Raw genomic sequence first — 57,671 nt, forward strand, 5'->3', positions numbered from 1 at the left:
AGAAATCAACTGTCCGAAAACAGATTTTGTCGAAAAATAGCTATTTTTGTCCATCGTAATTTATGTTTTGCAATACAAAAATACGATTCTTTGAAAGAAGCCATTAATTTGGCTTCTTTTTTATCGGACAATAATGATTAATAATGATTATTTGATCATAATTTTTTCTGAATAAGTGTTTTCTCCATCGGTAATTTTTATCAAATAAATTCCTTTGGCCTGTGGAGTAAAATTGACTTCGTTTTGGGGTTGTATTTCAAAGTTTGAAGCTTCATAGACCTTTTGTCCAGAAAGTGTATAAATTTCGGCTTTCACTTTTGAATTGACATCTTTCAAACTGAAATAAAAGGTTCCGTTATTTGCATTTGGGTAAATAGTGATGAATTTATTGACTACATTTTTTTTAACATCTAATGTGCCTGTATATCTTGCTATTAAACCATAATCACCTGTAAACCAGCCATTATTTGCATCCCAAAAATAGATGCTAAATATAGAGTAATTTGATGGAGTGCTTTGTGTAGTCCAACTTGTGCCTCCGTCAGTAGTATGAAGTACAATTGCATTATCATTGCTATTATCACGTTTGCTCGATATCCATCCAACGTTAGGATTTATGAAATGGACACTTTTGTTTTTATATTCACTTGTGATTCCTGTATTAATGATTGGAGTCCAATTGATACCACCGTTTATAGTTTTGAGAATTTTTCCGTTTTTACCAACAATCCAACCATTACTTAAATCAAAAAATTTCATTTTACTAATTTCTCCAGTAGTATTATCTGTCGCTATAGGAGTCCAGTTTGTGCCGCCATTAGTTGTTTTATAAATAGTATAAGGTGGTAATTGGTTGGCTGAAGAATAAGCCCAACCGCTATTGGCATCAACAAAACTAAAAATTCCCGCACCATTTGCTGGAATCCAATTAGACCCGCCATCAGTGGTTTTTAAGAAAGTTGGAATGCCAGTACTAAAATTATAAAGTAGTAACCACCCTGTGTTGACATCTACAAATTGAAGTTGAAAGCCAACATCTCCAGCTGTTGTTGATATTACTTTCTTATTCCAAGTTGCTCCACCATTAGTAGTTTTATATACCACAGCACCAAGAGGACTTTCAAAAGTTCCAAAAGTTTTGAGAACCCAACCTGTTGTTGTACTAATAAAACTTAAGTTAAGACCAGGGTCAGAAGGTGAACCAAGTATGTCAGTAAGGTTTAGCACTTTTTCAGTCCAAGTGTTTCCACCATCCGTAGTGTGTAAAAGTCCACCCGGCGCAATAGAAATCCATCCTTCTGTTGCACTCACAAATTGCATAGCTCCGCACATTCTGGTGCCTAATGGATTGGTTTGAAGCGTCCAATCTGTATTTATTGGTTGATTATTACTACGAACCAAATTTGATACTTGGTTGGTACAGCTATTAGTTTCCAATGCGAGTTGGCCATTTAAATTATTGTTATTATAATAACCCATAATCGAAAGTTCGTGCCATTCTCCCATTTCTCCGGTGTTCATATGACCGATGTAAACTCCTAAATCTGCATATACTCTTCCAATAACTGGTCCAGCCAATCCCGCCGCAGAAGTTATAATTCCATTGCTATCGATGTTGAAAGTAACGCTTCTTGAGTCGCAATTAGCAGTTGTTAATGTTCCCGCTATTTTATCTTTCAAAGCTCCAGCATTGGCAATTTTGTGGAATTTCCAATTTCCACCAATACCTTCTGTATCAGAAATTAGTTGACCTCCAAAAGGAAAACTTTCACTACCATTAGTAAGAAAACCAGAAATCAAACCACTAGGACTAACGCTGTAAGTACTATTAGTCCAAGGTCCACCAAAACCATTAAAATCGGAAATATGTCCATTGCCATCAAAAACAAAATATGCCAAATTATCATTACTGGTATCTATTGGAGATAGATCTCTATACATAAACCACGGTCCATTTAAAGTTGCATTTGAATAAATGCCGTTGGAAACACTATATTTTGCGATAGGTCCATAATCAGAAGCAGCCCAACCGTTATTAGCATCCCAAAAATCCATTGAAAATACATCGTAGTTAAAGGGGAGTGTTTGCGTTGACCAAGTTACACCAGCATCTGATGTTGATAAGACTAAATGATTTCCATTTGAGTTATTTTTTGCGGCTATCCATCCTGTAGAATTGTTTATAAATGAAATTGTATTGATGTTGTAATTGGTGTTACAACCACTGTTGGTTATTTGATTCCAGGTAGTTCCTCCATTTGTAGTATGAAATATCTTTCCTTTGTCCCCAACAATCCATCCATTATTTGCATCTGTAAATTCTACTGCGTTAAACGAACCAATAGTATTATCCATGTATTGAAAGCTCCAATTAGTTCCTCCATTAGTTGTTTTCATTATGTAATAAGGTGGTTCCAAATTAGGACCTGCAGAGAATGCATAGCCAGTAGTTGCATTTACATAGTAAAAAATACCTCTGCCATCTGTAACAGTCCAAGTAGTACCACCATCATTAGTTTTCAAGAATGTAGCTATACTAGTATTCATATTGAAAATTAAAACCCAACCATTATTGGCATCAACAAATTGAACTTGAATTCCAGTATCTCCTGCTGTGGTTGAAATTATGGTTCGATTCCAGGTCGTACCAGCATTTGTTGTTTTGTATAAAACAGCACCAAGAGAATTGTTAGATGCATCTGTAAGCGATTTCAAAACCCAACCTGTAGAAGGATTGATAAAACTAATTCGAGAACCAGGCGCATCTGTTCCTGAGGTGTTATCTGTATTATTAGGAGCTACCACACTCCACAGAGCACCAGCATTTGTTGTGTGCAACAATTTATTGGATGACAATCCAATCCAACCTTCAGTAGCGCTTACAAATTGCATCGATTCTCCAGCATTTGCTGTTGGATTGGTTTGTAAACTCCAACTTCCTTGTGCTACCGCAGTAGCATTTGATAATCCTAAGAATATCAAAACCATAATAAAAGTAAAATTTTTCATTATAAAATGATTTAAATTTCCCTACTCGTAAGGTTTTTCGGTTCCACCCCGTTTTTTACCGTGGTTTCTGGTTTCCACTTTAGGAGATTAAAAGTGTAGTTTTTTCGATAAGTAAATATTTTTGATATAAGAAGCCAGTTATAGTTTATGGCTTGATGAAGAGAGTATTAAGTATTTCTGCTTGATAAAGCCAACACCATAAAGTTAACGAATTATTGCTTTTTTTTTGAATAAAAGAAATGTTTTTTTTACAATTTATAATCATTATAATTTGTTTAAACATTTACTTAATTTCACAAATGAGCTTTGGGTACCAACAAGGTTAATTATCTGATTGGCAAACTAGAATTTATGGTATTTTTTTGTTTTGTTATTTAAAGAAATATGATTTTTTAAGCACAAAAAATCCCCAATTATTTTCATAATTGAGGACTCAGTAAAAGTTTAATCTAAATTTTTATATGGCGTTTACTATCGCTAAGAAATCTTTTGAATTTAGTGCAGCTCCACCAATTAATCCTCCATCTACATCTGGCTTAGAGAAAATTTCTTTTGCATTATCGGGTTTTACACTTCCGCCGTAAAGGATAGAAACATCTTCGGCAATATCACTTCCAAAAGCTTTACGAACGGTTTCTCTAATAAATTCGTGCATTTCCTGTGCTTGTTCAGGACTGGCAGTTTCTCCGGTTCCTATCGCCCAAACTGGCTCATAAGCCAAAACAATTTTTTCCCAATCTTTCGCTTCAATATGAAACAAACCATCTTTCAATTGGTTTTCAACAATATTGAAATGGTTTTTGGATTGACGATCTTTCAACTCTTCGCCAAAGCAAAAGATAACGGTTATATCGTGTTTCAAAGCCGTATCTACTTTGTTCGCAATTAGTGCATCAGTTTCATGAAAAATCGCTCTGCGTTCTGAATGTCCCAAAATTACGGTATTTACACCAACGCTTTTTAGCATATCAGCCGAAATTTCGCCAGTGTATGCGCCACTTTCAGCTTGATGCATATTTTGCGCAGAAACGTTGATAGCAGTTGACTCCAAAAGACTTGCTGCCAAAGCCAAATTCACAAAAGTTGGAGCTACAATTACTTGTGCATTATTTTCAGTTGAAACTTGCGTTTTTAATTCGTTTAATAATTCTGCAGTTTGAGCAGCATTTTTATGCATTTTCCAGTTTCCTGCTACAATTTTCTTTCTCATTTTAATTGTGTTTCTAATTTATAGTTCTAATTTTTATTTTTTAATTTCAATAGATTCAAAGCCAAAAAAAGCACAAATAATTCCACTTCTGATTTCTAAACTCCCACTTCTAACTTCGCACTTCCAACTTCTAACTTCCCAAATCCTTCAATGTTGTATTAATTTTTTCAAAATCAGTTTCAATAGCTCTGTAAATCACTATTTTTCCAGTTTTGTCGATAATTATGTATCTTGGAATCCAGTCTAAATCAATTGCTTTACCAAAAACCCCTTTCATTTGATCGTTCGCCATAAAATGCTCACCTCTGAGTTCGTGTTTGTTAATTCCTTCTTTCCATTTATCGACTGTTTTATCCATCGAGATGAAAACATAATCTACTGCAGGATTATTGGCTTGTAGTTCTTTTATTTTAGGCATTGCTTTGACACAATCGCCACACCAAGATGCCCAAATTTCGATAACTAGAGTTTTGCCTTTATGACTTTTTAGAATGTCTTTAAAAGTGACTTGTTTTCCATTATTTGAAAGTAAAGTTTCCGACAAAGCTTCTTTCGAAAAGCTAGTCTTTTGGGCTTGAGAACAAGAAAAACTAATAACAGCTAAAAGCAATACAAGTATTTTTTTCATCTTAGAAATTTTCCCCAAAGTTACATTTTAAAAACAAAATAGGGAATAGTAAAACACATTATTTCAGGCAATTGTACTATTTCGATTTCGTTAGCAAATGCTGATGACAAATCAATTAATTCTATTTTTTATCGATAGTATCGTCTAAATAGATGTGTTTGGTTCGCTTTTTATTCTTAGTAAAAAACAATTGTTTAAGGGTGTAACCAATATATAGACCAGAAACTGCCATTAATGTGCATCCAAATACAACGTGGAATGTAACTCCTAAAGGAACATTAAAAATACCTGAAACCACATTTAAAAAATAATACCCAATTCCAAAAATGATACAACTAACAAAAATGAGGATTAATTTTATTTTTTTTCCTTTTTTTCTTTCTCTACTACTGCTCATAATACTTTAATAAAAATTTATAATTTCAAATTATCAACATCGTTGTAATGTGTTTTTTGAATAATTGTTCCGTAATTCAAAATAACAAAACTTGGATTCCCTCTTTCTACAGTTTTTAAAGCCGTAGCATCACAAAAAAGAATATCGAAATTAAAACTATATTTCTTTTTTATATCATTAATTACATCAGTTGATGAGCCAGTAAGTAAGGCAACATAATATCCTTTTGCATTCGCTTTTTTGTACACATCATTTATTTTTTGTAATCCTATACTATTTGCTTTTTCTAAATCATAAGCCACAATTAGGATTGCTTTTTCTTTAGATAATATCATATCAGTTTTGTCCTCTCCATCTAGTTCTAATTTGAAATCGTGAATAGGAGGTTGGTAACCTTGAACGATAACTTTGTCTTTTCTATCGACAAATTCTGCTCCTTCAGGAAGCGACATCAAATCTTTTTCGGTAAATTCTTTATCAACTCCTTTGACTTTATAAATAAAAATCATTTCGACTACACTTTTTGGAGCATTGTCAGGAATTTCCATTGATTTGCGAATGTTTGTTCCCACTTTATATGGTCTAAAATCTTTCAACGGTAAATGATTAAGAACCCAATATCCCATAAAGGAACACAAAGCAATGCTTGTCAAAACCAAAATATTTTGAATTTTAGCAGTAAATAATGGTTTGATATATTTTTGATTGTAAAATAAAATTAGAATAAAAAACAGCAATATTAAATCTTTAGAAAATGATTGCCAAGGTGTTAAATGTAGCGCATCACCAAAACAGCCGCAGTCTTTAACCACATCAAAATAAGCCGAATAAAAAGTCAGAAATGTAAAGAGAACTACCAAAAGCAACAAACTCCAAATAGTCCATTTTGATTTGTAACCAATGAGTAACATAAAACCTAAAACTACTTCCAAAATGACCAAAAACAAGGCTATTGCCAATGAAAAAGGCACAAAAAAAGGTATATTGAAAACGGGTTCACTAAAATATTCGTCCAATTTATAGGAGAATCCTAAAGGATCATTAAGTTTTATCAATCCTGAGATAATGAATAAAATCCCGACGAAAAGTCTAGAGAATTGGGTAATGAAGTTTTTCATATTTTTCTTAAATTCCAAATTGTATAAATTCCAAAAAACAAAAATCAAATAACAAATAAATTCTAAAAATTAATTTTTTAAATTTACAAAACTTAAAAAAAGTAAATAAAATTTTAACTGGCTTAGGATGACTTTTCAAGTATGGCTGAAAATATTTTTTTAAGTTCGTCTGATTCTTGTATCAATACATTAATTTCTGTTTCAAATTCTGTGTTGGTAGCTCTCATTATTTTTAACCAATAACTGCTTTCTTTTGCTTCTTTTCTGCAAATTTTAATTCTAAAACAAAAATCTTTCTTACTCAAAGATTCATTAGCTTCAATATAATTAGCTCCTACCGAACCAGATGATCTCACATATTGTTTAGCATCTTCAATATTAGAAATGTTTCTCGGTAATTTTTTTAAAAATAATCTTGAATCTATTGCGAATTTCAAAGTTCGTTCTTCTAAATCGTATTTTTTTGGCTCCATACCATTTTGAATTTTGATTTTTTTTTCGATTTTGAATTTATTTGTTATTTGATTTTTGCTATTTGTTATTTAACATTTTTCATTAAAATTAAAGCAAAAACAGCATAATTAATCATATCTTGATAGTTAGCATCGATGCCTTCAGAAACCAAAGTTTTTCCTTTATTGTCTTCAATTTGCTTTACTCTAAGCAGTTTTTGCAAAATCAAATCGGTTAAAGAACTTACTCTCATTTCGCGCCAAGCCTCGCCATAATCGTGGTTTTTATCTTCCATCAAATCTTTGGTCCATTTCACTTTGGCATCATATAATTCGATTGCTTTTTCAGGATTGATATCTGGTTTTTCGACAACCCCAAGTTCTAATTGTATCAAAGCCATAATAGAATAATTGATGATTCCGATGAATTCTCCAGTTTCATCATCTACGATTTTCTGAACTTCATTTTCCTGTAAACTCCTTATTCTTTGGGTTTTAATAAAAATTTGGTCTGTAAGTGAAGGCAATCTCAAAATGCGCCAAGCACTACCGTAATCTTTCATTTTATTGATAAATAGCGAGCGACAAATTGCAATTACGCTATCATATTGTTGAGAAGTAATGTTCATTTATTGGTTATATTTGTCAAAAAAATTTCTCCAAAATTAAGGAATATTTATGGGATGTAAAAATGATAACTAACGAAATTTGATTTGAGATGACAATAAACTGCAAAGGGCAACTGATTGATTTGACAACGCCCAAAGTGATGGGGATTTTGAATGTGACCCCCAATTCATTTTATGATGGGGGAATGTATAAAAGTAGTAGTGCAATGCTGACTAAAGTGGGGAAAATGCTCAACGACGGAGCGACGTTCATCGATGTTGGTGCATACTCTAGCAAGCCTAATGCAGAATACGTTTCGGAAGAGGAAGAATTGCAAAGAATTATTCCTATTATTAATTTGATTTTAGAATATTATCCTGAAACGCTACTTTCTGTTGATACTTTTAGAAGTGAAGTTGCCAAAGTTTGCATCGAAAACGGAGCGGCTATTGTTAACGATATTTCAGCAGGAAATCTAGATGATAAAATGCTGGAAACCATTGCAAAATACAATGTTCCGTACATAATGATGCACATGCGAGGAACACCTGAAACGATGCAAATGATGACAAGTTATGAAGATATTGTCAAGGAAATATTGTTCTATTTTTCTGAAAAAGTGGCTAGAGCGAGAAGTTACGGCATCAATGATTTGATTGTTGATCCTGGATTTGGTTTTGCCAAAACGTTGGATCAAAATTACGAAGTTTTACAAAAAATGGAATTGTTCGAAATTTTGGAATTGCCTTTATTGGCGGGATTTTCTAGAAAATCTATGATTTATAAAACTTTACAATCTTCTGCGGAAGAAGCTTTAAACGGAACAACTGTTTTGAATACTATTGCGTTGACCAAGGGAGCCAAAATTCTTCGGGTTCACGATGTGAAAGAAGCGATGGAATGTGTCACTTTGTTTAATAAAATCAACAATCAGTAATGAAATATTGTACCATAATTTTTCTTTTTATTCTATTTTCCTGCGGAAACAAAGAAGACATTTTGTTACCAAAATCTGATGTGACCATCGTTTCGGATGTGCTTGATCATTCGCCAATTTATATTTTCTTTAGAACCAAAGGCAAAGATACTTTGGCAGAAGTAAACCGAAAAAATTCGATTATTTCAACCAATTGGATTCTCAATATCGACAAGCGATTACCGCTGCGATTGGTTATTCCCGAAGTGATTAAATTGCAGGAAAAAAAGCGAAATGAAGTTGCCCACAAAAATGAATTAGCCGAAAATTATTATTCGTATGCGGATAGTATTGGCAAGAATATGGCGTTTCTTCCATTCACGAAAGTGTATTATAAAATGGGGAAACCAATGTATAGTTTTGTTGTGTTTTTTTCAAAAAAAAATGAAATTTTTGTCGATGGCTTTTCAGGAAGTCGTGAAGAATTGAAACATTTTTTAAATAGTTTTAAAGATAAGACCAAAATGATTAGATTCGGTTTTGATGAAGATATGAGTTATGGAACTTATATTCAGAATGAAATTTTAATCCAAAGTTTAAAAATTGAAAATAAAGAAGAATTCGTTTATTAGATTATTAAAACTAATTGCTTTTTCGATATGAGGTTGCTTTATAACCCGTAATTTTTTTATACATAATTCAGCACTTTTTTATTATTTAATCAAAAGATAATAAATAAAAAAAACCTTAATCTCTATAAAAGATTAAGGTTTCATCTAGCATTAAGCCAAAAATATTGCTATTGTTTAACTAAATTTCCTCTGATTTCTCCAGAAGGAATTGCTGCTGTATGCAAATTTACATAATAAAGCCCTGCATTAAGATCTGCTTCTTGTTCTGCTGTTAATGCACCACTAGTGTAAGAAATAGGTGAAGCTAGATTTGTAAAACCAAAAACTACACCTCCATTAGTTCCAGCTGCCCCTTTGTGAATGTGTCCACCAGTTGGTGTTAATCCACTATGTACAACAGCAATGGTGAACATTTTGGTAGTTTTGTTGTACACAAGCGTTGCTGTTCCTACTGCGGTAGATGTGTTTGCTGGCACCTCATTCGCACCACTCAAAGTAGCTGTGAAAGTTACATTGTCGTTTACTGCATCATCCTTATCACAAGAGATAATCAAAGTTAAAAAGAAAGTAAATGCTGCAATTTTAAATAAGTTTTTCATAATGTTTGTTTTAGATTAAAAAATAAAGTTAATAATTTGTTGTTTAAAAAGGTATACAAACATACAAGATGTTTTTTCAAAAGATTTGAATTGTTTACAAATTTAATTTTTTTTTAATAACTGATTAACACTCAAACAAATTCATCTTATATTTTTCGTATTAAATATCTGATATTAAGTTGTTTGTTAAATGTTATTTGAAAATGAAACATTAGACAGATATCAAAACTTCAAACTTTAAATCACTGATGATGATAAGGTTCATTTTTCAAAATCGTGAATCCGCGGTACAATTGTTCGATAAAAAATAAACGCACCATTTGATGCGAAAAAGTCATTAGCGAAAGCGAGATTTTTCCGTGCGCTTTGGCATAAACCGTTTCAGAAAAACCATAAGGTCCACCAATTACGAAAACCAAAGTCTTCACTCCTGAATTCATTTTCTTTTGCAATTCTTCTGAAAAAGATACGCTCGAAAAGGTTTTTCCGTTTTCGTCCAATAAAATTAGTTGGTCGGTTGGCGTTATCTTAGCCAAAATCATGTCGCCTTCTTTTTCTTTTTGCTGACTTTCTGACAAGTTTTTTACATTCTTACTATCAGGAATTATCTCCAAGTCGAACTTGATGTAAAAGGACAAACGCTTTTGGTACTCGTCAATCAGGGATTGCAAATTTTTTTTATCCGTTTTACCAATGGCGATGAGTTTGATGTTCATTGAAGTGAGAATTAACTATCTAAAAAAGAATCGGAATCGTTTTTTTTCTTGAATAATTTTAGAATCAACAAAATTCCGGCAACTGCTTCAAAAGTCATTCCGATGATTAAGAAAAAAGTTGTCCAATCTTTTCGTTCATTTGTTACTTTGAATGCAACTCCTATACTAATAAGCAAAGTGCCAATAAGGAATAGTACAAGGATTTGTGTGTTTTTCATCAATTTATTTTTGTTTAATAATGGTGGCCACTTCTCTTATCAACAAAGAAGTTAATGCACCAATGACAAATATAGATAGAAATTCTACAGCGCGAATAGCGCCGTGATCTATAATTCTAGTGTAATTTCCAATTGCAATAATGAGTATTATTGCTATAACAGCAGTTCTTTTTTTACTATTCATGGTCTTGTTATTTAGGATTCAAAGATATATAAAATGACTATACGTTATTCGTTTTGTATAGTTTGCGTTTTTATATAGTGTACATTTCGGGCTGCTAAATAATTCAAAATATAGTGGAAGCAAGTTTCGTGTTTCCCTATTAATTCCGGTGGGAAAACACCTTTTTCTGTAAATAAACCTTCTAAAAACAGCGAAGCGACAGCTGTTGCAGTATATCCCGTAGTTCTTGCCATTGATGAGGTTTGCGTTTCTGGGCAATATTCATCGTATAAGTTATAGACTACTTCCTCTGTTTCTCCAGTATCATTTTTTCCTTTTAAGGTGATACGCATTACTGTTAATTCTTCTTCGGTTTCTCCTAATTTCCATTCGTTGAAAAGGATTTTACTAGTGAAATCGAGTGGTGAAATTTCAGTTCCGTTTATCATTATTTTGTTTTCACTAAAGAATCCGCTGTCTTTCAAAACTTTTACATATTCAACGTGACCGGGATAACGCAATGTTTTTTCCTTCATATTTTTGATGTGTGGCATCGTAAATAGTATGGAGCGCAATCCATCAGAATTGAAAGATTCTAAGGTTCCCACTTTGTCAAATTCTATCAATTCGCAGTCGGTTAACGCATCTCGGATTACGATAGTTCCGTTTTCGACATAACGTGCAGGTCGGGTATATTCTTCAATAACATCGACGGGCGAAAATGGTGCTTTGTAGTTAAAAGGCCATTTTTTAACTTTTGGTAAACCACCGACTAAGGTTTCAAAATCAGTCAGTTTTAGTTTTTCATTATAATAACCCAGGATGATATTGTGCATTCCTGGCGCAACGCCGCAATCCACGATGGCTGTTATCTCTTTGGCTTTTGCCAAAGCATCTAATTCGAGCGCATTTTCAGGAAAGAATGAAATATCCACCACATTTTTTCCGGCTTCAATTATAGTTTTTATCGTTTCGAAACCCAAAAATCCGGGAACAGCGCAAACCACAAAATCAAAAGCAGCAAGCACCGATTGAAGTTTGGGTTTGTCACAAACATCAACTTGCAAAATTTCAATTGTTGGATATTTTATTTTGACTGTTTCCAGTCTTTGGTTATTAAGGTCTGCCAACGTAACCGAATGTTTTTTTGATAAATCGGATGCTATTGCGCTACCAACCATTCCTGCTCCTAAAACGATTATGTTTGTCATAACTATGAATTTGATAGATTTTTGATTTAATTTACTGCTAAGATAGTGTTTAAGACGAATAATTTCTACATCCGAATAATGACATTACATAAAAAGACCTATGAAGGATTATTTTTTCACAGGTCTTTCTAAATTTATAGTATACAAATATAATCCCTATTGAAAAAGTGATTATCCTTGCATATCACCACCACCTTCTTCTTCTCGTCGAGGTTGTTTTTCTCTTTCGTTTTTCGATTTGTTCAATCGATAGGTGAACGAAAGTGTAAATTGCCGAACACTTCTTTGTCTTTCAGAATAAGCATCTATAACGCCTGGAATTAGGGTTTCTATTTTCATTTTTCTTGAATTAAAAACATCACTAATATTGAATGCCAAAGTAGCTTTATCTTTTAAAACATCTTTGCTAAATCCCAAATTCATTGCAAAAATGCCAATAAATTTACCCTGCGCAGTTTTTTGGTCACCAAAGTAATTCATATTAGTTTGCCAATCGATTTTTGTGGGTAAGGTCACTTTTGAATTTAATCTAGCTGACCAAGAAGTTGTTTTTTGATCAAAATTTTGTGTGATTTCAATACTATTGAAATCGGTGTACGTATAATTGCCTTTTGTATCAATATTAAAAAAATTGAAATTACTATTTAACTTCCACCATTTATAAGGAGAGTAATTTAAATTGAATTCAAACCCAAGTCGGTTTTCTGTGGCTAAATTGATTGGAGTAGTAATGATTACAGGCACTCCATTTACTTCGTCGCCAGAATTCACTCGAACATAAAGAAAAGTGTCGGTGGTCCTATTGGTGTAGATAGAAGTGCTTACTAAAAATTTCGACCAATTTTTCAGAAATCCAAAATCGATTGCATTGGTCATTGCAGGGTCTAAATCAGGATTGCCTTGAAATATGTTGATGTTACTCGAATAATTGCTAAATGGATTGATTAATCTCCCTCTAGGGCGTGTAATTCTGCGGCTATAGTTTAAGGATAAGCTGCTTTCTTCTGAAATTTTATAAGTTACAAAAGCAGATGGAAAGAAATTATTATATTTTTTAACGTTGAAATCATTGTTGGTTAATTGATTCACATTCACATTAGTGTCTTCCCAACGAAGCCCAAACAGATATGAAAATTTGTTTACTTTAAGTCCATATTGTGTGTAAAATGCATTTACGTTTTCGATGTATTCTAATTTATTCGTAAAGTTCGTATTTAAAATACCGTTATTAAAAACAGTTATATCAGTCAGTTGATTGACAAAATTCCCGCGATATCCTGCCTCAAACTGACTTCTTTCGCCAAACGGCAAAACATAATCCAATTGAAATAATTCTCGGTTGTTTTTTTGTTTATTTTCAGTAAAATCTTTACCGTTTTGACTGTCCACGATATCGGCTATCTCTTTTTCGTTGTTACTAGAAATTTGAACATCAACATCTAATTTATGCCCCTCTTTTTTGAATTTTTTTTGAAGATTGGATTTGAATTCAAAATCTTCCTCTTTATTTTCTTCGTTACTAACTCTGGTTCTAGTGTAGTTTTTTGCGAGGTCGATATATTGGTTATCGTAGTTTACATCATCTACATTTTGCTCATTACTGTTTCTGTAATTGATAGTATTGACCCAGGTGGTCGAGTTATTTAAAAATACCTCAAGACCTAAATTCCCGTTATAGCTTTTGCTGTTATCTTTTGCGTCCCTAATTTCTTTGATGTAGTTGGGTGAGTTTGGTTTTGGGTTTAAATAATTGGTTTCATATAATGCGTTGCCGAGAGCCAATCTATCAGCATATCCTTGATTTGTAAACAAGTTGTATTTTTCTGTTTTGTAGTTCAACGTTCCGCTAAGGCTATTGTTTCTTGGTGTACCCAATGCGCCAATAAAAGTTCCGTTAAGTCCTTGATTTTTTCCTTTTTTGAGAATGATATTTAAAATTCCTGCTCCGCCTTCGGCGTCATATCTAGCGGATGGATTAGTAATTACCTCCACTTTGTCTATCGCATCTGCAGAAATTAATCGGAGTGCTTCGTTGATATTGACAGCATTTGAAGGTTTCCCGTCAATAAATATAGTGACGTTTTCATTTCCTCGTAAACTTATTGTTCCCTCTGAGTCTACCGAGACGGATGGAATGTTATTTAATACATCACTTACAGTGCCTCCTTTCACTATCAAGTCATTGCCAACACTGTATACTTTTTTGTCAAGTTTAATTTCGACAGATGTTTTATCTGCACGAACCACTACTTCGTTCAATTGTGAAAAATCTTCTTCTAAAGCGATTTGACCTAAATTAGTACTTTGCTGAAGTTTTCGTTGAGTGAATAGGGTGGGTTTAAATGAGATGAATTCTATTTTAATGTCATAAGTTCCTGGATTAATATCAACATCAAATTCTCCTTTCGAATTTGTAATTCCTCCTGAAATTCCTTTAGGATAGTTGGGATTTACAAAAGTAATTGTAGCATATTCGAGAGGTTGTTTGCTCATCTTTTCGATGACAGTTCCTTTGATTTTTATTTTTGCAACCTGAGGTCTTTGCTGAGAATAATTATTTTGAGAGTAGTTCTTTATTGAAGTCAATATCAATAGTAAAATTATAGTAAATTTAAGGTTTTTCATCAAAGGTTTTTTATATCTTAATTAGAATGCAAAAATAGAAGATGGTTTAAGGTACAAATCATAATAGTTTGTTAAAGTCCTTACGAAATATCTCTAAAGAATCGCTATGACTTTTTCCTTAGGTCTTGCTATTACAGCTTTGTTTCCTTTAATGACGATAGGTCTTTCGATAAGAATGGGATTCGTAATCATAGCTTGAATAATTTCATCATCCGATAATTGTTTATTTTTGAAATTTTCTATCCAAATTTTTTCTTTTTGACGTACTAATTCAATCGGCTTTATGTTTAATTTTTTGATGATAGACTTCAATTCCTCAAACGAAGGGATTTCGTCAAGATATTTGACAACTTCAAATTGTTGACCAGAGTCTTCCAAAAAAGCAAGACATTCGCGTGATTTTCCGCATCGGGAATTATGATATATTTTAATCATCGTAGTTGTTGTTAATTTTTTTCCAAAATTGGCATAAAAACGCAAAATTAGGTTAATTTCGGGCTGACAAAAATAGTTTAAAGTTTTAATTAATTCAATTTTATAAATGTTTATAGAACAAGCATATAAGGGTAAGAATGAGTGGTGGCGAGTTTTGATTACCACCTTTTTAACAGCAGGAATATTCCTTGCCAATTTTGTTGCCTATTTTATGATGTCGACAGAACAAATGGATGATGTGTATAAATCGATGAACGAAATACCAAATAATTGGTCACTGATAATTAATTTGTCACCCTTTATTTTTTTATTAGTATTGTTGTTTTTGCTGGTTCGTAATTTGCACGAAAGAAGTATAATTTCGCTTACAACTATAAGAAATAAAGTAGATTACAGGAGAATTCTTTTCTCATTTTCATTAATTGTTTTGCTCACAATTACGGTATTTATAGTTACTTATTTTAGCGACAATTCGAATATTATTTGGAATTTTAATCCGATAAAATTTGGTGTTTTATTTGGTATTAGTGTTTTGTTATTTCCTTGTCAAATAGGACTTGAAGAATACTTATTTAGAGGGTATTTGATGCAGCAAATAGGTATTATTGTTAAGAATAGGTGGTTTCCTTTGGCTTTGACTTCAATAATTTTTGGATTGTTTCACGGTGCGAATCCCGAAGTGGCCAAAATGGGTTACGGGGTTATGGTATTCTATATTGGAACTGGATTATTATTGGGAGTTATTACATTAATGGATGAAAGTTTGGAACTGGCGTTAGGTTTTCATCTTGGAAATAATATGATGGCAGCTTTATTAATTACTTCCGATTATTCTGCAATTCATACTGATGCGGTTTTTAAATATTCTGGCGTGGAAAATCCAGCTGACGTATTAAATGAAATGATAATTTCAATTGCAATTGTGTATCCGATAATCTTATATATATTTGCAAAAAGATACAATTGGAAGGATTGGTCATCAAAACTTACAGGTAAAGTTCTACCTCCAAATTAATACATCATGAAACAAAATACAACGCATCAAATAACCTATAAAAACATTCACAATCGTTTTAAATTGAATGGAATTCACATTTCTCGAGAAGAAATGTTTTATGTAGCTTATGGTTTTATAAAAGAAGGAAAACCTTTTGAACAACATATTGGTACTTTTTTACTAGATTGGTTTGACGAGAAATCGTATATAGAATTGAGTACTTCTGGAACTACAGGAGTTCCAAAAGTGATTAAAATCGAAAAACAAGCTATGTTAGAGTCGGCTTTGGCAACAGGAGATTATTTTGGATTAGAGCCTGGAAATACGATGCTGCATTGTTTGCCAACCAATTATGTTGCTGGAAAAATGATGTGGGTTCGTTCCTTTATTTTGGGATTGGACATGAAATTTGTTGAACCAACTTCAAACCCGCTGGACAAAATCGATGAAAGTTTTGATTTTTGTGCTATGGTGCCACTGCAAGCCAAGAACTCAATTGCAAAACTGAAGAAGAAACGAATCAAAAAATTAATTATAGGTGGTGTAACGATTCACAAAGCTTTAGAAAAAGAATTGGTAAAACTGCCAATGGAGATCTATGAAACCTATGGTATGACCGAAACCATAACGCATATTGCTGCCAAAAGAATTGGAGCCGAAGCCTTTAGCGTTTTGCCAAACGTTTCAGTTTCTATGGACGAGAGAGAATGTTTAATAATTAATGCCAAAAACATCAGCAACGAGCCTATTATTACAAATGATATTGTAAAATTAATTTCGGACACGCAATTTATTTGGGAAGGAAGATATGACAATGTCATTAACAGCGCTGGAATTAAATTGATGCCTGAACAAATTGAAGATAAATTATCAACACGAATTCCAAGACGTTATTTTATTTTTGGTCAAAACGATGAAACTCTTGGACAAAAAGTGGTGCTTTATGTTGAAGGAGAACCAATGACTATTGCAGAATCTATTTTTGATATTTTAAATAAATATGAAATACCGAAGGAAGTTATATTCATTCCTAAATTTCAAGAGACAGCTACTGGCAAGATTATGAGAAACGAAAGTGTTTTGTTTTAAAGTTCGTTATCATTATTAGAAAAGTATGTTAAGAAAAAAATCTCAACTATGTTGAGATTTTTTTAGTTTTATTTTTTTACTATTTCATAATTTTGTTAGAGCTACAATCTCCGTCAAATTTTCAATTGACCAAATAAAATCATACTTTAGCATTCTGAAAATTGATACCAAAATGATTAGCGAAAAGCAATTTAATAACGAATTACAACTCATTATTCATAATGCCATTCGTGAGGATGTAGGCGAGGGCGATCACAGTTCTTTGGCGTGCATTCCAGCTTCAGCAGCAGGCAAGGCAAAACTAATAGTCAAGGAAAACGGAATTATTGCAGGCGTGGCTTTCGCCAAAATGATTTTCGAATATGTTGACAATACTCTAAAAGTAGAAACATTTATAACAGATGGAACTCCTGTAAAATATGGCGATGTAGTTTTTCACGTTTCAGGAAGTTCTCAATCCATTCTCAAAGCCGAAAGATTGGTTCTCAATTCGATGCAAAGAATGAGTGCCATTGCCACAAAAACCAAAAGCTATGTCGATTTGCTTCAAGGAACAAATACAAAAATTCTGGATACACGCAAAACTACGCCTGGCTTTAGAGCTTGCGAAAAATGGGCAGTAACCATTGGCGGAGGCGAAAACCATCGTTTTGCGCTTTATGATATGATCATGTTAAAGGATAATCATATCGATTTTGCTGGCGGAATTACGTTGGCAATAGCCAAAACCAAAGCGTATCTCAAAGAAAATAATCTTGATTTAAAAATCATTGTAGAAGCCAGAAACCTCGAGGAAATCAAAGAAATTCTAAAAAATGAGAGCATTTATAGAATCCTTATAGACAATCTTGATTTTGAAGATACCAGAAAGGCAGTAGCCTTAATAGGCGATAAATGCCAAACAGAATCTTCCGGAAATATCAACGAAAACACCATTCGTAGTTATGCCGAATGTGGTGTTGATTATATTTCGTCCGGAGCATTGACACATTCTATTTATAATATGGATTTGAGTTTGAAGGCTTTTTAGAACCCTGAAGAAATGAGTAAAGAAATAGAAGAAAGGATAGAAAAAATCCCTGTACTGCGCACTTTAGTTCGTCCTCTAAAAAGGATTAAATTGCCTTGGTTGGCAGGTTTGTCTTTTTATGATTTAATGGAATTGTATATTCTAGGAATAATTGAAGGCGGTTTGACTTACCACGCTAGTGCTATTGCATTCAGTTTTTTTATGGCTTTGTTTCCTTTTGCGCTATTTATTTTAAATTTAATTCCGTACATCCCCATTGAAGGTTTTCAGACAGATTTTCTTGAATTTGTAAAAGATGGAGTGCCACCAAATACCTATGATGCGATTTATAAAATCATCAATGATATTCTCAATAACAGCCATTCCGGATTACTTTCTACAGGTTTCATCCTGTCCATTTTCTTGATGGCAAATGGACTAAATGGTATCTTGGGTGGTTTTGAATCATCAAAGCACGTACTTATCAAAAGAGGATTTTTGCACCAATATTTAGTAGCACTTGGAATGTCCTTGGTATTGTCTATTTTGTTGTTGGCTACCATTGCCATAATTATTGTTTTTGAAGTTATTATCCAAAAAACAATGATTCAAGACGTATTAAACGATCAAATTCCATTAATTATATTGGGACGTTATGCCTTCGTTATTCTAATGATTTTAATCACAACTTCCATACTTTTAAAATTTGGCACCTTGCACGATAAAAAAAGAGTGTTTATTTCAATTGGCTCTGTCTTTACAACCGTATTAATAATTTTAGATTCTTATTTATTTGGGATTTGGGTACTTCGATTTTCAAAATACAACGAATTATATGGTTCCATAGGAACATTATTGATTATGATGTTTTATATTTGGATTAACTGCGTTATTTTGCTGCTCGGATTCGAATTGAATGCGTCAATAAGCAAATTAAGGCTTGCATATTTAAAGGCCAACGAATAATTCTTACCTAAAATGCATTTCGTCGAAGTAATTTTACCGCTTTCCCTTGCCAAAACGTTTACTTACAGCGTTTCGGAAACCGAGTACCATTTTATCAAAAAAGGAATGCGTGTGGCTGTACCTTTCGGTAAAAGTAAAATCTACACGGCATTGGTTATCGAAATTCACCAAAACAAACCTGCTTTGTATGAAGCCAAGGGAATTCACCAAATCCTTGACGAAAAACCAATAGTCACTGAAATTCAAATTGCGCATTGGCAGTGGATTGCTTCCTATTATATGTGTGCTATTGGCGATGTGTATCGTGGCGCAATGCCATCGGCACTTTTGCTGGAAAGCGAAACAATAATTTCGCAAAAAAACGATGGTTTTGTAGATGAAAGCCTGCTTACAGATGATGAATTTTTGGTTTATCAAGCCTTGCAACAACAAAGTTCCTTGAAAGTTCAGGATATAATGAGTATTTTGAATAAGAAGAATATTTTCCCAGTTATCCAAAAATTGATGGATAAAAACATTTTGGTACTTCAGGAAGAAATGTTAGAAACTTATGCACCAAAACTCATTCGATATGTAAAATTGCATCCTAAATACCAGACGAATGAAGGCTTGAGCGAATTGTTAGAAGTGCTTAAAAACGCCAATAAACAAAAAGAAATTGTCCTGACTTTTTTTCAATTGAGTGCTTCGGAGAAAAAGCCCGTTACAGTTAAAAAATTGATTGAAGCAGCAAAATCCACTTCGACAATTGTTAAAGCATTAATAGACAAAGAAATTTTTTCAGCATATTATATTCAAGTTGATCGTGTTAATTTTTCAGGAAAAACCAAGGAAGAACAGCTGCAATTAAGCGAAGCACAGCAAATTGCTTTTGAAGAAATCAAGGATAGTTTTATCCAAAAAGAAGTGTGTCTTTTGCACGGTGTGACTTCTAGCGGAAAAACCGAAATCTACATCAAACTTATTGAGCAATATATAAAGGAAGAAAAACAAATTCTATATTTATTACCCGAAATTGCGCTCACAACCCAATTGGTAGGAAGATTGCGGGATTTTTTTGGTAATAAAGTCGCCGTTTTTCATTCGAAATATAGCAATAACGAAAGGGTAGAAGTATGGCAGCAAGTTTTGGAGCAATCTCCAAAAGCCCAAATTGTCATCGGCGCAAGGTCGGCACTTTTCTTACCATTTTCTAATTTGGGATTGGTCATCATCGATGAAGAACACGAGCAAACCTTTAAGCAAATAGATCCTTCACCGCGCTATCACGCCAGAGATGCTTCGATTGTTTTGGCTAATAGTTTCAAGGCTAAAGTGGTTTTGGGTTCGGCTACGCCAAGCATTGAAACGTATTATAATGCGCAATCTGGAAAATATGGATTGGTTGAAATTTTCGAAAGATATGGTAATGTCAAAATGCCCGAAATAAATTTGGTCGACCTAAAAGACAAGTACTTTCGCAAACAAATGTCAGGACATTTCAGCGATACTTTACTAGCAGAAATGACAAGCGCTTTAGCTTTGGGCGAACAAGTTATTTTGTTTCAAAATCGTAGGGGTTATTCGCCAATAATTGAATGTTTGACGTGTGGTCACGTACCTCAATGTCCGCAATGCGATGTGAGTTTAACCTATCATAAACACAAGAACCAGTTGCGTTGTCATTATTGTGGTTATTCGATGGCAAAACCAACCAATTGTCATGCTTGTACTAGTGTTCATTTGACTACAAAAGGTTTTGGAACGGAACAAATTCAGCAGGAATTAGTTGAATTGTTTCCAAATGCGAAAGTGGGAAGAATGGATCAAGATACTACTCGAGGTAAATTTGGTTTCGAAAAAATTATTGATAGTTTCAAAAATCGTGAAGTCGAAATTTTGGTGGGAACCCAAATGCTGGCAAAAGGATTGGATTTTGACAATGTAAGTTTGGTGGGAATTATGAACGCCGATAATATGCTCTATCATCCCGATTTTAGGGCTTTTGAAAGAAGTTACCAAATGATGACACAAGTTTCAGGTCGTTCTGGACGTTCCGAAAAAAGAGGTAAGGTAATTATCCAAACCTACAATCCAGAGCACAATACCATTCAGCAAGTGGTTCATAATAACTATATAGGAATGTATAAGGAACAATTGTACGAAAGACAAATCTATAAATATCCTCCTTATTTTAAATTGATAAAGTTGACTTTGAAGCATAGGGATTTTGACAAACTCAAAGAAGGTTCAATGTGGTTGTATCAAGTAATGCAACAAAACTTCACCATTCCTGTTCTTGGTCCAGAGGAACCACCCATTTCTAGAATTCGAAATGAATACATTAGAACTATCATGGTAAAAATTCCGACCAACCAGTCCTTGCAAGGCACAAAAAAAACTATTCAGAAAATACTAAATAGTTTTGATGTTGTTCCACAATACAGAGCAATAAAAGTAGCTGTAAATGTTGATTTTTATTAGTTTACCGCTAGAGCTCTCACTAAATCTTCTTTTTTATATCTGCTTAAAGGAATTTTAGTAACTCCAATTTCGGCATATCTACTGTTGAATCGCTCTACCTTATCAATATTAATAATATAAGATTTGTGCACTCTAACAAATTTTTCTTTTGATAGATCTTTTTCAAATGATTTCATAGTCGAAAGAACTAAATTGCTATCATCATCGGTAACTACTTTCACATAATCACCAAAAGCTTCAATCCATTTTATTTTGGCAGTAAAAATTTTTAGTTTTTTTAAATTGCTTTTAATGAAAATATGATCACCATCTTCCTCATGAATTTCTGATTTTAGCAAATGCAAATCCAACGCTCTTTTAACAGAAGCATTAAAACGATCTACTGCAATAGGTTTTTGTAGATAATCCGTTGCATCATAATCAAACGCTTTCATAGCATACTCTGCCTTAGAAGTGATAAAAATAATTTGGGGCTTCGTTTTTAAACCATCCAAAAAATCAAAACCACTAATCACAGGCATCTCAATATCCAAAAAGATTAAGTCCACATTGTGTATAGTCATACATCCTTTTGCTTCAATTGCGTTAGAAAAATCTCCAATTAAATGTAGATTTGGGTTATTATTTACTAACTTTGTGATAATCATTCTCTGAATGGAACTATCATCTACTACGACACAGTTTAGTTTCATAATTGTAATTATTTAACATTTGGCATAGTAAAAGTAATACATCAAAATCTAAAAACCTAATTTTATCGGCTTTTTTTACCTTATGACGATTAAAGTATAATTTCATTTGTATATTAGAAATAAAAGATTACTTTTGCAGCCAATTTAACAAATACAAACTATAATTTATGAATCATTATGAAACTGTTTTCATTTTAAATCCCGTTTTATCTGAAGTTCAGGTAAAGGAAACAGTAAGTAAATTTGAAGATTTTCTTACAAGCAGAGGAGCTGAAATGGTATCGAAAGAGGATTGGGGTCTGAAAAAAATGGCCTATGAAATCCAAAACAAAAAAAGTGGCTTCTACCACTTATTCGAATTCAAAGTAGCAGGAGAAGTCCTAATTGCTTTTGAAACTGAATTTAGACGTGACGAAAGAGTAATGCGTTTCTTGACTGTAAGCCTTGATAAACATGCTATTTCTTGGGCTGAAAGAAGAAGAGCGAAACTTAAATCTACAAAAGCTTAATCATTATGGCAACATTACAACAATCTGCTTCAGGAAAAAAAGACGGAGATATCAGATATCTTACTCCTTTGAACATAGAAACAAACAAAACTAAAAAGTATTGTCGTTTCAAAAAATCAGGTATCAAATATATTGATTATAAAGATGCTGATTTCTTATTGAAATTTGTAAATGAGCAAGGAAAAATTCTTCCTCGTCGTTTAACAGGTACTTCATTGAAATACCAAAGAAAAGTGTCTGTAGCTGTAAAAAGAGCACGTCACTTAGCATTAATGCCGTACGTGGCCGATTTGCTAAAATAATAAATAACAAATCAGTTGTTGCCTCGCCAAAAGCGGGCTAACTTCTAATAACAAAGGACAACAACATGGAAATTATATTAAAAAAAGACGTTCAAAATTTAGGTTTTAAAGACGATGTGGTAAATGTTAAAAATGGTTACGGTCGTAACTTTTTGATTCCACAAGGTCACGGACAATTGGCAACTCCTTCTGCTAAGAAAGTATTAGCTGAAAATTTAAAACAAAGAGCGCACAAAGAACAGAAAGTAGTTAACGATGCAAAAGCATTGGCTGAAACCTTGAAAGCACTTGAAATCAAAATATACGCAAAAGCGGGTGGTGAAAAACTTTTTGGTTCAATAACGAACATCGACATTGCTGAAGCTTTAGAGAAATCAGGTCAAACAATCGAAAGAAAATTTATCACAAGCGGTATCGTAAAAAGAACGGGTAAATATGCTGCAAGCATCAGATTACACAGAGATGTATTAGTTGAATTGCCTTATGAAATTATTGCAGAAAAGTAACATTTTGTTAACTCTTTGTTGATAAAATATAAAAACCACTCGGAAGAGTGGTTTTTTTTTGGGCTAATTTTGCTCTAAACTAAAATCAAAAAATATGAAAAAAATTTTCACTCTATTGTTTTTTGCAATTGGCCTTCAAGCTACAATTGCACAAACGACAACTTCAAACATTAAAGGTACTGTAAAAAGTAGCAATAATGAATTTCTGCCAGGAGCCACAATTCTTGCAGTGCATACTCCTACAGGAACTAAATATTCGACAGTTTCGAATTCTGACGGACGTTTTAGTATGTTGAATATGCGAATTGGAGGGCCCTATAAGGTGACCGCAACTTTTGTGGGATATCAAATTCAAGAAATTGCTGATGTTTTTCTTGAATTGGGAAAAACTTCCGCACTTGAATTTGTTTTGGTTAGCGAAAGTCAAAGCCTAAACGAAGTAAAAGTAACTTCAAAAAGCAAAGTCTTCGGAAGTGGGCGAACTGGTGCCGAAACTACCATTGGTAGAAAAGAATTATCTTCACTACCCACAATTTCAAGATCCGCTGAAGATTTTACCAGATTAGAACCATCTGCTAGCGGAGGTTCATTTGGGGGTAGAAATGATCAATACAATAACTATTCGTTGAACGGGGCAATTTTTAACAACCCGTTCGGATTGGATGCTGCAACTCCAGGTGGGCAAACAGGAGCACAGCCAATTTCATTAGATGCGATTGAACAAATTCAAGTTGCAGTTGCTCCGTATGACGTTACTTTGTCAGGCTTTACTGGAGCTTCTGTAAATGCAGTTACAAAATCAGGTACAAATGAATTTCACGGTACTGCTTATGGCTTCTTTAGAAATGATGCTATGACTGGTAGTAAAGTAAAGGGTCAAGAAATTGTTGTTCCAAATTTAGAGCAGACTCAAGCTGGTTTTAGTATTGGTGGTCCAATTGTAAAAGATAAATTATTCTTTTTTGCCAATTATGAAATAGATCAACGTAGCGATTCAGGTTCAAACGTTGTTGCTAATGATGGAAATGGTACAACAGGTGTAAATGAATCTAGAGTCTTAGCCACAGATTTAATGCACGTTTCTACTGAATTGGGTAAACTTGGCTATAATACTGGAGCTTACCAAGGTTTTACTCATAATTCTAATTCTAATAAAGGTATTGTAAAGTTTGATTGGAATATTAACGATAATCACAAGTTAGCGTTCATTTATAACTTTTTAGACGCATCTAAAGACAAACCTGCTCACCCAACGGCTATTCGTCGTAGAGGACCAGATAACAACACAATGCAGTTTGAAAACTCTGGATATGAAATCAACAATCAAATTAGTTCATTTTTAGTAGAATTGAATTCAAAAATTACGGAAACAGTTTCTAATAAATTACAAGCAGGTTATACTCATTTTAATGATTTTAGAAACCCGTTTTCTACTCCAGCTCCTGTTATTAGCATAACAAAAGATGGTTCTCCATATATTATTGCTGGACATGAACCATTTTCAATAAATAACAGGTTAGATCAAAAAGTAATTCAAATTAGCGATAATTTAAATATTGTTAGAGGAAATCACACATTTACAGCTGGATTTTCTTTTGAAAAATTCATTTTCAAAAATTCATTTAATTTAAAAGGGTATGGTTTTGATGTTTTTGGAAGTGTTGATATGGCAGGTTTTGATGCGAACATCGCTAGCGGCTATTATGCAACAGCTTTTGCTAACGCTCAAGCAACTTTTGATGCTAAAAATAAATTAGAAGCAGGAACTAACGGAGGTTGGAATTTGTCTGAAACAACTGTAGGACAATTGGCTTTTTATGCTCAAGATGAATGGAATTTAAATGACAATTTTAAATTGACCTACGGATTAAGAGCGGATAAGCCATTATATTTTAACACATCTGAGAACATTCAAAAATTTATTGATACCGATAATTCAGAAGGTTATTTACCAGGAATTAAGTATTATGATCCAAAAGATGGAAAAGAGGTAACTTTAAATTCAACGGTATTGCCTGGAAATGCATTATTGTGGTCTCCAAGAGTTGGTTTCAATTGGGATGCTAATGGTGACAAAACGACTCAATTACGTGGTGGAACTGGTATTTTTACCGGAAGACTTCCATTTGTATGGATTGGAAATCAAGTAAGTGGAATTGATCCATTTTTCTACCAAGTTGTCGATACTGATTTTAAATTTCCTCAAGTTTGGAGAACAAGTTTAGGTCTGGATCATAAATTTAAAGGAGACTATATATTGACTGTCGATATGTCCTATAATAAAGATTTGAACGCTGTACATGTTCAGGATTGGGGATTGAAAACACCAACTAGCAAATTAGTAGGTGCAGATAATAGACCAATTTATGCTGCAAGTGATAAAGGTGTTTGGACTGATTTTGGTTTTCCAGCTGATTCACATGCATATGTATTGACTAATTCTAATAAAGGAAGCGCATTTAACACTTCTGTAAAACTTCAAAAAACCTTTGATAATGGATTGTTTGCAAGTGTTGCTTATAACTATTTGAAATCTATGGATGTAAATTCAATAGAAGCAGAAATTACAGGTGATGCATTCAACTTTAATCCTGCTTTAGGAAATGTAAATAATGATGTGCTTTCTAATTCTAAATATGGAGATACACACCGTTTTATTGGTGTAGGTTCTAAAAAATGGAAATACGGAACTGATAATAAGTGGGCAACTACTGTATCAACTTTCTTTGAATATGCTCAAGGAGGACGTTTTAACTACACATATGGCGGTGATATTAACAATGATGGAGCAGGCGGAAATGATTTAATTTATATACCAACAACTGCCGAGATTGCTACAATGACTTTTTCAGGTGCTGGTCAAGGAGCAGCATTGGATAAATATATTAATCAGGATGATTATTTAAGTGGAAGAAGAGGTCAATATGCGGAACGTTATGGTGCTTTGGCACCTTGGAGAGGAAAATGGGATTTTAAATTTTTGCAAGATTATAATTTCAAAGTTGGTGCTTCTAAAAAAGTGAATACTATTCAATTTAGTCTTGATGTTTTAAATCTTGGTAATTTATTGAATTCTGATTGGGGTTTGATTCAACAACCTAACAGTGTTCAACCAATTGGTGTAACTGTGGATCAAACTACGAAAATTCCAACCTATACCTTTAACGGTAGTCAGACCAAAACATTTAGCTATGACGCTAGTTTAGCTTCAAGATGGCAAGCACAATTTGGTATTAGATATATTTTCTAATTATCAGAAAAGTTATAAATTAGCCTTCTCATTCGAGAGGGCTTTTTTTTTGATTGATGTCATTGCGAGGAACGAAGCAATCTCATCTTTTTTAACTTTTAATAATTTGGAACGAGATTGCTTCGTTCCTCGCAATGACATGAAATACTCAAGATTAACAAAAGAACAATTCGAAGAATTACACCAAGAATTTATTAATTTTCTAGCAACTCAAGCTATTGATAAAGCAGAATGGGATAAAATAAAAATTGAAAAACCAGAAGTTGCTGAGCAAGAACTCGATGTTTTCTCAGATTTAGTTTGGGAAGGTGTTTTAAGCAGAGCCGAATATTTAGAACATTTCTCTAAAAATCATATTTTCCTTTTTCAATGTTTCGATAAGGATATAAAATCTATTGTTTTGAAATCATTGGTTCCTGAAACCGATTTTTTGACCAAAGAAGGTTTGCAATGGTTGAGCGATAATATGTTTACAGATACCATCGAAATCAAAACGGGTAAAAAAGTTTTTACCGAAGAGCGCAACAGTTCTATTTTTCAATTGATCCAACAAGGAGCGTTTTTGAGCGACGGACAATTATTCAAACAAATAATTTCGATTATTGAATCGTAATTTTATCGTTATTTCTATTAAATTGGTTATTTTAGTCTTTTATTTCAAAAGCTAAAATAGCCAATTTTATTTTCTATGGACATTCAAAATTCGATTCAAGTTTTACGAGAGGAATTAAACCAGCACAACTACAATTATTATGTGCTAGATACGCCAACCATTTCTGATTTTGAATTCGACCAAAAACTCAAGCAACTTCAAGAGTTAGAAAATAAAAATCCTGAATATTTCGATGATAATTCGCCAACGCAGCGCGTAGGCGGTTCCATCACAAAAAATTTTCAAACCGTAAAACACGACCACAGAATGTATTCCTTGGATAATTCGTATTCCAAAGAAGAACTATTGGAATGGGAAAAACGTATTCAGAAAGTTTTGGGGGATGTTCAACTCGAATACACTTGCGAACTCAAATACGACGGTGCATCTATAAGCATTACTTACGAAAACGGAAAATTAAAACGAGCCGTTACGCGCGGAGACGGTGTTCAAGGTGATGATGTCACCAATAATATAAAAACTATAAAAGCAATTCCTTTGCAATTAAAAGGAGATTTTCCAGACACTTTTGATGTTCGTGGTGAAATTATTTTGCCGTTTGCCGGTTTTGAAAAAATGAATCAGGAATTAATTGAAATTGGTGAAACACCTTATTCAAATCCAAGAAATACAGCTTCGGGAAGTTTGAAATTGCAAGATAGTGCCGAAGTTGCAAAACGTCCATTAGATTGTTTGCTGTATTTTATTATTGGAAATAAATTGCCTTTTAGATCTCAATTTGAAGGATTAGAAACTGCCAGAAATTGGGGTTTCAAAGTGCCAAAAGAATCCAAATTGGCTCAAAGTATGGAAGAAGTTTTCCAATTTATTGAATATTGGGATGTTCACCGACACCAACTTCCTTATGAAACCGATGGTGTTGTAGTAAAAGTAAATAGTTTTCAGCACCAAGAAGAATTGGGTTTTACTGCCAAATCGCCTCGTTGGGCAATTGCTTATAAATTCAAATCAGAGCAAGTTGCCACAAAATTAAATTCGATTTCGTATCAAGTGGGACGAACCGGAGCGATCACTCCAGTGGCGAATTTAGAGCCAGTGCAATTGGCGGGAACAATCGTGAAACGCGCTTCGTTACACAATGCCGACCAGATTGAAAAATTGGATATTCGCATTGGAGATACTGTTTTTGTAGAAAAAGGAGGAGAAATTATACCAAAAATTATTGCAGTAGATTTGAGTAAAAGACCTGACAATTCAGAACATACGCAATACATTACTCATTGTCCGGAATGCCACACAGAACTAATTCGTGGAGAAAGCGAAGCCAATCATTATTGCCCAAATTTTTATGGTTGTCCCCCGCAAATTATAGGGAGAATCCAGCATTTTATTTCCAGAAAAGCAATGGATATCGAAGGTCTTGGTGGAGAAACGGTGGCGTTGCTTTACAATAATAATTTAGTTCACAATTATGCTGATTTATATGAGTTAACTGTGGACCAAATATTACCTTTGGAACGAATGGCTCAAAAATCGGCTGAAAACTTGGTGAATGGAGTTGAAAACTCAAAGAATATTCCTTTTGAACGCGTTTTATATGCGCTTGGTATTCGATTTGTTGGCGAAACAGTTGCTAAAAAATTAGCTAAACATTACGGAAATATAGATGCTTTAAGTCAAGCCAGTTTGATGGATTTGGTTTTGGTAGACGAAATTGGAGATAGAATTGCACAAAGTGTGATTGAATTCTTTGAAAATCGAGAAAACCGAATTATTGTTGACCGATTGAAAAGTTATGGACTTCAATTTGAAGCTATCGAAATCATAAATCCAAATGCAACGAATAAACTGGATAGCAAAACCTTTGTAGTCTCAGGTGTTTTCGAGCAATTTTCTCGAGATGATTTGAAAAAAGCCATCGAAGACAACGGCGGTAAAGTAGGAAGTTCCATTTCAGCAAAAACGGATTATGTAGTGGCTGGAGCTAATATGGGACCAGCAAAATTAGAGAAAGCAGCCAAATTAAACATTGCTATAATTTCGGAAAATGATTTTATGAAAATGATAAATGAAGGTGAATAGACTTCGAAAAAATTATATAACAATTGATTTCCCCTCAGCAGTTTTCGATTTATCATTATCAAAATAAAAATCAATTCGACCTAAATTGATGCCATAACAGCCTACTTGATTGACCAAAACTTCTTTGCCATCAGCGTTTTTTACAATCGTAGGTTTGTCTAGAAAAGTGTGAGTATGACCTCCAATAATTAAATCGATGTCTTTAGTTTGTGCGGCTAATTTCAAATCGGATATTTTATTTGAATCTTCTTTTCCATATTTATAACCTAGATGCGACAAGCAAATAACTAGATCACATTTATTTTCTTTCTTTAGAATTCGCACCATATCTTGGGCAGTTTCTAAAGGATCATTATAAACTGTTTCTTTGTACATTCTTTTGTCAACCAGTCCTTGAAGTTCAATTCCTAGTCCAAAAACACCAATTTTGATTCCGTTTTTGTTAAAAATTTTAAAAGGTTTTACAAAACCATTCATCGAAGTATTCTTAAAATCATAGTTTGCCGAAACAAATTCGAAAGTAGCGTGAGGCATTTGGGCGGCTAAACCATCAACACCATTATCAAAATCGTGATTACCTATCGCTGACAAATCATATTTCATCATACTCATCAATTTGAATTCCAATTCACCACCATAATAATTAAAATAGGGTGTTCCTTGAAAAATATCTCCAGCATCCAGCAACAAAACATTTGGGCATTCCTGACGAATCGTTTCTATTAATGATGCTCTTCTGGCCACACCACCCATATTTGGATTTCGAGGATCATCTATCGGGAAAGGGTCAATATGACTGTGAACATCATTAGTATGAAGTATCGTGATTTGTTTTATATTGGATTTAAAACTGCTCAACGACAACCCTAAGCTCAATAATGCTGTGCTTGCAGCCGTTTTCTCGATAAAATCTCTTCTTTTCATTTTATATTTTTTTAATCTAAAATCTACAATCTAAAATATCACTCAATACTAATTCTAATGTCTTTTATCACGGGAATCGTATCTACTTCTTTGAAATAGTCAATCAGGACATTTCGTTGCTTATAATCTAAATCGTATTTTTGAATTCCTTTTTTAAAGAAGCTCATATTGTCGCCACCATTAGATAAATAATCATTGGTAGCCACATAATAGATAGTCTCTTTTTCGACTGCTTTTCCTCGTACTACGATATTTTTGGCAGTTTTATCTTTGCCAATAGTGAACGTAATTCCGGATAAAGGATGAGGCTTTTCAGCTGCTATAAAATAATTGACTAGTTCAAAAATTTGTTCCCCTTTTAATGCCATAACTACCAGGCCATTTTCAAAAGGCATAATGTCAAACGCTGTTCTTGTGGTCACATTCCCTTTGGGAAGCACTGCGCGAATCCCGCCATTATTGAGAATACACAAATCGATGTCCTTTTTTTCGCGTGCTTTAAATATCATATTTCCTCTTTGTAACGTGACGTCGGCCATAAGATTTCCAATGGTAGATTGCCATTTCCCATCGCTTTTGTCCAAAGTTACTGGGCAATATGCCAAAATACTGTCTAAGTCTTTGTTGATGCGTTCTCGATAGGGTTTTACATAGTTTTCAATTTGTTGATTTTGAGTTTCTTTGTCTGTGATTGTGATTCGTTTGCCTTCAATTTTTGAAACATAAAACCTTTGTTTCGCACAGGAAGCAACAAGGAAAAGTGTTAAGAATATAACAAAAAGTTTTAAAACACCATTATACTTTTTTAGATTTACCATCTGAAGTGAGACTTAATTATTTAATTTTGTCATTAAGTAAAAGTAATATGTTTTTAAATCATATAAAGAATTATTTTTTATTAAAATTTTTAAAAAATAATATACATAACACTATAATTAGCAAAGAGATAAGTGCTATTCAGACTGTTGGTTTGCTTATCGATGAAAGTTATTTTTCAGATAAAGAAGCCTTGATAGAAGGAATAATTGCGAATGGAATTTCTGAGAGCAACATAAAAATAATTGTTTACAGAGATAAATTGAAAAAAAATGAAGTGTATTCACATCCAACTTTTGGGATAAAACATTTGAATTGGAATGCGCAAATAACTGATCCAGTCGCAAGAGAGTTTATTAAAGATAAATTCGATTTATTAATAAGTTATTACGATATTGAAAAGGCATTCTTAAAAAAAGTCACGAGTCATTCAAGAGCACAATTCAAAGTTGGTTTTTCGTCTGTAGATAAAAAATTAAATCATTTGATGATTAGCACTAATGTCGAAAATCATACCGTTTTTATTCACGAATTATTTCGGTATTTAAAAATATTAAATAAAATATAAAGCAAATTATGCAATCATTAATTGGAACTGGCGTAGCCCTTGCGACTCCGTTTAAAACAGATTTATCAATAGATACAGAAGCATTAATACGAATAGTAAATCTTTCTGTTGATGGTGGTGTAGAATATCTTGTAATCCTCGGTACGACCGCTGAAAATGTGACGATGAACAAAGAAGAACGAGAATTTGTCATTAAAACTATAATCGAAGCCAACAAAGGAAGATTGCCAATGGTTCTCGGACTTGGCGGAAACAATACAGCCGAAGTTGTTGATGAACTTAAAACAACAGATTTATCGCAATTTGATGCTATTCTTTCCATTTCACCTTATTACAACAAACCTACCCAAGAAGGAATTTACCAACATTTCAAAGCCGTAGCTGAGGCTTCTCCGATTCCAGTAATTTTATATAATGTTCCTAGCAGAACAGGAAGTAATGTTTTGCCTTCAACAGCAATAAGATTGGCCAATGATTTCAAAAATATAGTAGCAATTAAAGAAGCCGCTGGAGATATGATTCAAGCAATGCGATTGATAAAAGATAAACCAAAAGACTTTTTGGTAATTTCTGGCGACGATATGATCGCTTTACCAATGGTTTTAGCAGGCGGTTCCGGTGTTATTTCAGTAATTGCTCAAGGTTTTCCCAAAGAATTTTCCGAAATGATTCGATTGGGCTTGAACAGAAAAGTGGATGATGCATTTAAATTGCAATACCTATTGTCTGATTGTATCGATATGATTTTCGAGCAAGGAAATCCTGCGGGAATCAAACAAGTCTTTCAATCACTTGGTTTGGCAGAAAATACCGTTCGGTTGCCATTAGTAAAAGTCGATGAATCTCTTGAAAAGAGAATCGATCAATTTGTAAAAAAAATCAATAAATTGACCTAGACCTCCTCTTTTTTAGTAAAAAAATATATTTTGTATTGGCTAAATTAATGCCTAAATTTGCGCTCGAAACTTTCTATTTTTTTGGATGCTCTAGTTTTCTTATTTATTGAAAATTAGATTAAAAAAATCAATTTGAAGATTGTTTCATGTGTTTGCCTAAATATTTCGGGTTACGAAATCAAAAAAATATTATAATTGTGAGTAAAAAAATTGTATCGTTGTTACTTCTTTTGATTGTTTTCGCTTCTTGTAGTGAATTTCAAAAAGCCTTAAAATCGGAGGATGTTGCTGTAAAGTTTGAAATGGCTACTAAAATGTATGATGCAGGAAAATATAATGATGCCATTCGTCTTATAGAACAAATTGCTCCAGCTTACAGAGGAAAACCTCAGGCAGAGAAATTATTTTACATGTTTTCGATGTCCTATTACAAAACGAAACAATATTATTTAGCAGCTTATCAATTTGAAAGTTTTACAGCGGGTTATCCAAAAAGTGAAAAAATTGAAGAAGCAGCCTATTTAGGAGCAAAATGTTTTTCAAAACTTTCTCCGGTTTATAGTTTAGATCAAGCCGATACATTTAAGGCGATTGAAAAATTGCAAGGATTTATAGATGCCTATCCCAACTCGACGTACCTACCAGAGGCCAATAAATCTTTGAGAGAATTAAATGATAAAATTGAGAAAAAAGTCTTTGAAAATGCCAAGCAGTACAATACCATTATGGAGTATAAAGCAGCAATGGTGGCACTCGATAATTTTGTTTCAGATTATCCTGGAACACCTTACAAAGAAGACGCTCTTTTTTATAAATACGATTCCGCTTACCAACTAGCAGTAAACAGTGTGCCAAATAAAATGGAAGAACGTCTAAATATAGCTAAGACCGCTTATACTAGTTTAATTAAATTTAAACCAGACACAAAATATAAAAAATCAGCCGACGAAATGTTTGCTCGAATTGAAACCGATTTAAAAAATTTCACTAAATAATAATAAAGTAATGGATTTAAGAAAGACAAATGCTCCAGTAAATACAATAACATACAATAAAAATGTTATCGAAGAGCCGACAGGAAATGTGTATGAAGCTATAACCATTATGGCCAAAAGAGCAAACCAAATCAATTCTGAAATAAAAAAAGAATTGACTGAAAAATTGGAAGAGTTCGCTACTTACAATGATAGTCTTGAAGAAGTTTTTGAAAACAAAGAACAAATAGAGGTTTCTAAGTTTTACGAAAAATTGCCTAAACCACACGCTTTAGCAGTTCAAGAATGGTTAGAAGGTAAAATATACCACAGAGAAGGAACCAAATAAATCGCTATAAATGTCAGTTTTAAGCGGAAAAAAAATTTTACTGGGAATTTCCGGTGGAATTGCAGCTTATAAAACAGCTTCATTAGTTCGACTTTTTATAAAAGCAGGTGCGCATGTCCAAGTGATAATGACACCTGCTTCTAAGGATTTTATAACGCCACTTACGTTATCCACCTTATCTAAAAATCCTGTTTATTCTAGTTTTTACAATCAAGACGAAGAAAACGAAAAATGGAATAATCACGTCGAATTGGGTCTGTGGGCAGATTTGATGGTTATTGCTCCAGCTACTGCCAACACTTTGTCTAAAATGGCAAATGGTGCATGCGATAATCTTTTAATCGCTACGTATTTATCAGCAAAATGTCCAGTATATTTCGCACCAGCAATGGACTTGGATATGTACATTCACCCTTCTACAGTAGAGAGTTTTCACAAATTAAAATTATTTGGAAACACTGTTATTCCTGCTGAAACAGGAGAATTAGCAAGTGGTTTGTCAGGCGAAGGAAGAATGGCTGAACCTGAACATATTGTGACATTTTTAGAAGCCGATTTAGAAAGAAAAGCACCTCTCAAAGGAAAAAAAATATTAATTACTGCTGGACCCACATACGAAGCGATAGATCCTGTACGTTTTATAGGAAATCATTCGTCGGGTAAAATGGGTTTTGATATTGCGCAAAGTGCAGCAAATCTGGGAGCTTCGGTAGTTTTAGTTACTGGACCTACTCATTTAAAAATTAATAACCCTTTGATTAAAGTCATTCCTGTGGTATCTGCTCAACAAATGTACGAAGCATGCCATCAGTATTTTGATGATGTTGATGTGGCGATTGCAGCAGCAGCAGTTGCAGATTATAAACCAAAGAATATTGCGCTTCAAAAGATAAAAAAGAATGCAAATGAGTTTTCAATTGAACTCGAAAAAACGAAAGATATTTTGGCTTCACTGGGCGAAATCAAGAAAAATCAGTTTTTAATTGGATTTGCTTTAGAAACTGAAAATGAAATTGAAAATGCCAAGTCGAAAATTCAGAAAAAAAACCTAGATTTGATAGTTCTTAATTCTTTACAAGATGAAGGAGCAGGTTTTGGGAAATCAACCAATAAAATCACTTTTATCGATAAAAATTTCTTGGTAGAACCAATGGAATTAAAATCAAAAGAAGCTGTTGCCAATGATATTTTAAATAAAGTTGTTGCACATTTTACGAAATGAGGCTATAAAAATGGTGATGAATTGCGAACTCCCATAGTACATTAAATGATAAATAGTAACTCCGTATGACTAGAATAATTCTTTTTTTCTTAATGCTTACTTTTGGAAGTGCTCATTCTCAGGAGTTAAATTGCACAGTTACTGTAAATACCGAAAAATTATCAAACGCAAATCAGCAAGTTTTTAAAACGCTTCAAACTTCATTAAGTGAATTTGTTAATCAAACGCAGTGGACTGGACAAGTATTTAAGCAAAATGAAAAAATAAATTGCTCGATGTATATTATTATTAATTCTTATGAATCTGATAAATATACTGCTACCATCCAAGTTCAATCTTCTCGACTTGTTTATAATTCCTCTTATTCAACTCCAATATTTAATTATAACGATAAAGATTTTAGCTTCACGTACACACAGAATCAGCAGCTAATCTTCAATCCAGCTGAATTTGAATCGAATTTGGTTTCAATAATTTCTTTTTACAGCCACATAATTATAGGATTGGACGTAGATACTTTTACACCGCTTGGTGGAAATCCTTTTATAGAAATCGCTCAAAATATTTCAAATGTTGCTCAGCAAAGTGGTAATAAAGGTTGGAATCAAGCAGATGGTCTAAATAGCAGGTATTTTTTAGCAAATGATTTATTATCCCCTGTTTATAAGGAACTTAGGGAATCATCTTTGTTGTATCATTCGGGTTTAGATTTAATGAGTCAGGATGTAAAGGCTGCTAAAGAAAAAATTAAATCATCATTGCTAAATATTGGAAAACTGAACTCGGTGAAACCAAATGCGTTCTTGACTCGTGTATTTTTTGATGCCAAATCCGACGAAATTGTTTCTATTTTCTCGGGTGGACCTAATATTCCTATTGCAGATTTAGTAGAAAGTTTAAATAAAACATCTCCGTTAAACTCTAGTAAGTGGGTGAATATTAAATAGTAAATGCCACTTTACTTTTTTAATTTTACGATTTATTTCAAAAATTATATCAATGATAACTTCGCTGTCAATAAAAAACTATGCGTTAATTGAAAAATTGTCTATCGATTTTTCTAAAGGATTTTCGATTATTACAGGAGAAACAGGTGCGGGAAAATCTATAATTTTGGGCGCCTTGGGATTGGTATTAGGGAAAAGAGCCGATTTAACTTCGCTTAAAAACAAAGAAGAAAAATGCGTCATTGAAGCTCATTTTGAAATCTCGAAATACAATTTATTATCTTTTTTTCAAGCCAATGATTTAGATTATGAAGACGAAACCATCATTCGTCGTGAAATTCTTCCATCGGGAAAATCCAGAGCCTTTATCAATGACAGTCCCGTAAATTTGCAGGAATTGCAGGAGTTGAGTTTGTTTTTGATAGACATTCACTCACAACATCAAACCCAGGAACTTTCAGAAGAAAAAGTTCAGTTCGAAATTATTGATGCTATTGCTGCTAATCAAGAAGGTATTTTAGAGTATCAAACGCTTTTAAAAAATTATAAATCCGATAAATCGAAGTTGAATTCGTTGCTTAAAAAACAAGCGGAATCGTACAAAGAAAAAGAATACAATACTTTTTTATTAGACGAGTTGATTTCTGCCAATTTGAAATCTGGCGAGCAAGAAACTCTTGAAGCTGATTTTGAAAAACTAAATAATGTCGAAATCATTAAGGAATCTATTGATAAATCTTTGGCTATTGCTAATGAAGAACAAATAGGAGTGATGCACAATTTGAAGGAAATCAAGGTGTCCCTGCAAAAAATTGCCGCTTTTTCACCTGAATATTTTTCATTTTTAGAAAGAATTACAAGTCTTACGATAGAATTTGATGATATTTCGGATGAATTGAATCGTTGTTCTGAGAAATTGATTAATGATCCAGAACAATTAGAACTCATCAGTCAGAAGTTGCAACTGATTTATAATTTGCAAAAGAAACACCAAGTTTTTACCGTTGATGAGTTGCTAGAAATTCAAACCAAATTGGAAAATTCAGTTTTAGAATTAGGAAATTTGGAACACGAAATAGCTTCTTTGAGCGAATCTATTAAGCAAAACACAGAATCTTTAGATACGTTGTCAAAAGCGATACATGAGAAAAGAGTAAAAGCAGTTCCCGTATTATCTCAAAAACTAATTTCGATTTTAGAGACTTTGGGAATGCCCAATGTTCGTTTTAAAATGGATTTAAACCTGTCTTCAACCTATTTCGAAAATGGAAAAGACGAACTTCAGTTTTTGTTTTCTGCTAATATAGGAACCGATTTTGGATTGTTGAAAAAAGTGGCTTCCGGCGGCGAAATGTCAAGGATTATGCTTGCAGTAAAAGCAATATTAGCGCGATATTCAAAACTACCAACTTTGATTTTTGATGAAATTGACACGGGAGTTTCAGGGGAAATTGCCAATAGAATGGGCGAAATCATGAAAGAAATGAGTCAGACGATGCAAATATTTTCGATTACCCATTTGCCTCAAATTGCGGCAAAAGGAACGGCACATTTCAAAGTTTCTAAATCAACAGTGGGCGAAGATACTCAATCAGAATTGCGATTATTATCTAGCGAAGAGCGCATTGTCGAAATCGCGCAAATGTTATCAGGAACCGTTGTTTCGGATTCCGCATTAAACCACGCAAAAGCCTTGTTGAATTAGTCATTATAATTTATATTTGTCGCCAATGCAAAAAAACAACAAACAATTAACAACAAACTATAAACAATAAACCATAATGAATATAGAACCAAGAATGAGAGGCTTTATTTGCACAACTTCACACCCAACTGGATGTGCGCAAAGTGTGAAAAATCAAATCGAATATATTAAATCGAAAGGAGCTATAAATGGTCCCAAAAAAGTTTTAGTCATTGGAGCTTCAACCGGATTTGGTTTGGCTTCAAGAATTACATCAGCCTTTGGTTCTGATGCTGCAACAATCGGCGTATTTTTTGAAAAACCTCCCTTTGCTGGAAAACCAGGTTCGCCAGGTTGGTACAATTCGGCAGCTATTGAAAATGAAGCTAGCAAAGCAGGTTTGTATGCCAAAAGTATCAACGGAGATGCCTTTTCAAATGAAATTAAAAAACAAACGCTAGACCTCATAAAAGCTGATTTGGGTCAGGTAGATTTGGTTATTTACAGTTTGGCTTCGCCAGTTCGCTTGCATCCTGTAACGGGAGTTTTGCATCGTTCGGTTTTGAAACCCATTGGCGACACCTACACCAATAAAACCGTAGATTTTCATACAGGAGTTGTGACAGAAATTAGTATTGCAGCTTGTCAAGGTGACGATATTGCCAATACCGTTGCCGTAATGGGTGGCGAGGATTGGTTTATGTGGATTGAGGCGCTGAAAGCGGAAAATCTTTTGGCTCCCGGAGTGAAAACAGTTGCCTATTCTTATATTGGACCAACATTGACCGAAGCGGTGTATAGAAAAGGAACCATTGGACGAGCCAAAGACCATCTTGAAGCTACTGCTTTCTCGATTTCAGATAGCTTAAAAACTATAGATGGACAAGCATTTGTATCGGTGAATAAAGCATTGGTAACGCAGGCTAGTTCAGCGATTCCTGTCATTCCGTTGTATATTTCTTTGTTGTATAAAATAATGAAAGAAGAAGGAATTCACGAAGGTTGTATCGAACAAATTCAACGTTTATACCAAGATAGATTGTACATAGGCGAGCCAATTCCTACCGATGAAAAAGGTAGAATTCGAATTGACGACTGGGAAATGCGTGACGATGTTCAGGAAAAAGTAGCTGCTTTATGGCAACAAGCCACCACCGAAACTTTGCCTGAAATAGGAGATTTACCAGGGTATAAACAAGATTTTCTTAACCTTTTTGGTTTTGGGTTCGACGGTGTAGATTATAAAGCAGATGCGGACGAAATGGTTGCGATTCCTAGTATTGCGTAAGTATTAAATTACAGGTTTAAATACAAAATTATCAAAACCATCCGCCGCGGCGGATGGTTTTTTTGTGGATAAAAGTTTATCTTTGTTAAAAATTATTCAAAAACATGTTGTTTTCTTTAATCATACCCGTTTACAATCGACCAGATGAAGTGGATGAACTGCTAGAAAGTTTATCGCAACAGGATTATACCGATAATTTTGAAGTGGTAATAGTTGAAGATGGATCTACTTTGAGATGTGATGATGTGGTACGAAAATATGCTGGAAAATTGCACTTATCCTATTCTTTTAAGGAAAATTCAGGACCCGGAGATTCTAGAAATTACGGAATGATAAAAGCAAAAGGCGATTATTTTATCATTTTCGATTCAGATTGTATTATTCCGCAACGTTATTTGACGGAAGTTGCTACCGCGCTAAAAGAAAGTTATGTTGATTGTTTTGGTGGACCGGATGCGGCTTTGGATAGTTTTTCGGATATTCAAAAAGCTATCAATTTTGCGATGACTTCTTTTCTTACTACTGGCGGAATACGCGGTGGTTCGGAGAAAATTGATAAGTTTCAACCTAGAAGTTTCAATATGGGATTATCTCGAAAAGCATTTGAAGCCTCGAATGGTTTTGGGAATATTCATCCAGGAGAAGATCCTGATTTATCCATCCGATTATGGAATTTAGGTTTTGAAACCAAACTTTTCCCCAAAGCTTATGTGTATCATAAAAGAAGAATCGACTGGGAGAAATTTACAGTTCAGGTTAATAAATTTGGCAAAGCCAGACCAATCCTCAATAGTTGGTATCCTCAGTACAATAAGCTTACTTTTTTCTTCCCATCGGTTTTTATAATTGGTCTATTTTTTGCGGTAATCTTGTTGATTTTTACATATGATGTATTTCTCCAATTGTATTTTGTGTATTTTTTGATAATTTTTTTGGTGTCAACTTATAATAATAAAAGTTTCAAAGTTGGATTATTGTCCATAAAAGCAGTTTGGAAACAATTTTACGGTTATGGAACTGGGTTTATAGAATCCTTCATCAAAGTCATTATTCTGAATCAAAAACCGCAAGACGCATTTCCGGAGTTGTTTTTTATAAAATAGGTTCTTCAATAAAAGTTTGTGAAGTTTTTCAACCACATAGTTTTTGTTAGGTCATTATAGAATTAATTTCAGAAAGTTTCACTTTTAACCTAAACTCGATTAATATTGAAAAGTTTAAACCACATAGAAAAATTATTAATTTTTAATAGAAAGGCGCTTTGCTTATCATAGATTTCATAGCGAAGTAAGAGGAATCAATTAATGTTACATTGAAACAATTATACATTTAATCTTACCATATAAGGCATATAAGTTCACATAAGCCATACAATCAAAAACTTAAATGTTCTTATATGTCTTATATGGTAAAAAAAACAACACTATTTTGTTCTCACTACTTATGTGTAAATAAAATACTTATGAAAAACTTTTTGCATTATTATCTTTTTGAGTCTATGTGGTTAAAAATTAATAATTGAGTTCTGGTTTTTACATAGTATTCATACCTACTATGTGCAAAAAGTATTTTCTATGAGAATCTTTTTTTACTTTCAATTTTAACTAATTTTCTATGTGGTTAAAATTTGTTTTAATTTTGTTTTCATACAAAATCCAGAAGAACCAAATAATAAAATGACAAAAATAATTGGATTAACAGGAGGCATCGGAAGTGGAAAAACCACTATCGCCAATCATTTTATAAAGGCGAATATTCCGGTATATATTGCTGATGATGAAGCAAGAAAACTTATGCAGTCGTCTGAGATTAGAGAAGTAATAAAAAAAACTTTTGGAGATTCTATCTTCGATGACGCCATATTAAATCGAGAAAAATTATCTCAAATTGTATTTAGTGATCCTGAAAAATTAAAACTACTCAACTTAATTATTCATCCAGCGGTAACAAAAAATTTCCAAGATTGGGTTTTGAACCACAAAAAAGCTCCGTTTGTTATTTATGAAGCTGCCATTTTATTTGAAAGCGGAAGTTATAAGAATTGTGATGTGATAATTACTGTTACAGCACCAATAGAATCAAGGATTCAGCGAGTAATTCAACGCGACAATACCACACGAGAGCAGGTTTTAAAGCGAATACATGCGCAATGGAATGATGATAAGCGTATTGCTAAAAGCGATTTTGTTATTGAAAATTTGGATCCTATAACTACAAAAACACAAATCGACAAAATTCTTAAAATTTTGAATATTTAATAATTAGATTGAACGCTGTTAATCTTTGGTTAAATTATTATTATTTATATTGTTAAAATACTAACTTTGTATTGATGAATAAATTGTTTTTTAGAATACTGGTTTTATTGATGAGTTTATCCTTAATCGGGATAATTTTAGTTCAAGTTTATTGGTTTAATACCTCGTTAAAAAATAATGACGAGCAGTTTAAATTTCACGTTAAATCAGTAATCGGAACTGTGGCCGATAAGCTTCAGGAACAAGAGGCTTATAGTTTCTTTGATAAGTATAATAGGTATAAAGATAGTACGGGTAAAATTCCACAAAAAGTTGATCTATTGGAGTTTTACTACATTCAGAAGAATCACGAGAATAATACCACAACAGTTTATTCAAATGTTTTAAAAGCAGATGATTTTGATATTACTGCCTCAATTTTTGGAAAAAAATTAGATAGTGTAAGATTTAAAAGCTTTAATTCTAAACGAGTTACCGAAGTGTACAACTCAAATAAAATTGATAATTCAAGTGTTCAAAAGGATATGACACCTGATTTGAAGATTGAGAAAACAGGGAGTTTAGATGTTTTAGATAAAGCGCAGTTTGAAATTTTCTTTAAGGATATTGCATCCACGATGCCTTTGCAAGAGAGAGTTTCTAAGGACGCTTTAGAAAAATTATTAAGGAAAGAATTAGTAAAATATGGCGTTAATACAAAATTTGAATTTGGAGTTTTTAGTAGTGGTTTAGCAACTAAAGTAAAATCGGATGGGTTTGTTTATGATGCAAATAATACGTATTCTATTCCAATATTTTCAGACAATGAAGGAAATAATAAATATCAATTATTAGTTTCATTTCCAAATAAAAAGAAGTTTTTGCTTTCGGATTTAGTTGGAATAACATTATTATCGATCATTTTTACGCTCATCATTATTATTGCTTACACAAGTGCATTGAATCAGTTAATTCGTCAGCGCCATATATCGGAGATAAAATCAGATTTTATTAACAATATGACTCACGAATTTAAAACACCAATTGCAACTATAAATCTAGCTTTGGACGCTATAAAAAATCCAAAAATTATAGGAAACGAGACTATGGTACTCAAGTACCTTCAAATGATAAAGGATGAAAATAAACGGATGCATGCCCAAGTGGAAAATGTGTTGCGAATTTCAAAATTAGAGAAAAAAGAACTGGACATTAGCAAAGAAACGGTTAATATTCAAGAAGTTATAGAAGATGCAATCGAACATGTTAATTTGATTTTAGAAGATAGACAAGGTACTATAACCAAACATTTTGAAGCGGAACGGACAAATGTTTTGTTGAATGAAGTTCATTTTATTAATGTAATTGTGAATATTTTGGAAAATGCCGTTAAGTATTCTCCAAATATTCCAAAAATTGACATCTTTACTGAAAACGTAAAAGAAATTTTGATTATCAAAATCAAAGATAATGGAATAGGAATGAGTAAAGTAGCTCAAAAGAGAGTTTTTGAAAAATTCTATCGTGAGCATACAGGAGATTTACACGATGTAAAAGGTCACGGACTAGGATTAGCGTATGTAAAGAAAATTATTGACGACCATAACGGTCAAATTTATGTAGAAAGTGAAAAGGGAAAAGGGAGTACCTTCATAATAAAAATACCATTAATAAATTAAGATATGGAAAATGTAAATAAGAGAATACTTTTAGTTGAAGATGACCTCAATTTTGGTGCGGTTCTAAAAGATTATTTAATGCTAAATGACTTTGATGTCACGTTGGCAAAAAACGGAATGGAAGGCTTTGAAAAATTCAAAAAAGACAATTACGATTTGTGTATTTTGGATGTAATGATGCCCTATAAGGATGGCTATACCTTAGCCAAAGAGATTAGAGAAAAAAATCAGGAGGTGCCTATTATTTTCCTAACTGCAAAATCTATGAAAGAAGATGTATTAAAAGGATACAAAGCTGGTGCTGATGATTATTTGAACAAACCTTTTGATTCAGAAGTTTTATTGATGAAAATTAGAGCCATAATTCAAAGAAAATCTTCTGTAACTCAAGCAGAACCAGTTCAGTTTGAATTCAATGTGGGGAAATTTCATTTGAATTCTAAACTTCGATTTTTGTCTGTCAATGAGGAGGAACCAGTAAAATTATCTCCAAAAGAGAATGAATTATTGAAAATGTTGATTCTTCATGAAAATGATTTGATGCCAAGAGAATTGGCTTTGACCAAAATCTGGAGAGACGATAACTATTTCACTTCCAGAAGTATGGACGTGTATATTGCCAAGTTGAGAAAATACCTCAAACTAGATCCAAATGTGGAAATTCTCAACATTCACGGTGAAGGATTTAGATTAGTTGTGAAAAAATAATTTTTTTAAGAAGATAATAAAGGCTTCGAGAAATCGGAGCCTTTATTTGTTTATTTCAAGTTCAGTTGCAAAGCAAAACAGGTTTTATCGTCTTTAGTAATGCTAAATATCATAGCTTTAGAAGTCAAATTTTCGTGAATGACTACCTTGTCTTGTATCGATAACTCCTTCAAGAAATTCATTTCAAAACTTTCAATTTTTTGATTTAATATTATTTTTTCGTCAACAAAATCCAAACACCATTCTAAATATTTCACGTTATTTACGTGATTGACAATATCTAAATCCGAAAGTACAACCCTTTTTTCAAAAACCATTTCGGTTTCGTTATTGACGTTAATTTTGGAAAAAGGAATTTGAGTTGCTTTTTGTTCAGGATACAATTCAAAATGTTCAAATGGCAAAGCCAATGCTTCTGGTCGCCTGATTTTAGTATTGAAAACAGCCCAATATGTTTCGCAACCTATCATTTTTTTCCCGTTGACATACAATTCCAAGGCACGAACGGAACGGGAATTTTCTAGTGTGTTGATCCAAGTTTTTATCGTGACAATGTCTTTCCATTTTGGTAATTTAGTCATTTCGACCCTCATTCTGCTTAAAACCCAAGCCTGATTGAATTCCTGCATATCCGAAAAACTGATGCCTCCAATTTCAGAATGAGCTGCTGCAGTCAATTGTAGAATGTTGCATAAATCGGTGTATTTTAAATAACCATTGGGAAGACATTGGGTGAAATTAATTTCCCAATCTTTGCTAAAAATTGACGTGAAATTTGGTGAAATGGGCATTTTTTTACGGATATATTTTAATTTATTTTAAATCCAATATTGATTTGGAGCATTTTTGAATTGTCATAGAAGGAAACAAATTCGGGAGCAGTTTTGATGTCGTAACTTGAAGACACATATCCAAATCCTGCAAATGCTGAAATTGTTTTGTCTAATTTATAATCAACACTACATCCAATTCTGAAATCATTTCCTGTTTGATGTCCAAAGCTTCTATCTCCGGATTTAAAGTTTAATTTTACTGAACCATAACCTAAATAAGGCTGCAAATAAAGTTCATTTGAAAGTTTGAATTCATATTCCAAGAGTCCGTAAACAGCATTATATCGGCTACTTCCTATGTTACCAGCTCGGGAAACATCTGTAATTGAATAGCCAATATAGTCATAGCCCATTCCTAGTTTAAAATGGTGCACTTCTATGAAGTTCAAATTTGTACCTATTCCAATTTTTGATTCATTAGCCTCTGCTAAATAGTTGTTTCCAAAGTTATTAGGAGCTATTATGTATAAAGTTAGTTCTGGTTTAAAAGTCACTATACTTTTGGTTTTTTTGTCTTGTCCGTAAGACATATTTAAGCAGAATAAAATTAAGAAGATTTTATATTTCATAACTAGTAAGTAATTGTATAGTTTACTTCATCATTAGCTATCGGGATTGAGATGCTTTGAACAGTTGAACCATTATTTGAATAATCAATGATTGTGTATTTTACGATAATGGTTTGATTTTTTAGTACATTATAATAGGTTTGTAAATTATTAGGATTATTATCTATTGGGTTTAAAACGATCAAATCATTAAACTGTTTTCCGTCTATTTGAAGGCTTGTTAGTTGTTTATTTGTCGAAGTTTTATTTAAAAGCAACCTAAGTGTAGTAATCGATTCCTTTTTGTATAATGTTATATTCTTTAATTCCAACTTGTAGTTTTCGAAATTATTTTTATCAGCAATAATCTCTATCGCGTGAAATTCATTTGTTTCCTTTTGCATGTTGTTGACTGAGATTGAAAAATTATATTCTCCTTGTGGAGTTGGAAAAATCAAAGTAAAATTTCCATTTTGATCGGATTTTCCAAAGGAAATCAAATCGCTTGGAGTGTATGGATCATCGCTATAGATTGTAATATCAATATTTTTATTCGAAATCGGGTTCCCATTTTCATCAATAATTTTCCCAGTTACTACAATTTTGGTTTCTCCATCGTACTGAATTTCGCAAGACGTTACTAAAAATAGTAAGCAAATCAATAGTATTATTTGTTTCATTTCAAATAAATTAAGGTTGTCTAAAGATACAGACTATTTGTAAGAAGTTTAGCTTTTTAATTTTATATATTCGATGATTTTATTCCTATCTGTCAAATAATCAAACCATTTTGTGTTTTCATTTCGTTTGAACCAAGTGAGTTGGCGTTTTGCAAATCGGCGCGTGTTTTTCTTGATTTCTTCGATGGCAAATTGTAATGATATTTCGCCTTCAAAATAGGTAAATAATTCTCTATAGCCCACAGTTTGTAATGCATTCAAATTTTTGTGTGGGAATAATTCTTTGGCTTCCGCCAATAAACCTTCTTCCAACATAAGGTCGACACGATGGTTTATTCTATCGTAAATTATACTTCTTTCAGCTTCCAAACCAATGAGGATAGGAGTGAAGTTGCGAGTGTTTTTCTTCTGGTTTAAAAACGATGAATAGGGTATTCCGGAACCAATGCAAACTTCCAAAGCTCGCATCATTCTTTGTGGATTTTCTTTGGCTACGACTTCAAAATAGTTTGGGTCTCGTTTTTCTAATTCGCTTTGCAAGTATTCGATTCCCTGTTTTTCATAATTAGAAGTTACTTCCTCCCGAACGGAAGTTTCAATTTCAGGGAAATCGTCAAAGCCTTTCAAAACGGCATCTACATACAATCCTGAACCGCCAACTAAAACAACATAATCATTGGTTAAAAATAACTCATCGAGTGTGGCAATGGCTTCTTTTTCGAAATCGCCAACGGAATAATTCTCAAAAATGGATTTGTTTTGGATGAAATGATGTTGTGCTCCTGCCAATTCTTCAGTCGTTGGAACTGCCGTTCCGATTTTCATTTCTTTGAAAAATTGTCGGCTGTCGCAGGAAATAATCTCGCAGTTGAAATGTTGTGCCAAGGCGATGCTTAAGGAAGTTTTTCCTATGGCTGTTGGTCCCACTATGTTGATTAGGTACTTCATATTTTTTAGCCCCGATAGTAGAGGAAATCCTCCCGATTTTTCTTCGGGAGATTGGAACGAATAGCGGGATTAGCTTCAAAAAAAATTAAAATTTTATCACTTTTAAAGTTTTACTTTTCCGAATATAAGCCTGAATAATATTTCGAGTATCCCGATTGTTTTGCATTGGGATAAGGATGTTTTTTAGGATGTCGATATGGGTAATTTGGTGATTCAAATCATAAAAAGCGTAGCCTTTGTAAATTCCGTTTTCTATCAAAACTGCACTGTGTTCGCCGCTATTTCGTCCTTTATCGATGAGTATCATATTGTTGTCCTCGAAGCTATTTTTCTCGATAAATTCTTGTACTCTTAGATTGTATTCTTCAGGCAAAATGGTGCCAATACAAGCTCCATCACATTCTTTTATTTTGTACTGAAAGCATTCATTTTTAGTGATGTACAATCCCGTATATTTTTGGCACAAATGGTAGTGAGCTGTAATTCTAAATAGGGCATTTTTGGCTTCTTGCAGGGAAGCAAAAGAGGTAATTTCTTTTTTGCGACCATCTGCTTTTTGCAAAGTTAAATTCAAGTAGCCCTTTTCATCTTTCTCAGCATACAGCGCAAACTGAAAAATACTCTTTCTTTGCGCCCGATTAAGCATAGGTTTGTTGATTTTTATTTCCTCGCTTTCTTTCAGTAAAGCAATGAGTTCGCTGCCAGTTTCATCATAGGTTACGGTATAAACTTCGGTTTGAATTTTTTTGCATTTGGTTGTAGTTCCTGTAAAATGCTGATTGATGCGTTTTTTTATGTTTCGGCTTTTGCCAATATAAAATAGCTTTCCTCTTTCGTCGTGAATGTAATAAACACCTGTTCTTGAAGGCAGACTTTCGATAATATCCATCAGTTTTGGAGCTATTCCTTTTTGGATTTCAAATTTGATATGGGCTGCGACAATTTCTTTGTTTAAATCTTTGTCCAAAAGCATTTTAAACAATTTTACGGTTGCCAATGCATCGCCACTAGCACGATGTCTGTCAGCCATTGGAATTCCTAGTGCTCGAACTAATTTACCCAAGCTATGTGAGGGTTGTTCGGGCAATAATCTTTTGGATAATTCGACCGTGCAGAGTGTCTTTATATTGAAATCATAACCCAAACGGCGAAATTCAGTGCGAAGAATTCGATAATCAAAATCGGCGTTGTGGGCTACCAAAACACAATCATTGGTCATTTCAATAATGCGTTTGGCCACTTCAAAAAACTTTGGAGCTGATTGCAACATTGTATTATTAATTCCTGTCAGTTTCACTACAAAAGACTGAATCGGAATTTCGGGATTGACTAAGCTGATGAACTGATCCACGATTTCGTGACCATCAAATTTATATATGGCAATTTCCGTAATTCCTTCTTCGTTGAATTGTCCTCCGGTGGTTTCTATGTCGAGTATTGCGTACAAAATAAGTGTTCAGTGTTCAGTTCCGATAGCTCTCGGAATTAATGTTCAGTTTTCTAATCTGAATTCAAAAATCGTTAATCTTAAATCAAAAATCAAATTCGTTCCCCAAAGATACTACTTCCTATCCGAACCATCGTACTTCCGCATTCAATTGCGAGTTGATAATCGCCAGACATTCCCATTGAAATGGTTTGCAACGTAGAGACGCGATTAATAGCGTCTGTATTATCTAATCGCAATTTATCAAAAATCGTTTTCAAATGTGTGAATTCTTTCTTGATTTGGGTTTGATTGTCCGTGAAAGTGGCCATTCCCATTATTCCCACAATTCGAATGTTTTTCATTTCCTGAAATGTTGCCGAAGTGATAATCTCGTCGAGTTCTTTTTCATCAAGTCCGAATTTAGTTTCTTCTTCAGCGATATATATTTGAAGCAAACAATCGATAATTCTATTGTTTTTTTTAGCTTGTCTGTTGATTTCTTCCATTAATTTCAAACTATCTACACCGTGAATCAAACTTACAAAAGGCGCCATAAATTTCACCTTATTTGTCTGAACGTGACCTATCATATGCCATTCGATGTCTTTTGGCATTGCTTCCCATTTCTCGGCCATTTCTTGGATTTTGTTTTCTCCAAAAATGCGTTGACCCGCATCGTAAGCTTCCATCAAATCTGGAATGGGTTTGGTTTTAGAAACAGCAACTAGTGTTACGGTTGATGGTAAAGTGGATTTTATTTTGAGGAGGTTTTGTGCTACTGACATATTTCAATTGATAATTAATAATTGACAGTTAATAATTAAAAAAATTATCAATTATCAATTATCCATTTTTAATTATTTGATAAACTGTTTCGAGATTTTTTCTGCTTTCTTACTTTCGCTATAATCATAAAAACCTTCGCCAGATTTTACTCCTAGTTTTCCGGCGCGAACCATATTGACCAATAAAGGACAAGGCGCATATTTTGGGTTTTTAAAACCGTCGTACATCACATTCAAAATGGCTAAACATACATCCAATCCAATAAAATCGGCTAATTGCAATGGTCCCATCGGATGTCCCATTCCGAGTTTCATTACCGTGTCAATTTCATAAACACCGGCTACTTTATTGTATAATGTTTCTATGGCTTCGTTTATCATTGGCATCAAAATTCTATTGGCAACAAAACCCGAATAATCGTTGACTTCAACTGGAGTTTTACCTAGTTTTTCGGATAAAGTCATAATGGTTTTCGTCACTTCATCACTCGTATTGTAACCTCGAATGATTTCGACCAATTTCATAATGGGCACAGGATTCATAAAATGCATTCCAATAACGCGTTCCGGATGAGCCACAACAGCACCAATTTGCGTGATAGAAATGGAAGAAGTATTGGTTGCCAAAATCGTATTATGCGAACAAACTTCATTCAATTGTTTGAAAATATTGAGTTTTAATTCCACGTTTTCCGTTGCAGCTTCAACCACTAAATCAACACCAACAGCGCCGTCTTTGATGTCAGTATAAGTGATAATGTTATTGATGGTTTTGAATTTTTCTTCTTCGGTGATTGTTCCTTTAGCAACCATTCGGTCTAAATTGGCAAAAATAGTTGCCATTCCTTTATCCAAAGATTTCTCGGAAACATCGATTAATTTGACGGTAAAACCACTTTGTGCAAAGGTATGTGCAATTCCGTTACCCATTGTTCCTGCTCCGATTACGGCTATTATATTCATATTAAGCCCCCTAACCCCCAGAGGGGGAATTCCTATTAGAGGTAAATAGGATTTTAATTAATTCTTTTCTAAAATGTGCAAGAATTCAGTTGTACTGCTTGCTGTGTGAATTCTATTTTCGGTTTTATCGGCTTTAAATCGTTGGTAATTGGTGGTTACCAAATCGTATTTTCCGTATTTGGACATAATAGTTCTAATTTCGTCTTCCGACATTAAACCTTCGTTGTTGTAACTTAAAAAAGTATAATTGAAATTAGCATTTTTTACCAACTCTTCAAAGGATTTTCTAACATTTGTTTTGCTGCAATAATCTGAACGATGGTAATCTCTAAGACCTGTTTTTCCTTTTGGAATAAAGGTGTCGTATTTTGCTATTGTGTTCAATAAGTGATAATTAGATCCGTATTGGCGAGCGTTATAAGGCGGGTCCAAATATAAAATATCGCCGTCAATTTTCTTTATTAAAAGATTGCTATCTTCGTTGAAAACCTCGTGTTCGTTATCATTTATGGAGAAAATGGCAGGTTCCAAAACAAGGTTTTTCTGAGCTGATTTTTTGATTTTTTTGTTAATTTAAATTCATATCATTTACTAACATTGATGTTTCTTGATTTTTTTTAACTTATCCTTGAAAAATATATTTTTTATGATATTCCAAAAAATCTTCTCTGCCAAATATTGGTAAATCAACGATAATTTGTTTGTGATCAATATTTAATTTTTTTATATTTTCTTTCGAAAGTTTATTAGAAATAAGAATTTCTTTAGCTAATGAAAACGTGATTAGTCCAACTCCCTTGTCAAAAAGTTTATCAAATAATGGGGACAATAAAAAGCCGTTTTTAGGGTTAAGTCTTTCGTCATTATTACTGTGAATCCACGGTTTTATATGACTTGCAACTAATAAGCGTTTCTCATTAATTCCAGTAATTGGACAATAATTCATTTCTTTAAATAAATTATTTCTAAAATCATTTTGCCCAATTCTGATTTTTTGTTGTGAAAGTTTTTCGGTTAAATCTCTTTTTTTAAAGACAATTGATTCATTTTGCACTTCAAACCTTCCAAGATCATTAGAATCAATTTTATTCACAAACTCTGTTAATGCATACACACCTTTTGCAATTCTCGTAAATCTGGGATCCCTCTGGACACGTTCTTGAATAGTATTATGCGGTGTTTTTCCAATGATTTTCGATTTGTCTTTAAATCGCCAAATATTTTCATACAGTAATTTTAGTGGTGCGAAATTACCATTTTCAATCATTATTTGTTCAATTGCTTCTGAGTATGTAAAATCTATTTTCAAAATTTTATTTTAAATTGGAAGGATTAATAATGATGGAGTATTTTATTTAAAATATTACTTCTTAAAACAATCAATAATCTGGTAAGCAACCCTTAAAGCTTCTGTCGCTTGTTCCAATGTAACCACTGGAGTAGTGTCATTATTGATAGCATCGGCAAAAGATTCCAATTCGTCAAGAATGGCATTGTTTTGCTCCACATCGGGATTCGAAAAGTAGATTTGTTTTTTTACGCCTTCGGCATTTTGTAGAATAATATCAAAATCTCCAGGTATTTCGGGAGCGTCTTTCATTTTTACCACCTCACATCTTTTCTCCAAGAAATCTACAGAAATATAAGCATCTTTCTGGAAGAAACGTGTTTTGCGCATATTTTTCATTGAAATTCGGCTCGCAGTCAGATTGGCAACACAACCATTTTCGAACTCAAGTCGAGCATTGGCAATATCTGGAGTGTCACTAATTACCGAAACTCCACTGGCGTGAATATCTTTCACTTTCGATTTGACAACACTCAAAATAGCATCTATGTCGTGAATCATTAAATCCAAAACTACAGGAACATCCGTGCCACGAGGATTGAATTCCGCTAAACGATGGGTTTCAATAAACATCGGATTTTCGATCATTTCCTTGGTCGCTTTGAATGCAGGATTGAATCTTTCGACGTGACCTACTTGACCTTTTACATTATATTCTTTGGCTAAAGCAATGATTTCTTCGGCTTCAGCAACGGTATTTGAAATGGGTTTTTCTATAAAAACGTGTTTGCCAGATTTGATGGAAACTTTGGCACATTTGAAATGCGAAAGTGTGGGCGTTACAATATCGATAACATCGACGGCGTGAATTAAAGTTGCGATTGTGGAGAATTGTTTGTAGCCAAATTCTTTGGCTACTTTTTCCCCATTTTCTTGGTTTTCATCATAAAAACCAACCAATTCATATTTTTCGGATTGTTGTAACAATCTTAAATGTATTTTTCCGAGATGCCCAGCACCTAAAACGCCTACTTTTAACATAAAAATGATTTTCAACAAATATAAAATTTATTTGTTTATGGTCTATATTTTGTTGTTTAAAGTTTTGGAAATACTTACTTGATTTTTGAAATTTTTAAGTTTATTTTTGCCGCAATTAATCGCTCCAAATTTTGAAAGATACTGCCAAACATCAAGGACTTCGCAATCAATTAGTAACTCTTTTGAAAGAAAAAGGAATTATTGACAAAGGTGTTTTGGAAGCTATTAGTAAAATACCAAGACATCTCTTTTTGAATTCTAGCTTTGCCGACTATGCCTATCAAGACAAAGCGTTTCCTATTGGTGCTGGACAAACTATATCGCAACCATATACGGTGGCTTTTCAGAGTCAGTTATTAGAAGTAAAAAAAGACCATAAAATTCTCGAAATAGGAACGGGTTCTGGCTATCAAACTGCAGTTTTGTGTTTAATGGGAGCTAAGGTTTATAGTGTCGAAAGGCAAAACGAATTATTCAAACAAACTTCTGCTTTATTGCCAAAATTAGAAATTGGAATACGTCCAAAACATCTTTCTTTTGGCGATGGCTACAAAGGATTGCCCAATCATGCGCCTTTTGATAGCATTATTGTTACGGCTGGTGCGCCAATAATTCCGCAAGCCTTGATGGCACAACTAAAAGTAGGAGGAAGGCTAGTGATTCCGCTTGGCGAAGAAAAACAAATTATGACTTTGCTTATAAGGAAAAATGAAACTCAGTTTGAAAAACACGAATTTGGAGATTTTAAATTTGTGCCTTTATTGGAGAATAAAAATTAAATTCCAACTCAAATCCTTCCCACACGTGCGATAGCGAACTGGCGAAGCAAAGAGAAGGGAGCTGAAAATGGATTTTATTGACCAATAATTTCAAGATAACGCTCTAAACTTTCTTTCTCAGTTTGAGCAATAAATAAGAGAAAATCTTCCTTGTTATTTTTGGTTTGAGCGGTTTCCAGAGCATTGTAATATTGCATTCTAGAGTCATAATCTCCTTTAATATTAGCAATGACGTAACCGTTTTGCAACAAAATTAAATTCATCACCAAACGCGAAGTTCTACCATTTCCATCAATAAAAGGATGAATAGTAACCAAACGTTCGTGAAGTTCTGCTGCCAAAACTATTGGATGTAAAGCATTTTTATTGGTTTCATACCAAATAAAATAATCTTCCATTTCCTTAGAAACTAAAAAAGGTTGCGGTGGCATAAAAGAACTTCCTTTAATCATCACTTGTACTCTACGATATCGCCCTGCATCTTCGGGATTAATACCACGAAGAATCAAGTTGTGAATAGATAGAACTTCTCTTTCATTTAAAGATGTATTTTTTTCCATCAAATGCTTTATATAAGCAATCGCTTCCTGATGATTGATAGCTTCCAGATGTTCACGCATACTTTTACCAGAAATAGTCAAACCTTCGTTGATAACCAAATCAGTTTCTCGAAGAGTGAGCGTGTTTCCTTCAATGCGATTGCTTTCAAAAGTATATTCGAGTTCTAATGCTTGAGCAATTCTATAGCTGTCAAACTGACGAAATTGATCCAATTTTGCTTTCAAAACATCTATTTGATTAATAATAGACAATAAGTTCTTGGAAATTGAATTCTTTACAGCAACATAGTTGTTTTCCAATTCTTCACGAACCATATTCATTGCTTTCATTGCAAATTCATCTTGACCAATTTCGTAAAGAATTTTCTCTTTGAGCCAAGCCACCATCAATGTTTCATAGTCGATTTCTAATAAAGAAGCCAACTTTATAACTTGATCTTTGGTAGGTTTTCTTGAACCATTTTCAAATTTGCTGATCAAAGCTTGATCGATTCCTAAAAGCTGTGCCACTTCTCTTGTCTTTAATCCTTTTTGCTCACGTGCATTTTTGAGTAATGTTTTCATTAATAATTAAGATTAAAATTGTCTTGACAAATTTAGTCATAATTTTTTAATAAAAAAAAACATTTAAAGAAAATTACAATTTATTAAAATGATTTCTTTATTCTATCGAGATCGCGCTTAGTATCTTGTTCTTTAAGCGATTCGCGTTTGTCGTAGGTTTTTTTTCCTTTACAAAGTCCAATTTCTAGTTTTGCCATTCCTTTTTCATTGGTAAATAATTTTAAAGGAACTATAGTCAAACCTTTAGCTTGAACACTTCTTGCCAAACCTTTCAATTCTCGTTTGTTCAGCAAAAGTTTTCGTTCGCTTCTGGCTTTGTGGTTGAATTGGTTGCCAAAAGCATATTCTTCAATGTAAGTATTAATTGCAAAAAGTTCTGTGCCATTAAATTCGCAAAAACTTTCAGTGATATTGGCTTTTCCTAAACGAATCGATTTTATTTCGGTACCAGCCAAAACAATTCCGGCAGTAAATTTTTCGATTATTTCATAATCGAAACGGGCTCTTTTATTGAGAATGTTAATTGTTTTTAGCATCGGATTGCAAATGTAGATACAATTGAATGAAACGCCAAAGAAATCTAAATAAATGCCCTAAATTTGTAATATGGAAAAGCTACAATCAAAAGATCCGCTTCACGGAATTACGTTGCAAAGAATTTTGGAACAACTTGTGGATTATTATGGATTCGACACTTTGGGCGAATTAATCAAAATTAAATGTTTTACAGATAATCCAAGTATAAAATCGAGTTTAACTTTCTTAAGAAAAACGGATTGGGCTAGGAAAAAAGTCGAAGAATTGTATATAAAAACTTGTTCGAAGTTCACAGTCTAGTTTAATCGATACGATATCATAATTCCTCCTCGATAAGGAATCCATTCTCCGCTTTTGTTGCGTCCCACTGCTTTGTCAGGGCCAAATCTTTCACCAGTTTCAATATAATAACTGTGATAAAATCCTTGATGTGTCCCTCCACCCAAGAAAAAATCAAGCATAAATCGGTCATTTAATTTTTTTTCATATCCAATAGTTGCACCAATTCTGTATCCGACTCCTATTTGATGTATTCTAGCAGCATAATAATTCCATTTTGTAATATTGTAAGCGTCAAAACCAGCATTAGCTCCTGCATAAAAGCCATTATATTTTTCTCTAAAATGGTATCGATATTCTGGAGTGAACATATAAAATTCAAACGGTCTGCCATTGATAGAACTCCAAAAAGAGGCTACAATATCAAACTGAAAGGTCGATTTTTTACCAATGCTAGTTTCTATGCCAATATTTGGAACTAAAGCCAAAGCTGTTACTGCATTCCCTTTTATGTAAGTTTGACTTTGCGAAAAGAAAGAAATCAAAAGTAAGCTAAAAATGAATAATTTTTTCATATTTTTTTTGGGGTTTAATAAAATGATTCTTTTACTCGAATCATTTAGTTTTGCGAAATTAGATAATTTTTTTAGAAAAATTCATAATTAGTATTTATTCAAAAGTGAGTAAATCGCGGAATCTATAAATTGGCCTTCATAATATTCGTTTTCTTTGAAATGTGCTTCTTTTACAAAACCATTTTTTTGCAATACTTTCTCAGATGCAATATTTTCCGGATCAATAATAGCTTCAATTGAATGCAATTTCATCACTTCAAAACCATAATTTACAACTTCTTTTAAGGCTTCGGAAATGATACCTTTTCCGTGATATTCTGGAAGTAGCATATAACCAATTTCTGATCTGAAATGTTCTGGTTTTAGTATATAATGACCAATAATTCCTATTAGTTTTGAGTTTCCTTTTTGAGTAATTGCCCAATTTATTCCTTCGTTCGAATCTATTTTTTCATCTATTGCAGTGATATGCGCTATTGCTTCTTCTTCGGTTTTTAGCAAAGGTCTTGGAATATATTTCATGACTTCTTGATCTGACCGAAGTGCGAAAATTTCGGCTACATCTTCCTTAACAACTCGTCGTAAAACCAAACGCTCGGATTGCAGCTTTTGAAAAGGTAAAAAATTAATGTCTAACATATTTTACAAAATTTCGATACTATAATTTGATTTAAATGTTTTCTGTTTTTCCAAAAGTTGAATCCCTTCCTTTTTTGTAAATTCAACATGCTCATGCAAGGTATCTGAGTATCCAAACCACGGTTCAATACACAAAAAAGGAGCATTTACAACCGTCCAAATACCTAAATTGGGAAAATCACTAAAATTAACTCTTAATACTGGGTTTGCATTTTTTAAAATGGTTATTGATTTAGATTTCAATGTTTTAAACACTAAAGCATCCTTTTCGAATAAATTATATTTTAATTCAAGTCGTCTATTATTAAGGGGAAGATTATTTGTACTATTAGAAATTAAACCGTTTTCTAAAAGATGGTAATTTAGAATTTCATCTTTTTGAAATTCAAGACTGTAGTTTTCAAAATCTCCTGGCAAGGCAAATGCAGGATGAGCTCCAATAGCAAAAGGCATTGTTAAATCATTATTGTTAATAACTTTATAATTGATATTTAATTTATTGTCTTCCAAAGAATAACTAATTTGTAATTCAAAATCAAATGGATATATTTTTTTGGTTTCTATTGTTGAAGCTAGAGAAAATGTCGCACTTTCTGCCGTTTTTTCTATTAATTCAAATGCCATTTCTCTTGCAAAACCGTGTCTGTTTAACTTAAATTGTTTTGAATTATATGAATAAGAATTGTGCTTTAATGAACCAACAATTGGAAACAAAATTGGCGAATGTTTTCCCCAAAATGTTGGATTTCCTTCCCAAATATATTCTTTATTTAGGTCACTTTTTAAAGAAAATACTTCAGCTCCCACGTGTTTTATTTGAGCTGATAAATTAGAATTTGAAATTGTTGTAGTCGTCATAAAGGTCTGGAGAATGTGAATTTTAGAATGTAAATATATTTATAAATTTAGATTTGTACATTTAAATCAGAAAAATCTATAATTAATTAATTTTTAATTAGTGGTTCCTTATAAGTGATTTGAGCTTGTACTAACTTTATTGCTTTTAAAATTTTCTACACTTAAATTTTCAATAATTGAATATGCGACTCTGATATCAAAATATTTTGTGTAGTTTAAGTCTTTAGGTATTATTGTGATAAATTTCAAACTCAATTTTATTTACAATTTATAAAAACATGGTTACACTAAGTCTTTAGAATAAATCTTTTTTGGTCAATCTCAAAGGTAATGCTTAAGTTAAAAGCTCACTTTTTTTGCGTAATTTATAACGTGGTGAGACAAAACCTTTATTACAAAAAAAATATCACGAAAAGGCAAACATTCAAAATCGTATTGAATCACATTAATGATACATATATTTTGCTTGTGTTTTTGTAATGCGTTATATTTGCAGTCACAAAATTAAAAACAATGATTAAGATTAGTTTGCCCGACGGGTCAGTTAGAGAGTTTGCAGCAGGAGTAACTCCAATGGATGTTGCTATTAGTATTAGCGAAGGATTTGCCAGAAACGTGATTTCGGCTTCTTTTGATGGTACAATTGTTGAAACTACA

The 57,671-nt window shown here is 33.1% G+C and carries 60 protein-coding genes (1 of these 60 running past the window's edge); 28 read left to right on the forward strand and 32 right to left on the reverse strand.

Annotated elements, in window-relative coordinates:
* Window positions 1-147: 147 nt before the first annotated feature.
* From RMO83_RS01010 to RMO83_RS01040, 7 genes are all read right to left on the reverse strand, one after another.
* Window positions 148-3,009: a YCF48-related protein gene (locus RMO83_RS01010; protein ID WP_310557808.1), complete on the reverse strand. Its 2,862-nt coding sequence runs from the start codon at window positions 3,007-3,009 to the stop codon at window positions 148-150.
* 457 nt (window positions 3,010-3,466) lie between these two features.
* Window positions 3,467-4,219, reverse strand: a complete 753-nt coding sequence (tpiA, locus tag RMO83_RS01015) for a triose-phosphate isomerase (protein WP_310557809.1) — start codon at window positions 4,217-4,219, stop codon at window positions 3,467-3,469.
* Between the two features lie 130 nt (window positions 4,220-4,349).
* Window positions 4,350-4,847 (reverse strand): TlpA disulfide reductase family protein, encoded by a 498-nt coding sequence (locus RMO83_RS01020; protein WP_310557810.1) that lies wholly within the window; start codon window positions 4,845-4,847, stop codon window positions 4,350-4,352.
* Between the two features lie 121 nt (window positions 4,848-4,968).
* Complete coding sequence (locus RMO83_RS01025; protein ID WP_310557811.1) at window positions 4,969-5,244, reverse strand: hypothetical protein; 276 nt, start codon at window positions 5,242-5,244, stop codon at window positions 4,969-4,971.
* Between the two features lie 17 nt (window positions 5,245-5,261).
* Entirely contained in the window at window positions 5,262-6,362 is a 1,101-nt protein-coding gene (locus tag RMO83_RS01030) for a BT_3928 family protein (protein ID WP_310557812.1), read from the reverse strand.
* A 122-nt stretch (window positions 6,363-6,484) separates the two neighbouring features.
* Window positions 6,485-6,835, reverse strand: coding sequence for a four helix bundle protein (locus tag RMO83_RS01035; protein WP_310557813.1), 351 nt, complete (start codon window positions 6,833-6,835; stop codon window positions 6,485-6,487).
* 65 nt (window positions 6,836-6,900) lie between these two features.
* Entirely contained in the window at window positions 6,901-7,443 is a 543-nt protein-coding gene (locus RMO83_RS01040) for a DUF1599 domain-containing protein (protein ID WP_310557814.1), read from the reverse strand.
* Window positions 7,444-7,532: 89 nt separating this feature from the next.
* Here RMO83_RS01040 and folP point away from each other — a divergent pair, with 89 nt between their 5' ends.
* Window positions 7,533-8,360 (forward strand): dihydropteroate synthase, encoded by an 828-nt coding sequence (gene folP, locus RMO83_RS01045; protein WP_310557815.1) that lies wholly within the window; start codon window positions 7,533-7,535, stop codon window positions 8,358-8,360.
* Entirely contained in the window at window positions 8,360-8,971 is a 612-nt protein-coding gene (locus RMO83_RS01050; RefSeq protein WP_310557816.1) for a hypothetical protein, read from the forward strand. The genes folP and RMO83_RS01050 overlap by 1 nt, the downstream gene beginning before the upstream one ends.
* A 167-nt stretch (window positions 8,972-9,138) precedes the next feature.
* Here the strand turns inward: RMO83_RS01050 and RMO83_RS01055 are convergent, their stop codons facing one another.
* The 7 genes from RMO83_RS01055 to arsC form a co-directional block, all read right to left on the reverse strand.
* Window positions 9,139-9,570 carry a CHRD domain-containing protein gene (locus RMO83_RS01055; protein WP_310557817.1) on the reverse strand — a complete coding sequence of 144 codons (432 nt, stop codon included), beginning with the start codon at window positions 9,568-9,570 and terminating at the stop codon, window positions 9,139-9,141.
* A gap of 242 nt (window positions 9,571-9,812) precedes the next feature.
* A complete protein-coding gene (gene rlmH / locus RMO83_RS01060; protein WP_310557818.1) occupies window positions 9,813-10,286 on the reverse strand; it encodes a 23S rRNA (pseudouridine(1915)-N(3))-methyltransferase RlmH in 474 nt (157 codons plus the stop codon).
* 11 nt (window positions 10,287-10,297) lie between these two features.
* Window positions 10,298-10,504: a hypothetical protein gene (locus RMO83_RS01065; protein ID WP_310557819.1), complete on the reverse strand. Its 207-nt coding sequence runs from the start codon at window positions 10,502-10,504 to the stop codon at window positions 10,298-10,300.
* A gap of 4 nt (window positions 10,505-10,508) precedes the next feature.
* Window positions 10,509-10,688 (reverse strand): hypothetical protein, encoded by a 180-nt coding sequence (locus RMO83_RS01070; protein ID WP_310557820.1) that lies wholly within the window; start codon window positions 10,686-10,688, stop codon window positions 10,509-10,511.
* A 44-nt stretch (window positions 10,689-10,732) separates the two neighbouring features.
* Window positions 10,733-11,878, reverse strand: a complete 1,146-nt coding sequence (locus RMO83_RS01075; protein ID WP_310557821.1) for a saccharopine dehydrogenase C-terminal domain-containing protein — start codon at window positions 11,876-11,878, stop codon at window positions 10,733-10,735.
* 171 nt (window positions 11,879-12,049) lie between these two features.
* Complete coding sequence (locus tag RMO83_RS01080; RefSeq protein ID WP_310557822.1) at window positions 12,050-14,503, reverse strand: outer membrane beta-barrel family protein; 2,454 nt, start codon at window positions 14,501-14,503, stop codon at window positions 12,050-12,052.
* A gap of 93 nt (window positions 14,504-14,596) precedes the next feature.
* Complete coding sequence (gene arsC, locus RMO83_RS01085; RefSeq protein ID WP_310557823.1) at window positions 14,597-14,938, reverse strand: arsenate reductase (glutaredoxin); 342 nt, start codon at window positions 14,936-14,938, stop codon at window positions 14,597-14,599.
* Window positions 14,939-15,044: 106 nt separating this feature from the next.
* On the opposite strand from arsC, the gene RMO83_RS01090 reads away from it, so the two are divergent.
* From RMO83_RS01090 to priA, 5 genes are all read left to right on the forward strand, one after another.
* A complete protein-coding gene (locus RMO83_RS01090; RefSeq protein ID WP_310557824.1) occupies window positions 15,045-15,953 on the forward strand; it encodes a CPBP family intramembrane glutamic endopeptidase in 909 nt (302 codons plus the stop codon).
* Window positions 15,954-15,959: 6 nt separating this feature from the next.
* Window positions 15,960-17,024 carry an AMP-binding protein gene (locus tag RMO83_RS01095; protein WP_310557825.1) on the forward strand — a complete coding sequence of 355 codons (1,065 nt, stop codon included), beginning with the start codon at window positions 15,960-15,962 and terminating at the stop codon, window positions 17,022-17,024.
* Window positions 17,025-17,196: 172 nt separating this feature from the next.
* Window positions 17,197-18,054, forward strand: a complete 858-nt coding sequence (gene nadC, locus RMO83_RS01100; protein ID WP_310557826.1) for a carboxylating nicotinate-nucleotide diphosphorylase — start codon at window positions 17,197-17,199, stop codon at window positions 18,052-18,054.
* 12 nt (window positions 18,055-18,066) lie between these two features.
* Window positions 18,067-18,999 (forward strand): YihY/virulence factor BrkB family protein, encoded by a 933-nt coding sequence (locus tag RMO83_RS01105; protein ID WP_310557827.1) that lies wholly within the window; start codon window positions 18,067-18,069, stop codon window positions 18,997-18,999.
* 12 nt (window positions 19,000-19,011) lie between these two features.
* Window positions 19,012-21,462, forward strand: a complete 2,451-nt coding sequence (gene priA, locus RMO83_RS01110) for a primosomal protein N' (protein ID WP_310557828.1) — start codon at window positions 19,012-19,014, stop codon at window positions 21,460-21,462.
* Here priA and RMO83_RS01115 read toward each other — a convergent pair.
* On the reverse strand, window positions 21,459-22,154 hold the full coding sequence (locus RMO83_RS01115; RefSeq protein WP_310557829.1) for a LytTR family DNA-binding domain-containing protein: 696 nt from the start codon (window positions 22,152-22,154) through the stop codon (window positions 21,459-21,461). The genes priA and RMO83_RS01115 overlap by 4 nt on opposite strands.
* Window positions 22,155-22,321: 167 nt before the next feature.
* Here RMO83_RS01115 and rpsF point away from each other — a divergent pair, with 167 nt between their 5' ends.
* The 6 genes from rpsF (at window position 22,322) to ligA (ending at window position 29,416) form a co-directional block, all read left to right on the forward strand.
* On the forward strand, window positions 22,322-22,663 hold the full coding sequence (gene rpsF / locus RMO83_RS01120) for a 30S ribosomal protein S6 (protein WP_116761249.1): 342 nt from the start codon (window positions 22,322-22,324) through the stop codon (window positions 22,661-22,663).
* A gap of 5 nt (window positions 22,664-22,668) precedes the next feature.
* On the forward strand, window positions 22,669-22,965 hold the full coding sequence (gene rpsR, locus RMO83_RS01125) for a 30S ribosomal protein S18 (RefSeq protein ID WP_007138295.1): 297 nt from the start codon (window positions 22,669-22,671) through the stop codon (window positions 22,963-22,965).
* Window positions 22,966-23,030: 65 nt separating this feature from the next.
* Complete coding sequence (gene rplI, locus RMO83_RS01130) at window positions 23,031-23,471, forward strand: 50S ribosomal protein L9 (RefSeq protein ID WP_310557830.1); 441 nt, start codon at window positions 23,031-23,033, stop codon at window positions 23,469-23,471.
* 94 nt (window positions 23,472-23,565) lie between these two features.
* Window positions 23,566-26,721: a carboxypeptidase regulatory-like domain-containing protein gene (locus tag RMO83_RS01135; RefSeq protein WP_310557831.1), complete on the forward strand. Its 3,156-nt coding sequence runs from the start codon at window positions 23,566-23,568 to the stop codon at window positions 26,719-26,721.
* A 139-nt stretch (window positions 26,722-26,860) separates the two neighbouring features.
* Window positions 26,861-27,334 carry a DUF6495 family protein gene (locus tag RMO83_RS01140; protein ID WP_310557832.1) on the forward strand — a complete coding sequence of 158 codons (474 nt, stop codon included), beginning with the start codon at window positions 26,861-26,863 and terminating at the stop codon, window positions 27,332-27,334.
* A gap of 75 nt (window positions 27,335-27,409) precedes the next feature.
* Window positions 27,410-29,416 (forward strand): NAD-dependent DNA ligase LigA, encoded by a 2,007-nt coding sequence (gene ligA, locus RMO83_RS01145; RefSeq protein ID WP_310557833.1) that lies wholly within the window; start codon window positions 27,410-27,412, stop codon window positions 29,414-29,416.
* 12 nt (window positions 29,417-29,428) lie between these two features.
* Here ligA and RMO83_RS01150 read toward each other — a convergent pair whose 3' ends face one another.
* Both RMO83_RS01150 and RMO83_RS01155 read right to left on the reverse strand, forming a co-directional pair.
* On the reverse strand, window positions 29,429-30,340 hold the full coding sequence (locus RMO83_RS01150; protein WP_310557834.1) for a metallophosphatase: 912 nt from the start codon (window positions 30,338-30,340) through the stop codon (window positions 29,429-29,431).
* A 38-nt stretch (window positions 30,341-30,378) separates the two neighbouring features.
* The gene (locus tag RMO83_RS01155) at window positions 30,379-31,158 is read right to left on the reverse strand and encodes a 5'-nucleotidase (protein WP_310557835.1); all 780 of its coding nucleotides are present in this window, start codon (window positions 31,156-31,158) and stop codon (window positions 30,379-30,381) included.
* Between the two features lie 26 nt (window positions 31,159-31,184).
* Between RMO83_RS01155 and RMO83_RS01160 the strand changes: the two genes are divergently transcribed.
* The 12 genes from RMO83_RS01160 to RMO83_RS01215 all read left to right on the forward strand — a co-directional run bounded on the left by RMO83_RS01160 (window position 31,185) and on the right by RMO83_RS01215 (window position 43,708).
* Complete coding sequence (locus RMO83_RS01160) at window positions 31,185-31,724, forward strand: DUF6913 domain-containing protein (protein WP_310557836.1); 540 nt, start codon at window positions 31,185-31,187, stop codon at window positions 31,722-31,724.
* Window positions 31,725-31,732: 8 nt separating this feature from the next.
* Window positions 31,733-32,620: a 4-hydroxy-tetrahydrodipicolinate synthase gene (dapA, locus tag RMO83_RS01165; RefSeq protein ID WP_310557837.1), complete on the forward strand. Its 888-nt coding sequence runs from the start codon at window positions 31,733-31,735 to the stop codon at window positions 32,618-32,620.
* 146 nt (window positions 32,621-32,766) lie between these two features.
* Entirely contained in the window at window positions 32,767-33,615 is an 849-nt protein-coding gene (locus RMO83_RS01170) for an outer membrane protein assembly factor BamD (protein WP_310557838.1), read from the forward strand.
* A gap of 10 nt (window positions 33,616-33,625) precedes the next feature.
* Window positions 33,626-33,943, forward strand: coding sequence for a DNA-directed RNA polymerase subunit omega (locus RMO83_RS01175; protein ID WP_143391729.1), 318 nt, complete (start codon window positions 33,626-33,628; stop codon window positions 33,941-33,943).
* A 10-nt stretch (window positions 33,944-33,953) separates the two neighbouring features.
* Complete coding sequence (coaBC, locus tag RMO83_RS01180; RefSeq protein WP_310557839.1) at window positions 33,954-35,165, forward strand: bifunctional phosphopantothenoylcysteine decarboxylase/phosphopantothenate--cysteine ligase CoaBC; 1,212 nt, start codon at window positions 33,954-33,956, stop codon at window positions 35,163-35,165.
* 65 nt (window positions 35,166-35,230) lie between these two features.
* On the forward strand, window positions 35,231-36,112 hold the full coding sequence (locus RMO83_RS01185; RefSeq protein WP_310557840.1) for a DUF4835 family protein: 882 nt from the start codon (window positions 35,231-35,233) through the stop codon (window positions 36,110-36,112).
* Window positions 36,113-36,164: 52 nt separating this feature from the next.
* Window positions 36,165-37,817 carry a DNA repair protein RecN gene (recN, locus tag RMO83_RS01190; protein ID WP_310557841.1) on the forward strand — a complete coding sequence of 551 codons (1,653 nt, stop codon included), beginning with the start codon at window positions 36,165-36,167 and terminating at the stop codon, window positions 37,815-37,817.
* Between the two features lie 76 nt (window positions 37,818-37,893).
* Window positions 37,894-39,084: an enoyl-ACP reductase FabV gene (gene fabV, locus RMO83_RS01195; RefSeq protein ID WP_310557842.1), complete on the forward strand. Its 1,191-nt coding sequence runs from the start codon at window positions 37,894-37,896 to the stop codon at window positions 39,082-39,084.
* 104 nt (window positions 39,085-39,188) lie between these two features.
* Window positions 39,189-40,187: a glycosyltransferase gene (locus tag RMO83_RS01200; RefSeq protein ID WP_310557843.1), complete on the forward strand. Its 999-nt coding sequence runs from the start codon at window positions 39,189-39,191 to the stop codon at window positions 40,185-40,187.
* 573 nt (window positions 40,188-40,760) lie between these two features.
* Window positions 40,761-41,342 carry a dephospho-CoA kinase gene (gene coaE / locus RMO83_RS01205; RefSeq protein WP_310557844.1) on the forward strand — a complete coding sequence of 194 codons (582 nt, stop codon included), beginning with the start codon at window positions 40,761-40,763 and terminating at the stop codon, window positions 41,340-41,342.
* A 74-nt stretch (window positions 41,343-41,416) separates the two neighbouring features.
* A complete protein-coding gene (locus RMO83_RS01210; protein WP_310557845.1) occupies window positions 41,417-43,000 on the forward strand; it encodes a HAMP domain-containing sensor histidine kinase in 1,584 nt (527 codons plus the stop codon).
* 3 nt (window positions 43,001-43,003) lie between these two features.
* Window positions 43,004-43,708: a response regulator transcription factor gene (locus RMO83_RS01215; protein ID WP_310557846.1), complete on the forward strand. Its 705-nt coding sequence runs from the start codon at window positions 43,004-43,006 to the stop codon at window positions 43,706-43,708.
* A 50-nt stretch (window positions 43,709-43,758) separates the two neighbouring features.
* On the opposite strand, the gene RMO83_RS01220 is transcribed toward RMO83_RS01215, so the two are convergent.
* From RMO83_RS01220 to RMO83_RS01265, 10 genes are all read right to left on the reverse strand, one after another.
* Window positions 43,759-44,499 carry an acyl-ACP thioesterase domain-containing protein gene (locus RMO83_RS01220; RefSeq protein WP_310557847.1) on the reverse strand — a complete coding sequence of 247 codons (741 nt, stop codon included), beginning with the start codon at window positions 44,497-44,499 and terminating at the stop codon, window positions 43,759-43,761.
* A 17-nt stretch (window positions 44,500-44,516) separates the two neighbouring features.
* On the reverse strand, window positions 44,517-45,071 hold the full coding sequence (locus tag RMO83_RS01225) for an outer membrane beta-barrel protein (protein ID WP_310557848.1): 555 nt from the start codon (window positions 45,069-45,071) through the stop codon (window positions 44,517-44,519).
* Window positions 45,072-45,112: 41 nt separating this feature from the next.
* Complete coding sequence (locus RMO83_RS01230; protein WP_310557849.1) at window positions 45,113-45,769, reverse strand: DUF2606 family protein; 657 nt, start codon at window positions 45,767-45,769, stop codon at window positions 45,113-45,115.
* Between the two features lie 48 nt (window positions 45,770-45,817).
* The gene (gene miaA, locus RMO83_RS01235) at window positions 45,818-46,717 is read right to left on the reverse strand and encodes a tRNA (adenosine(37)-N6)-dimethylallyltransferase MiaA (RefSeq protein WP_310557850.1); all 900 of its coding nucleotides are present in this window, start codon (window positions 46,715-46,717) and stop codon (window positions 45,818-45,820) included.
* A gap of 85 nt (window positions 46,718-46,802) precedes the next feature.
* Entirely contained in the window at window positions 46,803-48,164 is a 1,362-nt protein-coding gene (locus RMO83_RS01240; protein WP_310557851.1) for an exonuclease domain-containing protein, read from the reverse strand.
* A gap of 92 nt (window positions 48,165-48,256) precedes the next feature.
* Window positions 48,257-48,931 carry a YggS family pyridoxal phosphate-dependent enzyme gene (locus tag RMO83_RS01245; RefSeq protein WP_310557852.1) on the reverse strand — a complete coding sequence of 225 codons (675 nt, stop codon included), beginning with the start codon at window positions 48,929-48,931 and terminating at the stop codon, window positions 48,257-48,259.
* A gap of 72 nt (window positions 48,932-49,003) precedes the next feature.
* Complete coding sequence (locus tag RMO83_RS01250) at window positions 49,004-49,894, reverse strand: 3-hydroxyacyl-CoA dehydrogenase NAD-binding domain-containing protein (RefSeq protein WP_310557853.1); 891 nt, start codon at window positions 49,892-49,894, stop codon at window positions 49,004-49,006.
* Window positions 49,895-49,951: 57 nt separating this feature from the next.
* Complete coding sequence (locus RMO83_RS01255) at window positions 49,952-50,467, reverse strand: DNA adenine methylase (protein ID WP_310557863.1); 516 nt, start codon at window positions 50,465-50,467, stop codon at window positions 49,952-49,954.
* 49 nt (window positions 50,468-50,516) lie between these two features.
* On the reverse strand, window positions 50,517-51,203 hold the full coding sequence (locus RMO83_RS01260; protein ID WP_310557854.1) for an HNH endonuclease: 687 nt from the start codon (window positions 51,201-51,203) through the stop codon (window positions 50,517-50,519).
* A gap of 54 nt (window positions 51,204-51,257) precedes the next feature.
* A complete protein-coding gene (locus RMO83_RS01265; RefSeq protein ID WP_310557855.1) occupies window positions 51,258-52,223 on the reverse strand; it encodes a Gfo/Idh/MocA family oxidoreductase in 966 nt (321 codons plus the stop codon).
* Between the two features lie 131 nt (window positions 52,224-52,354).
* Here RMO83_RS01265 and RMO83_RS01270 point away from each other — a divergent pair, with 131 nt between their 5' ends.
* A complete protein-coding gene (locus RMO83_RS01270) occupies window positions 52,355-53,002 on the forward strand; it encodes a protein-L-isoaspartate(D-aspartate) O-methyltransferase (protein WP_310557856.1) in 648 nt (215 codons plus the stop codon).
* 74 nt (window positions 53,003-53,076) lie between these two features.
* Here RMO83_RS01270 and RMO83_RS01275 read toward each other — a convergent pair whose 3' ends face one another.
* Entirely contained in the window at window positions 53,077-54,126 is a 1,050-nt protein-coding gene (locus RMO83_RS01275) for a Fic family protein (RefSeq protein WP_310557857.1), read from the reverse strand.
* A gap of 83 nt (window positions 54,127-54,209) precedes the next feature.
* Window positions 54,210-54,662 (reverse strand): SsrA-binding protein SmpB, encoded by a 453-nt coding sequence (gene smpB, locus RMO83_RS01280; RefSeq protein WP_103806326.1) that lies wholly within the window; start codon window positions 54,660-54,662, stop codon window positions 54,210-54,212.
* Window positions 54,663-54,732: 70 nt separating this feature from the next.
* Here smpB and RMO83_RS01285 point away from each other — a divergent pair, with 70 nt between their 5' ends.
* On the forward strand, window positions 54,733-54,963 hold the full coding sequence (locus RMO83_RS01285; protein ID WP_310557858.1) for a VF530 family protein: 231 nt from the start codon (window positions 54,733-54,735) through the stop codon (window positions 54,961-54,963).
* Here the strand turns inward: RMO83_RS01285 and RMO83_RS01290 are convergent.
* From RMO83_RS01290 to RMO83_RS01300, 3 genes are all read right to left on the reverse strand, one after another.
* Window positions 54,960-55,517, reverse strand: coding sequence for a DUF3575 domain-containing protein (locus RMO83_RS01290; RefSeq protein WP_310557859.1), 558 nt, complete (start codon window positions 55,515-55,517; stop codon window positions 54,960-54,962). The genes RMO83_RS01285 and RMO83_RS01290 overlap by 4 nt on opposite strands.
* 87 nt (window positions 55,518-55,604) lie before the next feature.
* On the reverse strand, window positions 55,605-56,156 hold the full coding sequence (locus RMO83_RS01295) for a GNAT family N-acetyltransferase (protein ID WP_310557860.1): 552 nt from the start codon (window positions 56,154-56,156) through the stop codon (window positions 55,605-55,607).
* A gap of 3 nt (window positions 56,157-56,159) precedes the next feature.
* The gene (locus RMO83_RS01300) at window positions 56,160-57,014 is read right to left on the reverse strand and encodes an aldose 1-epimerase family protein (protein ID WP_310557861.1); all 855 of its coding nucleotides are present in this window, start codon (window positions 57,012-57,014) and stop codon (window positions 56,160-56,162) included.
* Between the two features lie 513 nt (window positions 57,015-57,527).
* On the opposite strand from RMO83_RS01300, the gene thrS reads away from it, so the two are divergent.
* Window positions 57,528-57,671 carry the 5' end (the start) of a threonine--tRNA ligase gene (gene thrS / locus RMO83_RS01305; protein WP_310557862.1) on the forward strand. It continues 1,803 nt past the right edge of the window, so 144 of the gene's 1,947 nt are visible here — the first part of the coding sequence; the start codon lies at window positions 57,528-57,530; the stop codon falls past the right edge of the window.

It is taken from the genome of Flavobacterium sp. (genome assembly GCF_031423415.1).
Classification (GTDB): domain Bacteria; phylum Bacteroidota; class Bacteroidia; order Flavobacteriales; family Flavobacteriaceae; genus Flavobacterium.

Excerpts from the sequence above, each read along its gene's own strand:
- RMO83_RS01035 (WP_310557813.1), bottom strand. The coding sequence starts at position 6,835 with ATGGAGCCAAAAAAATACGATTTAGAAGAACGAACTTTGAAATTCGCA.
- priA (WP_310557828.1), top strand. The coding sequence starts at position 19,012 with ATGCATTTCGTCGAAGTAATTTTACCGCTTTCCCTTGCCAAAACGTTT.
- rlmH (WP_310557818.1), bottom strand. The coding sequence starts at position 10,286 with ATGAACATCAAACTCATCGCCATTGGTAAAACGGATAAAAAAAATTTG.
- RMO83_RS01065 (WP_310557819.1), bottom strand. The coding sequence starts at position 10,504 with ATGAAAAACACACAAATCCTTGTACTATTCCTTATTGGCACTTTGCTT.
- RMO83_RS01025 (WP_310557811.1), bottom strand. The coding sequence starts at position 5,244 with ATGAGCAGTAGTAGAGAAAGAAAAAAAGGAAAAAAAATAAAATTAATC.
- folP (WP_310557815.1), top strand. The coding sequence starts at position 7,533 with ATGACAATAAACTGCAAAGGGCAACTGATTGATTTGACAACGCCCAAA.
- RMO83_RS01140 (WP_310557832.1), top strand. The coding sequence starts at position 26,861 with ATGAAATACTCAAGATTAACAAAAGAACAATTCGAAGAATTACACCAA.
- RMO83_RS01245 (WP_310557852.1), bottom strand. The coding sequence starts at position 48,931 with ATGTCAGTAGCACAAAACCTCCTCAAAATAAAATCCACTTTACCATCA.
- nadC (WP_310557826.1), top strand. The coding sequence starts at position 17,197 with ATGATTAGCGAAAAGCAATTTAATAACGAATTACAACTCATTATTCAT.
- RMO83_RS01220 (WP_310557847.1), bottom strand. The coding sequence starts at position 44,499 with ATGCCCATTTCACCAAATTTCACGTCAATTTTTAGCAAAGATTGGGAA.
- RMO83_RS01170 (WP_310557838.1), top strand. The coding sequence starts at position 32,767 with ATGTGTTTGCCTAAATATTTCGGGTTACGAAATCAAAAAAATATTATA.
- RMO83_RS01150 (WP_310557834.1), bottom strand. The coding sequence starts at position 30,340 with ATGAAAAGAAGAGATTTTATCGAGAAAACGGCTGCAAGCACAGCATTA.
- RMO83_RS01070 (WP_310557820.1), bottom strand. The coding sequence starts at position 10,688 with ATGAATAGTAAAAAAAGAACTGCTGTTATAGCAATAATACTCATTATT.
- RMO83_RS01300 (WP_310557861.1), bottom strand. The coding sequence starts at position 57,014 with ATGACGACTACAACAATTTCAAATTCTAATTTATCAGCTCAAATAAAA.
- RMO83_RS01115 (WP_310557829.1), bottom strand. The coding sequence starts at position 22,154 with ATGAAACTAAACTGTGTCGTAGTAGATGATAGTTCCATTCAGAGAATG.
- smpB (WP_103806326.1), bottom strand. The coding sequence starts at position 54,662 with ATGCTAAAAACAATTAACATTCTCAATAAAAGAGCCCGTTTCGATTAT.
- recN (WP_310557841.1), top strand. The coding sequence starts at position 36,165 with ATGATAACTTCGCTGTCAATAAAAAACTATGCGTTAATTGAAAAATTG.
- RMO83_RS01175 (WP_143391729.1), top strand. The coding sequence starts at position 33,626 with ATGGATTTAAGAAAGACAAATGCTCCAGTAAATACAATAACATACAAT.
- RMO83_RS01290 (WP_310557859.1), bottom strand. The coding sequence starts at position 55,517 with ATGAAAAAATTATTCATTTTTAGCTTACTTTTGATTTCTTTCTTTTCG.
- RMO83_RS01185 (WP_310557840.1), top strand. The coding sequence starts at position 35,231 with ATGACTAGAATAATTCTTTTTTTCTTAATGCTTACTTTTGGAAGTGCT.
- RMO83_RS01030 (WP_310557812.1), bottom strand. The coding sequence starts at position 6,362 with ATGAAAAACTTCATTACCCAATTCTCTAGACTTTTCGTCGGGATTTTA.
- RMO83_RS01210 (WP_310557845.1), top strand. The coding sequence starts at position 41,417 with ATGAATAAATTGTTTTTTAGAATACTGGTTTTATTGATGAGTTTATCC.
- miaA (WP_310557850.1), bottom strand. The coding sequence starts at position 46,717 with ATGAAGTACCTAATCAACATAGTGGGACCAACAGCCATAGGAAAAACT.
- RMO83_RS01295 (WP_310557860.1), bottom strand. The coding sequence starts at position 56,156 with ATGTTAGACATTAATTTTTTACCTTTTCAAAAGCTGCAATCCGAGCGT.
- RMO83_RS01215 (WP_310557846.1), top strand. The coding sequence starts at position 43,004 with ATGGAAAATGTAAATAAGAGAATACTTTTAGTTGAAGATGACCTCAAT.
- RMO83_RS01040 (WP_310557814.1), bottom strand. The coding sequence starts at position 7,443 with ATGAACATTACTTCTCAACAATATGATAGCGTAATTGCAATTTGTCGC.
- RMO83_RS01230 (WP_310557849.1), bottom strand. The coding sequence starts at position 45,769 with ATGAAACAAATAATACTATTGATTTGCTTACTATTTTTAGTAACGTCT.
- rplI (WP_310557830.1), top strand. The coding sequence starts at position 23,031 with ATGGAAATTATATTAAAAAAAGACGTTCAAAATTTAGGTTTTAAAGAC.
- tpiA (WP_310557809.1), bottom strand. The coding sequence starts at position 4,219 with ATGAGAAAGAAAATTGTAGCAGGAAACTGGAAAATGCATAAAAATGCT.
- RMO83_RS01095 (WP_310557825.1), top strand. The coding sequence starts at position 15,960 with ATGAAACAAAATACAACGCATCAAATAACCTATAAAAACATTCACAAT.
- coaBC (WP_310557839.1), top strand. The coding sequence starts at position 33,954 with ATGTCAGTTTTAAGCGGAAAAAAAATTTTACTGGGAATTTCCGGTGGA.
- RMO83_RS01225 (WP_310557848.1), bottom strand. The coding sequence starts at position 45,071 with ATGTCTTACGGACAAGACAAAAAAACCAAAAGTATAGTGACTTTTAAA.
- coaE (WP_310557844.1), top strand. The coding sequence starts at position 40,761 with ATGACAAAAATAATTGGATTAACAGGAGGCATCGGAAGTGGAAAAACC.
- rpsF (WP_116761249.1), top strand. The coding sequence starts at position 22,322 with ATGAATCATTATGAAACTGTTTTCATTTTAAATCCCGTTTTATCTGAA.
- RMO83_RS01155 (WP_310557835.1), bottom strand. The coding sequence starts at position 31,158 with ATGGTAAATCTAAAAAAGTATAATGGTGTTTTAAAACTTTTTGTTATA.
- rpsR (WP_007138295.1), top strand. The coding sequence starts at position 22,669 with ATGGCAACATTACAACAATCTGCTTCAGGAAAAAAAGACGGAGATATC.
- RMO83_RS01010 (WP_310557808.1), bottom strand. The coding sequence starts at position 3,009 with ATGAAAAATTTTACTTTTATTATGGTTTTGATATTCTTAGGATTATCA.
- RMO83_RS01250 (WP_310557853.1), bottom strand. The coding sequence starts at position 49,894 with ATGAATATAATAGCCGTAATCGGAGCAGGAACAATGGGTAACGGAATT.
- arsC (WP_310557823.1), bottom strand. The coding sequence starts at position 14,938 with ATGATTAAAATATATCATAATTCCCGATGCGGAAAATCACGCGAATGT.
- RMO83_RS01075 (WP_310557821.1), bottom strand. The coding sequence starts at position 11,878 with ATGACAAACATAATCGTTTTAGGAGCAGGAATGGTTGGTAGCGCAATA.
- RMO83_RS01080 (WP_310557822.1), bottom strand. The coding sequence starts at position 14,503 with ATGAAAAACCTTAAATTTACTATAATTTTACTATTGATATTGACTTCA.
- RMO83_RS01275 (WP_310557857.1), bottom strand. The coding sequence starts at position 54,126 with ATGAAAACATTACTCAAAAATGCACGTGAGCAAAAAGGATTAAAGACA.
- ligA (WP_310557833.1), top strand. The coding sequence starts at position 27,410 with ATGGACATTCAAAATTCGATTCAAGTTTTACGAGAGGAATTAAACCAG.
- RMO83_RS01050 (WP_310557816.1), top strand. The coding sequence starts at position 8,360 with ATGAAATATTGTACCATAATTTTTCTTTTTATTCTATTTTCCTGCGGA.
- RMO83_RS01090 (WP_310557824.1), top strand. The coding sequence starts at position 15,045 with ATGTTTATAGAACAAGCATATAAGGGTAAGAATGAGTGGTGGCGAGTT.
- RMO83_RS01265 (WP_310557855.1), bottom strand. The coding sequence starts at position 52,223 with ATGTTAAAAGTAGGCGTTTTAGGTGCTGGGCATCTCGGAAAAATACAT.
- RMO83_RS01105 (WP_310557827.1), top strand. The coding sequence starts at position 18,067 with ATGAGTAAAGAAATAGAAGAAAGGATAGAAAAAATCCCTGTACTGCGC.
- fabV (WP_310557842.1), top strand. The coding sequence starts at position 37,894 with ATGAATATAGAACCAAGAATGAGAGGCTTTATTTGCACAACTTCACAC.
- dapA (WP_310557837.1), top strand. The coding sequence starts at position 31,733 with ATGCAATCATTAATTGGAACTGGCGTAGCCCTTGCGACTCCGTTTAAA.
- RMO83_RS01020 (WP_310557810.1), bottom strand. The coding sequence starts at position 4,847 with ATGAAAAAAATACTTGTATTGCTTTTAGCTGTTATTAGTTTTTCTTGT.
- RMO83_RS01055 (WP_310557817.1), bottom strand. The coding sequence starts at position 9,570 with ATGAAAAACTTATTTAAAATTGCAGCATTTACTTTCTTTTTAACTTTG.
- RMO83_RS01200 (WP_310557843.1), top strand. The coding sequence starts at position 39,189 with ATGTTGTTTTCTTTAATCATACCCGTTTACAATCGACCAGATGAAGTG.
- RMO83_RS01285 (WP_310557858.1), top strand. The coding sequence starts at position 54,733 with ATGGAAAAGCTACAATCAAAAGATCCGCTTCACGGAATTACGTTGCAA.
- RMO83_RS01135 (WP_310557831.1), top strand. The coding sequence starts at position 23,566 with ATGAAAAAAATTTTCACTCTATTGTTTTTTGCAATTGGCCTTCAAGCT.